The organism is Streptosporangium sp. NPDC000563, assembly GCF_040299985.1.
Classification (GTDB): Bacteria; Actinomycetota; Actinomycetes; order Streptosporangiales; family Streptosporangiaceae; genus Streptosporangium.
On the sequence record NZ_JBEPDA010000007.1, the window covers coordinates 142,815 to 199,354 of the forward strand.

The 56,540-nt window shown below is 71.9% G+C and carries 49 protein-coding genes (1 of these 49 only partly in view); 16 read left to right on the forward strand and 33 right to left on the reverse strand.

All coding sequences use genetic code 11. The features are described from left to right. Positions 1-62: 62 nt before the first annotated feature. Entirely contained in the window at positions 63-449 is a 387-nt protein-coding gene (locus ABT352_RS19350) for a winged helix-turn-helix transcriptional regulator (RefSeq protein ID WP_350946229.1), read from the reverse strand. 152 nt (positions 450-601) lie between these two features. On the opposite strand from ABT352_RS19350, the gene ABT352_RS19355 reads away from it, so the two are divergent. Further along, positions 602-1,237, forward strand: coding sequence for an NAD(P)-dependent oxidoreductase (locus tag ABT352_RS19355; protein WP_350946230.1), 636 nt, complete (start codon positions 602-604; stop codon positions 1,235-1,237). 151 nt (positions 1,238-1,388) lie between these two features. On the opposite strand, the gene ABT352_RS19360 is transcribed toward ABT352_RS19355, so the two are convergent. Then, positions 1,389-2,312: an FAD binding domain-containing protein gene (locus ABT352_RS19360; RefSeq protein WP_350946231.1), complete on the reverse strand. Its 924-nt coding sequence runs from the start codon at positions 2,310-2,312 to the stop codon at positions 1,389-1,391. Between the two features lie 106 nt (positions 2,313-2,418). Next, the gene (locus ABT352_RS19365) at positions 2,419-4,932 is read right to left on the reverse strand and encodes a molybdopterin-dependent oxidoreductase (RefSeq protein ID WP_350946232.1); all 2,514 of its coding nucleotides are present in this window, start codon (positions 4,930-4,932) and stop codon (positions 2,419-2,421) included. A 36-nt stretch (positions 4,933-4,968) separates the two neighbouring features. Between ABT352_RS19365 and ABT352_RS19370 the strand changes: the two genes are divergently transcribed. Beyond that, positions 4,969-5,568, forward strand: a complete 600-nt coding sequence (locus ABT352_RS19370) for a TetR/AcrR family transcriptional regulator (RefSeq protein ID WP_350946233.1) — start codon at positions 4,969-4,971, stop codon at positions 5,566-5,568. A 17-nt stretch (positions 5,569-5,585) separates the two neighbouring features. On the opposite strand, the gene ABT352_RS19375 is transcribed toward ABT352_RS19370, so the two are convergent. The 3 genes from ABT352_RS19375 to ABT352_RS19385 all read right to left on the reverse strand — a co-directional run bounded on the left by ABT352_RS19375 (position 5,586) and on the right by ABT352_RS19385 (position 8,609). After that, entirely contained in the window at positions 5,586-7,109 is a 1,524-nt protein-coding gene (locus ABT352_RS19375; RefSeq protein ID WP_350946234.1) for an SDR family oxidoreductase, read from the reverse strand. Between the two features lie 163 nt (positions 7,110-7,272). Next, a complete protein-coding gene (locus ABT352_RS19380) occupies positions 7,273-8,145 on the reverse strand; it encodes a Sco1979 family transcriptional regulator (RefSeq protein ID WP_350946235.1) in 873 nt (290 codons plus the stop codon). 227 nt (positions 8,146-8,372) lie between these two features. Beyond that, positions 8,373-8,609 carry a DUF397 domain-containing protein gene (locus ABT352_RS19385; RefSeq protein ID WP_350946236.1) on the reverse strand — a complete coding sequence of 79 codons (237 nt, stop codon included), beginning with the start codon at positions 8,607-8,609 and terminating at the stop codon, positions 8,373-8,375. Positions 8,610-8,838: 229 nt separating this feature from the next. Here ABT352_RS19385 and ABT352_RS19390 point away from each other — a divergent pair, with 229 nt between their 5' ends. The 3 genes from ABT352_RS19390 to ABT352_RS19400 all read left to right on the forward strand — a co-directional run bounded on the left by ABT352_RS19390 (position 8,839) and on the right by ABT352_RS19400 (position 11,225). After that, positions 8,839-9,342, forward strand: coding sequence for an ATP-binding protein (locus ABT352_RS19390; protein ID WP_350946382.1), 504 nt, complete (start codon positions 8,839-8,841; stop codon positions 9,340-9,342). 140 nt (positions 9,343-9,482) lie between these two features. After that, the gene (locus tag ABT352_RS19395) at positions 9,483-10,298 is read left to right on the forward strand and encodes an SAM-dependent methyltransferase (protein ID WP_350946237.1); all 816 of its coding nucleotides are present in this window, start codon (positions 9,483-9,485) and stop codon (positions 10,296-10,298) included. A gap of 108 nt (positions 10,299-10,406) precedes the next feature. Next, a complete protein-coding gene (locus ABT352_RS19400; protein WP_350946238.1) occupies positions 10,407-11,225 on the forward strand; it encodes an SAM-dependent methyltransferase in 819 nt (272 codons plus the stop codon). Positions 11,226-11,294: 69 nt separating this feature from the next. On the opposite strand, the gene ABT352_RS19405 is transcribed toward ABT352_RS19400, so the two are convergent. Both ABT352_RS19405 and ABT352_RS19410 read right to left on the reverse strand, forming a co-directional pair. Further along, positions 11,295-12,935, reverse strand: a complete 1,641-nt coding sequence (locus ABT352_RS19405; protein WP_350946239.1) for a RecQ family ATP-dependent DNA helicase — start codon at positions 12,933-12,935, stop codon at positions 11,295-11,297. Between the two features lie 471 nt (positions 12,936-13,406). Next, the gene (locus ABT352_RS19410) at positions 13,407-14,045 is read right to left on the reverse strand and encodes a fasciclin domain-containing protein (protein ID WP_350946240.1); all 639 of its coding nucleotides are present in this window, start codon (positions 14,043-14,045) and stop codon (positions 13,407-13,409) included. 213 nt (positions 14,046-14,258) lie between these two features. On the opposite strand from ABT352_RS19410, the gene ABT352_RS19415 reads away from it, so the two are divergent. Beyond that, entirely contained in the window at positions 14,259-14,720 is a 462-nt protein-coding gene (locus tag ABT352_RS19415; RefSeq protein ID WP_350946241.1) for a PPOX class F420-dependent oxidoreductase, read from the forward strand. Positions 14,721-14,866: 146 nt separating this feature from the next. Here the strand turns inward: ABT352_RS19415 and ABT352_RS19420 are convergent, their stop codons facing one another. Both ABT352_RS19420 and ABT352_RS19425 read right to left on the reverse strand, forming a co-directional pair. Continuing rightward, entirely contained in the window at positions 14,867-16,090 is a 1,224-nt protein-coding gene (locus ABT352_RS19420) for an NAD(P)/FAD-dependent oxidoreductase (protein WP_350946242.1), read from the reverse strand. Positions 16,091-16,226: 136 nt separating this feature from the next. Further along, the gene (locus tag ABT352_RS19425) at positions 16,227-16,862 is read right to left on the reverse strand and encodes a hypothetical protein (RefSeq protein ID WP_350946243.1); all 636 of its coding nucleotides are present in this window, start codon (positions 16,860-16,862) and stop codon (positions 16,227-16,229) included. Between the two features lie 17 nt (positions 16,863-16,879). Here ABT352_RS19425 and ABT352_RS19430 point away from each other — a divergent pair, with 17 nt between their 5' ends. Next, entirely contained in the window at positions 16,880-17,095 is a 216-nt protein-coding gene (locus tag ABT352_RS19430; protein WP_350946244.1) for a hypothetical protein, read from the forward strand. Between the two features lie 222 nt (positions 17,096-17,317). Here the strand turns inward: ABT352_RS19430 and ABT352_RS19435 are convergent, their stop codons facing one another. From ABT352_RS19435 to ABT352_RS19445, 3 genes are read right to left on the reverse strand one after another with little or no spacing between them, the layout of a single operon-like run. After that, a complete protein-coding gene (locus tag ABT352_RS19435) occupies positions 17,318-18,421 on the reverse strand; it encodes a Gfo/Idh/MocA family protein (RefSeq protein WP_350946245.1) in 1,104 nt (367 codons plus the stop codon). After that, complete coding sequence (locus tag ABT352_RS19440) at positions 18,418-19,167, reverse strand: sugar phosphate isomerase/epimerase family protein (protein WP_350946246.1); 750 nt, start codon at positions 19,165-19,167, stop codon at positions 18,418-18,420. Before ABT352_RS19440 ends, ABT352_RS19435 begins: the two co-directional genes overlap by 4 nt. Positions 19,168-19,224: 57 nt before the next feature. Beyond that, positions 19,225-20,166, reverse strand: a complete 942-nt coding sequence (locus ABT352_RS19445) for an ROK family protein (RefSeq protein ID WP_350946247.1) — start codon at positions 20,164-20,166, stop codon at positions 19,225-19,227. 282 nt (positions 20,167-20,448) lie between these two features. Here ABT352_RS19445 and pgm point away from each other — a divergent pair, with 282 nt between their 5' ends. Beyond that, positions 20,449-22,086 (forward strand): phosphoglucomutase (alpha-D-glucose-1,6-bisphosphate-dependent), encoded by a 1,638-nt coding sequence (gene pgm / locus ABT352_RS19450; protein WP_350946248.1) that lies wholly within the window; start codon positions 20,449-20,451, stop codon positions 22,084-22,086. 88 nt (positions 22,087-22,174) lie between these two features. Here the strand turns inward: pgm and ABT352_RS19455 are convergent, their stop codons facing one another. From ABT352_RS19455 to ABT352_RS19475, 5 genes are all read right to left on the reverse strand, one after another. Further along, the gene (locus tag ABT352_RS19455; protein ID WP_350946249.1) at positions 22,175-23,050 is read right to left on the reverse strand and encodes a diacylglycerol/lipid kinase family protein; all 876 of its coding nucleotides are present in this window, start codon (positions 23,048-23,050) and stop codon (positions 22,175-22,177) included. A gap of 23 nt (positions 23,051-23,073) precedes the next feature. Then, positions 23,074-23,622 carry a hypothetical protein gene (locus ABT352_RS19460; RefSeq protein WP_350946250.1) on the reverse strand — a complete coding sequence of 183 codons (549 nt, stop codon included), beginning with the start codon at positions 23,620-23,622 and terminating at the stop codon, positions 23,074-23,076. A 175-nt stretch (positions 23,623-23,797) separates the two neighbouring features. Continuing rightward, positions 23,798-24,352 carry an NADPH-dependent FMN reductase gene (locus ABT352_RS19465; protein WP_350946251.1) on the reverse strand — a complete coding sequence of 185 codons (555 nt, stop codon included), beginning with the start codon at positions 24,350-24,352 and terminating at the stop codon, positions 23,798-23,800. Positions 24,353-24,729: 377 nt separating this feature from the next. Then, positions 24,730-25,422 carry a mycothiol-dependent nitroreductase Rv2466c family protein gene (locus ABT352_RS19470; RefSeq protein WP_350946252.1) on the reverse strand — a complete coding sequence of 231 codons (693 nt, stop codon included), beginning with the start codon at positions 25,420-25,422 and terminating at the stop codon, positions 24,730-24,732. Positions 25,423-25,667: 245 nt separating this feature from the next. After that, positions 25,668-27,044: an FAD/NAD(P)-binding protein gene (locus ABT352_RS19475; protein ID WP_350946253.1), complete on the reverse strand. Its 1,377-nt coding sequence runs from the start codon at positions 27,042-27,044 to the stop codon at positions 25,668-25,670. 273 nt (positions 27,045-27,317) lie between these two features. Here ABT352_RS19475 and ABT352_RS19480 point away from each other — a divergent pair, with 273 nt between their 5' ends. Next, entirely contained in the window at positions 27,318-28,823 is a 1,506-nt protein-coding gene (locus ABT352_RS19480) for a glycoside hydrolase family 3 protein (protein WP_350946254.1), read from the forward strand. 27 nt (positions 28,824-28,850) lie between these two features. Then, positions 28,851-29,789 (forward strand): MurR/RpiR family transcriptional regulator, encoded by a 939-nt coding sequence (locus tag ABT352_RS19485; RefSeq protein ID WP_350946255.1) that lies wholly within the window; start codon positions 28,851-28,853, stop codon positions 29,787-29,789. On the opposite strand, the gene ABT352_RS19490 is transcribed toward ABT352_RS19485, so the two are convergent. The 8 genes from ABT352_RS19490 to ABT352_RS19525 form a co-directional block, all read right to left on the reverse strand. Further along, on the reverse strand, positions 29,748-30,830 hold the full coding sequence (locus ABT352_RS19490; RefSeq protein WP_350946256.1) for a serine hydrolase domain-containing protein: 1,083 nt from the start codon (positions 30,828-30,830) through the stop codon (positions 29,748-29,750). The genes ABT352_RS19485 and ABT352_RS19490 overlap by 42 nt on opposite strands. A 107-nt stretch (positions 30,831-30,937) precedes the next feature. Further along, positions 30,938-31,864, reverse strand: a complete 927-nt coding sequence (gene murQ / locus ABT352_RS19495; RefSeq protein WP_350946257.1) for an N-acetylmuramic acid 6-phosphate etherase — start codon at positions 31,862-31,864, stop codon at positions 30,938-30,940. A gap of 127 nt (positions 31,865-31,991) precedes the next feature. Beyond that, entirely contained in the window at positions 31,992-33,020 is a 1,029-nt protein-coding gene (locus ABT352_RS19500) for a GNAT family N-acetyltransferase (RefSeq protein WP_350946258.1), read from the reverse strand. Further along, positions 33,017-34,027, reverse strand: coding sequence for an ABC transporter ATP-binding protein (locus tag ABT352_RS19505; RefSeq protein ID WP_350946259.1), 1,011 nt, complete (start codon positions 34,025-34,027; stop codon positions 33,017-33,019). Before ABT352_RS19505 ends, ABT352_RS19500 begins: the two co-directional genes overlap by 4 nt. Further along, positions 34,024-35,382: an ABC transporter ATP-binding protein gene (locus ABT352_RS19510; protein WP_350946260.1), complete on the reverse strand. Its 1,359-nt coding sequence runs from the start codon at positions 35,380-35,382 to the stop codon at positions 34,024-34,026. Before ABT352_RS19510 ends, ABT352_RS19505 begins: the two co-directional genes overlap by 4 nt. A gap of 4 nt (positions 35,383-35,386) precedes the next feature. Then, on the reverse strand, positions 35,387-36,331 hold the full coding sequence (locus ABT352_RS19515) for an ABC transporter permease (protein WP_350946261.1): 945 nt from the start codon (positions 36,329-36,331) through the stop codon (positions 35,387-35,389). 94 nt (positions 36,332-36,425) lie between these two features. Beyond that, positions 36,426-37,433, reverse strand: a complete 1,008-nt coding sequence (locus tag ABT352_RS19520) for an ABC transporter permease (protein ID WP_350946262.1) — start codon at positions 37,431-37,433, stop codon at positions 36,426-36,428. Continuing rightward, positions 37,430-39,247: an ABC transporter substrate-binding protein gene (locus ABT352_RS19525; protein WP_350946263.1), complete on the reverse strand. Its 1,818-nt coding sequence runs from the start codon at positions 39,245-39,247 to the stop codon at positions 37,430-37,432. Before ABT352_RS19525 ends, ABT352_RS19520 begins: the two co-directional genes overlap by 4 nt. A 464-nt stretch (positions 39,248-39,711) precedes the next feature. On the opposite strand from ABT352_RS19525, the gene ABT352_RS19530 reads away from it, so the two are divergent. Beyond that, entirely contained in the window at positions 39,712-40,800 is a 1,089-nt protein-coding gene (locus ABT352_RS19530; RefSeq protein WP_350946264.1) for a cellulose binding domain-containing protein, read from the forward strand. A 127-nt stretch (positions 40,801-40,927) separates the two neighbouring features. Here the strand turns inward: ABT352_RS19530 and ABT352_RS19535 are convergent, their stop codons facing one another. Beyond that, the gene (locus ABT352_RS19535) at positions 40,928-41,488 is read right to left on the reverse strand and encodes a ferritin-like domain-containing protein (RefSeq protein ID WP_350946265.1); all 561 of its coding nucleotides are present in this window, start codon (positions 41,486-41,488) and stop codon (positions 40,928-40,930) included. Positions 41,489-41,569: 81 nt separating this feature from the next. On the opposite strand from ABT352_RS19535, the gene ABT352_RS19540 reads away from it, so the two are divergent. Together ABT352_RS19540 and ABT352_RS19545 are read left to right on the forward strand one after the other, a co-directional pair. Next, positions 41,570-42,652, forward strand: a complete 1,083-nt coding sequence (locus tag ABT352_RS19540; RefSeq protein ID WP_350946266.1) for a YihY/virulence factor BrkB family protein — start codon at positions 41,570-41,572, stop codon at positions 42,650-42,652. Between the two features lie 319 nt (positions 42,653-42,971). Further along, positions 42,972-45,071 carry a tetratricopeptide repeat protein gene (locus ABT352_RS19545; RefSeq protein WP_350946267.1) on the forward strand — a complete coding sequence of 700 codons (2,100 nt, stop codon included), beginning with the start codon at positions 42,972-42,974 and terminating at the stop codon, positions 45,069-45,071. Positions 45,072-45,106: 35 nt separating this feature from the next. Here the strand turns inward: ABT352_RS19545 and ABT352_RS19550 are convergent, their stop codons facing one another. Beyond that, positions 45,107-45,967: a hypothetical protein gene (locus tag ABT352_RS19550; protein WP_350946268.1), complete on the reverse strand. Its 861-nt coding sequence runs from the start codon at positions 45,965-45,967 to the stop codon at positions 45,107-45,109. A 343-nt stretch (positions 45,968-46,310) separates the two neighbouring features. Between ABT352_RS19550 and ABT352_RS19555 the strand changes: the two genes are divergently transcribed. Both ABT352_RS19555 and ABT352_RS19560 read left to right on the forward strand, forming a co-directional pair. Continuing rightward, entirely contained in the window at positions 46,311-47,324 is a 1,014-nt protein-coding gene (locus ABT352_RS19555; protein ID WP_350946269.1) for a LacI family DNA-binding transcriptional regulator, read from the forward strand. A 304-nt stretch (positions 47,325-47,628) separates the two neighbouring features. Then, on the forward strand, positions 47,629-48,336 hold the full coding sequence (locus ABT352_RS19560) for a neutral zinc metallopeptidase (RefSeq protein ID WP_350946270.1): 708 nt from the start codon (positions 47,629-47,631) through the stop codon (positions 48,334-48,336). A gap of 265 nt (positions 48,337-48,601) precedes the next feature. Here ABT352_RS19560 and ABT352_RS19565 read toward each other — a convergent pair whose 3' ends face one another. From ABT352_RS19565 to ABT352_RS19580, 4 genes are all read right to left on the reverse strand, one after another. Beyond that, a complete protein-coding gene (locus ABT352_RS19565) occupies positions 48,602-49,552 on the reverse strand; it encodes a tetratricopeptide repeat protein (RefSeq protein WP_350946271.1) in 951 nt (316 codons plus the stop codon). 180 nt (positions 49,553-49,732) lie between these two features. Beyond that, entirely contained in the window at positions 49,733-51,148 is a 1,416-nt protein-coding gene (locus tag ABT352_RS19570; RefSeq protein ID WP_350946272.1) for a hypothetical protein, read from the reverse strand. Between the two features lie 261 nt (positions 51,149-51,409). Then, complete coding sequence (locus tag ABT352_RS19575; protein WP_350946273.1) at positions 51,410-51,550, reverse strand: hypothetical protein; 141 nt, start codon at positions 51,548-51,550, stop codon at positions 51,410-51,412. Between the two features lie 197 nt (positions 51,551-51,747). Continuing rightward, on the reverse strand, positions 51,748-54,507 hold the full coding sequence (locus tag ABT352_RS19580; protein ID WP_350946274.1) for a helix-turn-helix transcriptional regulator: 2,760 nt from the start codon (positions 54,505-54,507) through the stop codon (positions 51,748-51,750). Between the two features lie 1,317 nt (positions 54,508-55,824). Here ABT352_RS19580 and ABT352_RS19585 point away from each other — a divergent pair. Next, positions 55,825-56,367 (forward strand): hypothetical protein, encoded by a 543-nt coding sequence (locus ABT352_RS19585; RefSeq protein WP_350946275.1) that lies wholly within the window; start codon positions 55,825-55,827, stop codon positions 56,365-56,367. A gap of 66 nt (positions 56,368-56,433) precedes the next feature. Here ABT352_RS19585 and ABT352_RS19590 read toward each other — a convergent pair whose 3' ends face one another. Then, positions 56,434-56,540, reverse strand: partial view of a pyridoxal phosphate-dependent aminotransferase gene (locus ABT352_RS19590; RefSeq protein WP_350946276.1) — the end only. 1,183 nt of this gene lie beyond the right edge of the window; only the last 107 of its 1,290 coding nucleotides appear in the window; the start codon falls outside the window, past its right edge — the gene reads right to left on this strand; it ends in the stop codon at positions 56,434-56,436.

Below are 56,540 nucleotides of genomic sequence, written 5' to 3' on the forward strand. Positions count from 1 at the left end.
GCGCCCCCGGGGGCGCCCCCCCCCCCCCACGACGCGGGCCATCGCCTCTGGATACGGGGCCTCTATCCCGTACGGCCGAGCCCGTACGACGAAGCGGCGGAGGACGCCTCGCGGGCGTCGAGAAGCTCCTCCCAGTGTTCCTGCGCCCAGGCGCACGCGGCGTTCATCGGTTCGAGCAGGCTGCGGCCGAGCGGCGTCAGCGCGTACTCGACCCTCTGCGCGGGATGAACGGTGCGCACGATCAGGCCATCGCGCGCGAGCGTCCGGAGCGACTGGGTGAGCACCTTCGCGGTGATGCCGCGCAGGGGGATCCGAAGCTCGGAGAACCGTCGCGGCCCGCCTTCGAGGCAGCGGATGATCATCCCTGCCCATTTGTCGCCGAAGCGGATGGGCGTGAGGTCGGACGGGCAGACCGGATCGAACATCTCCGGATCGAGGGGCTCTGTCACCCCTTCACGCTAGCCGGGGATCCCGCTGGGGACCACCGCCGACCGTCGCGCCGGACCACGGGTGGCCGGGTATCCCGGTGGTAACCACCTGCCCGGTTAATCTCCCGGCAGCGGCCGGCGATCAGGTCCGGCCCTGGACACAAGGGGTTCCAATGAGCAGGATCATCGTCTTCGGTGCCGGCGGCAGGGGCGGCCGGGCGGCCGTCCACGAGGCCCTCCGGCGCGGGCACCAGGTCACCGCGGTCGTGCGCGACCCGGCCGGGCACGGTGACCTGGCCGCGGACGGTGTGCGGATCGTCGCCGGCGACGTCACGGACGCGAACGGTGTCGCGCGGCTCGCCGAGGGTCACGACGCCGCGATCAGCTCCGTCTACGACGCGGGCGCGGCGCACGACGTCTTCTTCGCCGACGCCGCCCGCGCCCTGCTCGACGGGCTGACGAGGGCGGGAGTGGCCAGGCTGCTGACGGTCGGCCTGGCGTCGGTGCTGGGGACCTCCTCGGGGACGCTCCTGATGGACACGCCCGGCTACCCGCAGGAGTACCGGTCGTTCTACCTGGGGCACGCGGCAGGAAACGAGGTGCTGCGCACCGCCCCCGCCTCGCTCGACTGGCTGGTCGTCAGCCCGGCCGGTGACTTCGACCACGGCGGCGCCCGTACCGGCCGCTACCGCGTGGCCCCCGCCGAGGCGGCCAGCCGCATCTCCTACGCCGACTTCGCGATCGCGCTGCTCGACGAGATCGACACCCCCGAGCACCACCGCACGCACCTCGGCGTCGAGGCGGCCTGATGAAAGAGGAGGTCGTCGACAGCCCGGACGAACGGGTGGCCCGGCACAGCCGAACGGCACACCCCCTGGTTGATCGTCGAGCGTACGGGACGACGCGTCCCCACCGGCGCCTCCGCCGTGACCGGACGGCACGGCGGGGGGCGCCGGGTGGTCAGCGGGTCTCGCCGGTTCCGCTCGCGCGTTCCAGCACCTCCAGGACGGTCCCGGCGAGCAGCGCGATCTTGTAGTGGTTGCGGGCCGCCGGAGCGTACCGCGCGGCCGCCAGCCCGGCCGCCCGGTCGAGGGGCTCGCCCGCCAGGAGTGCCTCCTCGACCTCGGGCAGGCGTACGGGGACGCGGGCGACACCTCCCACGGCCACCCTGGCGAAGGTGATCCTCCCGTCGTCGACGCCCAGCCGCGCCGCGGCCTCCACCAGCGGCCACTCGGCCTCGGACCTGCCGATCGCACGGTGGTAGGCGGCCCGCTCCCCGGGCACGGGCGGCGGCAGGACGACGGAGGTGAGGATCTCCCCCACCTCCAGCAGGTGGTCCCGGGAGGGGTCCGAGCCGTCTCCGTAAAGGTCGGCGACGGGGAACGGGTCCCTGCCGTGCGTCTCGGCGGAGGCGTCGCAGGCCAGCAGGGCCACCGCCAGCGACGACGGGTGCGGCGCGACGCACGGGCCGCTGTCGAGGATCGCGGCGTTCGGGGAGAGCCCGGCGCGGGCCGGGCAGTGGTCGCCGCCGTTCTGGTGGCAGGAGAAGGCCGGGTTGCGGAAGTAGGCGCAGCGGTTGCGCTGCAGCAGGTTGCCCCCGACGGTGGCCACCTCGCGGATCTGGGGTGTGGCCAGGCCCGCCGCCGTCAGCGCCAGGCAGGGGTGTGTGGCGCCGAGGCGCGCGTCGCGGGCCACCCGCGCGACCGTGGTGAGCGCGCCGATCCTGACGGAGCCGTCCGGCTGCCAGGTGACGCCGGACAGATCGGGCAGGCCGCGCAGGTCCACGTGCGGTCCGGCCGCGCGGCGGCCCATCAGGTCGGTGCCTCCGGCGCGGAACTCGCCCCCGCGCCGTACGGCCTCGCCGAGGTCGGTGAGTACGGTCATCGAACACCTTCCAGTGTGAGGCGGGGGGTGTGCTCCGGTGAGAGGGCCGTCGGCCGTCCCCTCCCGGGGGCCGGGTACGGGTCCGGCCGCGTCCGCGCGCAGGGGGTCAACGGGTGATCCCTTCGAGGAGCCGGTCGGGACGGATGGGCAGGTCGTGAGGGCGCCAGCCGGTGGCGTTGTGGACGGCGTTGCCCACCGAGGCGGCCACGCCGACCGTGGAGATCTCTCCGACCCCGACGCCGTTGCCGTTGACGTGGTCCCACCCGTCGCGGTGGAAGTGCACGGTGATCTCGGGGGTGTCGCCGATGCCGGGGATGCGGTAGTCGTCGAGGTTCGCGGTCAGCACGTTTCCGGTGACCGGGTCGACCAGCCGCTCCTCGTACAGGGCGTAGCCGATGCCCTGCACGACACCGCCCTCGCACTGGCTGCGTGCCGGCCGCTCGGCGTAGATGTGACCCGCCGCGATCCCGGCCCACACCCGAAGCGGCCTGACGGTGCCGAGGCGGGTGTCGACCTCGACCTCGGTGACGTGGACGGAACCGCTGAACCCCCGGCCGATCGCCATGCCGCTCATCGGGAACGGGGTGACGTAGCCGCGCCGGTCGCGGCGGCGTCCGCCCACGACCCTGGCGCCGTCGGTCAGGCCCAGCTTCCGCAGGCGCCGCGCGGCGTCGCGCGCGGCGGGGGCCACCGAGGCCGTGGTGCGGCTGCCGATCGAGCCCGGCCCGTGCACGGTGCCCGTCCTGCCGACCTCGACGCGGACGCGCTCGGCGGGCAGTCCAAGCTCCTCACATACGACGCCGGCGATGACGGTGCGGACGCCGGTCCCGATGTCCTGGGTCGCGGTCGAGGCCACGACCACGTCACCCTCGACACGCAGCTCCACCTCCGTGGCGGGGTCGAGCATGTAGAGCCAGTTGGCGGCGGCCACCCCGACGCCCCGGCGGAAACGCCCCGTCTGGGAGCCGGTACGCGGCCTGGACGTCCACTCGGGCAGGGCCGCGGCCAGGTCGTAGAGCGCGTGCCGTTTGCGGTTGCCGTCCCAGCGGCGCCGCAGCGCGATCGGGTCCTCGCCCCTGCGGTGGGCGGCCTCGTCCACCGCCTGCTCCAGCGCCCAGAGCATGGGCGGCGCCCCCGGCCCGCGGAACGGGGTGCCAGGCGGCTCGTTGGTGACCACGTCGTAGTCGCGGAGCCTGCGGGGCGCGGTGCCGTACACGAGGCGGGCCATCAGCGCGACGGACGACCCGATGGCCACGCCGCCGCGCCCGTGGACGTCCATGGTGAGGGCGGCGAGGTCGCCCCGGTCGTCGGTGAGCAGTTCGACGGTGGTGCGGGTGCCCGGGCGGTTGCCCGCGTCGGTGAGCTCCTCGGCCCGGCTGAGCACCACGCGCACCGGCGTGCCATGGGCCCGGGCGAGCTCGACGGCGGCGATCGTCTCGACGGTGACGCCGACCTTGGCTCCGAAACCGCCGCCGACGTGGTCGGCGGCGATGTGGACCCGCTCGACCGGCAGGTCCCACCGCTTGGCGGCCTGCTCGGCGGTGATGACCACGGTCTGGGTGGACAGGTGCAGGTGCAGGTCGCCCTCGGCGTCCCAGCGGGCGACGCAGGCGTGCGGCTCCAGCGGGGTGTGGACCTGCACGGCGGTGGTGAACGTGCCGGTCACCAGGCGGGGGTCGGCGTCGCGCCTGGCGGCCTCGATCCGCTTGGCGGCGGTGCGCCCGCGCCAGCTCGCCCTGGTGAAGGGACCGCGCACGTTGCCGTTCCAGGCGCCGGGCAGTTCCATCCCCTCGCTGGAGCTGGGGACGTGCTTTCTGGACTCCTCGTCGTAGACGGGCGGGGCGTCCGGCGCGTCGTCGAGCGCGGCGGGCCTCGGCTCGTAGCCGATCTCGGCGGCCTCCGCGATCGCCAGCGCCTCGCGGCGGGTGGGGGCGGCGACGGCGGCGACGGGCTGGCCCGCGTAGCGGACGACGCGGTCGGGCGGCAGCAGGTCGACCACGTGGGCGGCGTCCACCGTGACCGAGGTGACGCGGGCGTGCGCCCTCGTGGAACGGATGACCACGCCTTCCAGCTGGCCTTCGAGGCGCACGTCGGTCGTGTATCGGGCGTGGCCCGCGACCTTGTCCATCGCTTCCACCCTGGCGGGCGTCCCCGCGGCGCCGTCGTGCTCTCCCCGGCAGGCGGCGGCGATCGCGGCGTAGATGCCCTCGTACGCGCCACACCTGCACAGATGACCGGCGAGGGCCGCGGCGATCCGCTCGCGCGGTGGCGCGACGTCGCCGTGCTCGGCGCGCCAGGTGTCGACGAAGGCCGCGCCCTCGACCGCGAACCCGGGCGTGCAGTAACCGCACTGCAGGCCGTCGTGGACGGCGAGGGCCCGCTGGACGGGGTGGTCGAGCCCTTCGGCGGTGGTGATCTCGCGCTCCTCCAGCGCGGCGGACGGCAGCAGGCAGCTCGCCTGGGGCACGCCGTCCACCATGACCGTGCACGCGCCGCAGACCCCGGTGCGGCAGGCGGCCTTGGCGCCGGTGAGGCCGAGACCGTCGCGCAGGACGTCCACGGCGGCGTCGTCGGGGCCGGCCTCCACCGTGGTGGGCAGCCCGTTTACCGTTATCTTCATAACTCTCCAGTTGACGTCGTCAACATTATGTTGACAGTGTCAACCAGATACGTTGACGTTGTCAACACAGCCCTGCCCGGAAAGGGGATCCACGTGGTGGACGGCACCAGGACCCGCCTGGTCGAGAGCGCGCTGAGACTGCTGCGCGAGGAGGGCCTCGACGCCGTGACGCTACGCGCCGTCGGCGACCTGGCCGGCCTGTCCCGTACGGCCCCCTACCGGCACTTCGCCGACAAGACCGCCCTGCTCGCGGCACTCGCCGTCCGGGTCATCACCGATCTCAGCGCGCACGTCGCCGCCGCGGTCCTGGCGGCCGAGACCCCCCGCGACCGGCTGCGGGCCTTCTACCTGAGCTACGTCGAGTACGCCGTCGCACATCCCGAGGAATACCGGCTGGTGTTCGCCTCGGAGTTCGTCGTCGGGCACCACCCGGATCTGGAGACGGCGATCGACCAGGTGATGACCGCGCTCGACATGGAGGGTCCCTGGGAGGGGCCGGTGCCCAAGGCCAGGGTGATGGCACTGTTCTCGACCGCCCACGGTCTCGCTGAGCTGGCGGTGGCGGGACAGTTCTCCCACAAGGGGATCGGATACTCCGACGTCGTCGACGTCCTGGTGAACCCCGGCGAACGGTGACGAGCGGCCGCAGACGGTCAGAGAGGGACGGTGTCCCTCGGGCCGCCGTCATGGGGGGCACCGGCCGGGGAGGGGTGCACGACGGACTGGCCGCCGCGCTCGGCGGCCCTCGCCACGTTGCGCAGCATCGGCCCGAAGACCAGGCTGTGGAAGGGCGCGACCGACCACCAGTAGAGGTGCCCGGCCAGGCCACGAGGGTGGAAGATCGCCCGCTGACCGTAGACGGTCTCCCCCCGGTACGTGAGCACCCGCATCTCCAGCCAGGCGAGGCCGGGCAGGCGCATCTCCGCGCGCAACCGCAGCAGGCGCCCCGGCTCGATCTCCTCGACCCGCCAGAAGTCGACGGAGTCGCCCACCCAGAGCCGCCGGGGATCGCGACGCCCTCTGCGCAGGCCCACGCCGCCGACCAGCCGGTCGAGCAGACCGCGCAGGCTCCAGGCCAGGGGCAGGGAGTACCAGCCCACCTCGCCGCCGACGGACTCGATCACCGCCCACAGAGCCTCGGGTGAGGCGTCGACCCGACGGGCCCGCGCGTCGACGTACAGGCTGCCGCCCGCCCAGTCGGGGTCGGTGGGCAGCGGGTCACTCGGCGCGCCGGGGGTGGAGGCCGAGGACCAGCGGGTGACGACCTTGGCCTCCTTGACGCGCTGGAGGGCGAGTTCGACCGCCCGCCTCAGCCCGATCAGCCCGCCCGGCGGGTCGTCGACGTAGCGGGCGATGTCGTGCTCGCCGCAGACGGCCTCGTTGCGCAGCGACTCCACCAGCGGGCGGGCCAGGCTCGCCGGAACCGGGGTGACCAGCCCCACCCAGTGGCTGGAGAGGCCGGGGCTCAGCAGCGGGACCGGGATGATCAGCCTGCGGGGCAGGCCGGCGACCTCCGCGTAGACCCGCATCATGTCGGCGTAGGTGAGCACGTCCGGGCCGCCGATGTCGAAGGAGCGGTTCACCTCCTCCTCGACGGAGGCCCAGGCCACGAGGTAGCGCAGCACGTCGCGGATCGCGATGGGCTGCGTCCTGGTGCCCACCCACCGCGGCGTCGTCATCACGGGCAGCCGCTCGGTGAGGTGGCGCAGCATCTCGAAGGAGGCCGAGCCCGATCCGATGATGACCGCGGCCCGCAGCACCACCGCGGGCACCGAGGAGCGCAGGAAGATCTCCCCCACCTCGACGCGGGAGCGCATGTGCGGCGAGAGCCTCTCGTCCGGCGCGAGGCCCCCGAGATAGACGACCCGGCGAACCCCGGCGCGCTCGCACGCGGCGGCGAAGGTGGTGGCCGCCTCGCGGTCGGCGGCGGCGAAGTCACTCCCCCCGCCCATCGTGTGGATCAGGTAGTAGACCACGTCGATGCCTTCCAGGGCCTTCGCCGCCTGCTCGGCGTCGGCCGCGTCGGCCTGGGCGACCTCGACCCGGGAGACCCACGGCTGGTCGCGCAGGCGGCCGGCCGACCTCACCATGCAGCGGACCTCGTGCCCCGCGTCCAGCAGTTCGGGAACGAGCCGCCCTCCGATGTATCCGGTCGCGCCGGTCACGAGACATCTCATGCGTACATTTTCGTACGGCGCCCCCCGGTGGTTGCGGCCGGACCCTTTCCTGTGCCGCGCACGGGCTCACCGCCCCCTTGGCCCGCCGTTTCCACGCGGCCGGGTTTCCCGCCGGCGTTTCCAGCCCGCCGTTGCCCCGCCGTCGTTCCGTGCCCGCTTCCGCTCAGAGCCTCGCTTGGAACCCCTCTCGGATCTCCAGGAGGATCTCGCGGGTGCGCGTGGCCGGCTCGGCCTCGATGCACAGGCGCTCCATGACCTCCAGGTAGCTGTCGACGTCGTCGCGCTTCTCCAGGTAGACGGCGCTGGTGAGCTGCTCCATGTAGACGATGTCCGGCAGGTCGGGCTGGGAGAAGCGCAGGATGCTGAAGGGGCCTCCGGCCGCGGCGTGGCCGCCGACGCTGAAGGGCACGATCTGGACGGTCACGTTGGGCAGTTCGAGCGCGCGCAGGATGTGGTCGATCTGCTCGCACATCGCCTCGGCCCCGCCGAGAGGGCGGCGCAGCACGGCCTCGTCCAGCACGGCCCACAGATGGGGCGGGTCCTGGCGGTGCAGCAGCCGCTGACGTGCCATGCGCAGTTTCACCCTGCGGTCCAGCTCCTCCGGGGAGGCCGAGGGGAAGCCCAGCCGGATGACGGCCCGCGCGTAGCCCTCGCTCTGCAGCAGGCCGGGAACGAACTGGACCTCGTAGTTGCGGATGCCGCTGGCCGACTCCTCCAGGCCCACGTACGTCTCGAACCAGGCGGGCAGCACGTCGTTGTAGTTGTGCCACCAGCCGGCGAGGTTGGCCTTCTCGACGAGGGAGAGGAACGGCTCACGATCGGCGTCGCTCGTCACCCCGTACAGGGTGAGCAGGTCGGACACGTCCCTGATCCGGAAGCTGACCCTGCCGAGCTCCATGCGACTGACCTTGGAGTGCGAGGCGCGGATGGAGTGCCCCGCCTCCTCCAGCGTGATGCCCCGCTGCTCGCGCAGGCGGCGGAGCTGTGCGCCCAGGACGATCCGCAGCACGGTGGAGCTTCCCCGCGGTGCGGCCATCGAGGTCGTGGGAGCCGTGGGAGCCGTGGGAGCCGCAGAGGCCGCAGAGGCCGCGGAGGTAGGACCGACCGGCCGACCGTCGGCGTTTGGCATGATCATCTGCAGTCCTTCGGGCGCGGAACGCGATCCTGCGCCCACTCTTTGTGGCGATCGCGAGCCTTCACGGTACTCCGCTCGCCACGCTCAGACCATAGAAGATTTTATCTTTCAATCACAGCGGCGGATCTTCAATTGATCAGGTCGTCGAACTCCCCGCTCTTCACCCCGCGGACGAAGTCGTCGGCCTCGCGGCGGGTGTAGATCAGCGCGGGGCCTTCGGGGTCGCGGGAGTTGCGCATCGCGACCCTGCCGTCGGGCAGTTCCGCGAGTTCCACACAGTTGCCGCTGGGGTTGCTGAAGTGGCTCTTGCGCCACATGACACCGTCCATCAGGGCGGCCGACATGCCGTTGTACAGCTGGTTCATCCTCGCCTCTCACTGACTGGGGAGGGAAACAACACTCCGAGTGTAGGGCTTTTTGTGCAGATGCACGTGCATCTGTACTTGCCTATGCACATTACGGAAGGCAAGATGGCAGACGGATCAACCTCGCCACATGATCGTCCCCTCCTCAAGGTCGCCGATGACTGGTTACCGAAGACGCGAAGCCACACCCATCCGAGCTGAGATCGGAGGGTGGGAACGGTGGTTGTCGATGCTTAATCACCTGCTCCCCCCGAGCGGCCTGCCCCCCTGGGCCGGTAGGGAGGACCACGCCGGCCAGTTACAGATGGCCGTCCGCAGCCTCCGTTACGACTCGTGCGCGGCGCGGACCGCCCGCGAGTTCACCACCAAGGCGCTGCGGGCCTGGGAGCTGGAGCCGCTGATCGACGACACCGGCATCGTGGTCTCCGAACTCGTGACCAACGCCGTACGCCACGGCACGCGAGGTGTCCCGCACGCCCGTTCCTTCCCCGAGGTCAGGGTGATCCTCTGCCACACCGAGCGCTCGGTGCTGTGCGCGGTCACCGACCCCAGCGACCAGGGCCCCTGTCTGCGCGAGCCCGACTACGAGGCGGAGAACGGCCGGGGACTCCAGTTGGTCGACGGTGTCAGCGAGACGTGGGGCTGGGCACCGCTGGAGAGCCGGGGCAAGGCGGTGTGGGCGGCCTTCGCCCTGCCCCCGGCAGGAGAACGCCACCTGGAAGCCTGCCACTGACGACACGCGAGAGCCCGTCACCGAAGGTCGAGTGCCGGGAAAGTTACCCGAGTGGAAGGAGGCTCCAGCAGAAAACACCTCACCCCGTGGGCAGAAGGTCGATAATGTCCGCTGGAACCGCATGCCGGACGGAGGACACCATGGCGTCGTCGCAACCTGAGCGCCTCAGGTTCGATCCCACGATCCCGAACGCGGGCCGGATATCGGACTACTTCCTGGGCGGCAAGGACAACTTCGCCAGCGACCGGGCCGCCGCGCAGGTGGCGCTCTCCATCGCCCCCGAGCTCCCCGCCATGTCGCGGGAAGGGCGCAGATTCCTCGACCGCGTCGTGCGCTTCCTGGTCGAGGCCGGCATCCGTCAGTTCGTCGACATCGGCTGCGGCCTGCCGACCCAGGGCAGCGTGCACCAGATCCTGCGCGGCCTCGCACCCGAGGCGCGGGTCGTCTACGTCGACAACGATCCGATGGTCGTCGTCCACGCCCAGGCCCTCCTGAAGGAGGACAGCCCGGCCATCGTCGTCGAGGCGGACATGCGCGACCCCGAGCGGCTCCTCGCGCATCCCGGCCTCACCGGCCTGATCGATCTCGACGAGCCCGTGGCGCTCCTGCTCTTCTCGGTCCTGGCCGACCTCCCCGACGACGTCGAGGCGACGCAGGCCGTCGCCGCCCTGCAGAAGGCCGTCGCGCCGGGCAGCTACATGGCCCTCTCCCACGCGGTCTCCGATCTGTGCCCGGACAGGACCGCGCGGCTCGCCGCCCTCTTCCAGGACAGCGGGTCGATCACCGGTCCCCGCCGTGCGAACCTGCGCACCAAGGCCGAGGTCGAACTCTTCCTCGACGGGCTGAGGCCGGTCGAACCGGGCGTCGTCTACATTCCCGACTGGCGGCCGGAGGGCGCGATACCGCACCGGCCGGATTCCGTCTGGGTCGTCGGCGGAGTCGCACGAAAAGAATAGGCTTTTTTGGGAAACAATCGAGTTTTGCCTGCATTCGCTGCGCCTCGGCACCTGTTCACGCGACGCGCGATTCTCTAATGTCGCAGGCAACAGCGGAGGTGAAACCTGTTGAACGACACGTCCCGGCGGCCGGGGGTAGGCCTGGACACCAGCGTTCCCAACATCGCCAGAATGCACGACTACTTCCTCGGCGGGAAGGACAACTTCGCCGCCGACCGCGAGGCGGCCGAGGAGGTGCTCGCCGTCGCGCCCGAGATCAGGACCATGACGCACGAGGCCCAGGCGTTCCTGCGCCGGATGGTGCGATATCTCGTCGAGCGAGGCATGACCCAGTTCGTCGTCATCGGCTCCGGTCTGCCCAACCGCCGCAACGTCCACCAGGTGGCCCAGGAGATCGTCCCCGACACGCGCGTGGTCTACGTCTCCAACGACCCCGTGGTGCTCTCCCACGCCCGCGCCACGCTCGCCACCAACCCGTACACCACCGCCGTCGAGGGTGACGTCCTGCACCCCCGCGAGTTGCTCACCGACCCGGAACTGCTGCGTCTGGTCGACCTGGAGCTACCGGTGGCCGTCCTGATCCTGTCGGCCCTGCAGTTCATCCCCGACGAGGACGACCCGCACAAGAGCGTGGCCATCCTTCGCGACGCGGTGCCGGTCGGCAGCCACTTCGGCATCGGCCACGTCGTCTTCGACACGCGGCCGGAGGCCAAGGGCCCGCTGGTCGAGATCTTCCAGCGGGTCCTCGGCCGCACCGAGGACGCCTCCCGGCGAAGCGATGAGGTGCTGCGCTTCTTCGACGGGCTGGAACTCGTCGATCCCGGCCTGGTCTACATCCGCCACTGGCACCCCGACAACCCGCTCACCGCGCAGGGCCGCGACAGGACGTGGACGATGGGCGGGGTGGCCCGCAAGGCCAAGGACTGACGAGGACCGGCCCCGCACGCGACCGGCGGATCCCTCCCACCGGCCTCCGGGAGACTCCGGGAGGCGGACCTAACCCGCGACCAGGAGGTCGTCGCGCTCCACGGCCTCCAACGAGAGCGTCTTGTAACCGACCTCGTCGAACAGCACGGTGATCCGGTCGCTCTCCCTGCTCATCACCATCCCCGGCCCCCAGGCGCTGTGCCGCACCCTGGCGTGCATCGCGAAGGGCCCCTCGCCCGCGGCCTCCGGCTCCTGGGGCAGGCCCGCACGGCAGGTGTCGCAGGCCTCGCAGCCGCGCTCGCGCGGCTCGCCGAAGTATTCGAGCAGGAAGCGGCGGCGGCAGCCCGTGGTCTCCGCGTACGCGCGCATCATGTCGATCCTGGAGTCGTCGATACGACGCCGGGTGTCGTCCAGCTCGACGGCGCGGGCCGCGGCCGCCTCGGGCTCGGGACCGCCGGACACCCGGCGCAGGTCGCCCTCGCCGGTGACCTCGATCGCGTTCGCCCGCTCCAGGAGGTTGACCAGCCGGGTGAGCCGGGTGGCGCCGACGTCGAGCAGGGTCCGCATCTCGCCCGCGGGTACGGTGCCGCCGTGCTCGTGCACCAGCGTGGCGACCCGTAGCAGCAGTTCCTCGTCGGCGCGTCCCCCGACGAAGAACCTGCGCAGCCCGAGGTCCTCGGAACGGTAGAAGAGCACCGCGGCGGCGGGCCCGCCGTCCCGCCCGGCCCGGCCGATCTCCTGGTAGTAGGAGTCGGGCGACTCCGGCGGGGCGGCGTGCAGCACGAACCGCACGTCCGGCTTGTCGATGCCCATGCCGAACGCCGAGGTCGCGACCACGACGTCCAGCTCGTCGTCGCGGAACATCTCGTGGATCCTGTGCCGCTCGGCCGCCTTCATCCCCGCGTGGTACGCCTCGGCCCTGCGACCGGCCTCGCGCAGCGCGGTGGCGTACTCCTCGGCGGCGCGGCGGGTGGCGACGTAGACCAGCCCGAGTCCTGAGCGGGACGCCGCGTCCTCCACCAGCGCCCGCCTCAGATCCTCCTGGGTGACGAAGCGGCGCACCTGTAGGTCGATGTTGGGCCGGTCGAAGCCCCGCACGATCTGGCGGACGTTCCTCAGCCCGAGGGCGGTGACGATCTCGTCGCGTACCGCGGGGGCGGCCGTGGCGGTCAACGCCACCACCGGCGGATGCCCCAGCTGCTCGATGACCTGGCCCAGCCTCAGGTAGTCGGGCCGGAAGTCGTGGCCCCACGCCGACACGCAGTGCGCCTCGTCCACGGCGATCAGCGAGGGACGCGCGGCGCGCAGCCGCTCGACCGTCTCCGGTTTCGCGAGTTGCTCGGGTGAGAGGAAGACGAACTCGGCCGCGCCCGCGCGTACGGCCTCCAGGGACGCCTCGCCACCGGACTGGGCGGAGTTGACCGCGACCGCCCCGCCCGCGTCGGCCTCGGCCAGCCCGGCGACCTGGTCACGCTGGAGGGCGATGAGCGGCGAGACGACGACGGTGGGCCCGTCGAGCAGCAGTGCCGGCACCTGGTAGACGGCCGACTTACCGCTGCCGGTGGGCATGACCACGAGGGCGTCGCCCCCGGCGAGCAGGTGACGCATGGCGTCGAGCTGCCCGGGGCGCAGGTCACGCCAGCCGAAGACCTCGCGGGCCACGGCACGCAGCTTCCGCGCCCTCGGCCCGAACCTGTCCTTGATGCTCATGCCCTCCGCCTTCCCGCCGTGTGACGGCCAGGTACCCGCGGATCGGGGCACTAGTCGCGCGACGTCCCCTCGATCGAAGGAGGGCGCGGGACGGGTACGGGCGGGAAGCGGGAGACACCGTGAGGGGCGCCCCGTCGCGGACACCCCTCCTTCGGCCGGATCGCGGCCCGGCCTGTCGGCCGTCAGATCGCGGCTCGGCCCACCGGGTCGCCCCGGGTCACCCCGGTCCGCCGTGTCAGGTCACCACGCCTGCCGCGTCGCGGCTCGGCCGGTCTGCCGGGCCACCGCGGACCGCTGTCGGGCCACTGTGGCGCCACTGTCGGGCCACTGTCGGGCCACTGTGGGCCGGTCGCGGTTCGGACCGCCGGGGCACGGCGGCTCTACCGGCCCGCCGGCATCGTGACGGCCGTCGCGGTCGTCGTGACCGCGACGGCCGTCACGGCCGCCGCGTGTTCACCGCCTTCGCCGCGGTCACTTCGGCATGAGCACCGTGTCGACGAGGTAGACGACGGCGTTGGAGGTCTGGATGTTGCCGCAGAGGACCTTGGCGTCGTCGACGGTGAAGTCCTCACCGGAGCCCTTCACGGTCAGTGTCCCTCCCTGCATCGTGGTCAGCGTGCCTTGGGTCAGGTCCTCGGGGGTCTTCTTCCCCTCGACGACGTGGTGGGTCAGGACCTTGGTCAGCTCCGCCTTGTCGGACAGGAGCTTGTCGAGCTTCTCCTTCGGAATCTTGGCGAACGCCTCGTTGGTGGGGGCGAACACCGTGATGTCCTTGGCGGAGTTGAGCGTCTCGGTCAGGCCGGCCTGCTCGATCGCCTGGGCCAGCGTGGAGAGGGAGGGGTTGGAGGCGGCGGCGGTGGCGACCGGCTGTGAGGCCATCTCGCTGAGGCTGCCCTCGCCGCTGGCGGGCAGGGACGCGCACCCGGGGCCGAACGGCTCCGTCATCATGCCCGAGGGTTCGGGCGAGGCGCCCTCGGTGGGCATGGTCGAGTCTGTCGGGACCGGTGTGGGAGAGGTGATCCACCCGTGGGCGGCGACCGCCTGCGCGGCGGGGGCTGCGGTCAGGGCGAGTACGGTCAGGGCCGATGCCAGAAGAGACTTCTGCTTCACGGTTTTCTCCTTGGTTGGGCGGATGAGCCATCCGGGTCCGTCGGCGGGTTCCCGAGCCACTCATGTCCTGTATTGGAGATCAATTCCCTGAGATTTGAGGCTAAATGCCCCACTAGAGGACTCTTGACCACATATCTCCCGAGAGAGATAGCTATTTTCCATTCGACGGGGCGTTAATCAAGGCCCTCCGCATCCCCCCTTAGAGTGGGAATCATGAGCCCGAAGATCGCAACCAACGAGGTCGTCTCCCGCGACCGGCTGCTGGATTTCCTCCGTGACCGCCACCGCGCGCTGGTCATCACCGCGCGGCGCGACGGCAGGCCACAGGCGTCCCCGGTGACCTGCGGCGTCGACGCCGAGGGCCGCATCGTGGTGTCCACCTACCCCGAACGCGCCAAGACCTCCAACGCCCGCCGTGACCCGCGGGTGAGCGTCGTGGTCCTGTCGGACGACTTCGACGGCCCCTGGGTGCAGGTGGACGGCACGGCCGAGGTCCTCGACCTGCCGGAGGCCCTCGAACCGCTCGTCGACTACTACCGGTCCATCTCCGGTGAGCACCCCGACTGGGACGAGTATCGAGCGGCGATGACACGGCAGGGCAAATCGCTGTTGCGCGTCACCCCGGAGCGCTGGGGCCCCATCGCCACCGGCGGCTTCCCCGCCCGGCTGGCCTGAGGGCCTGGCGCCCGGACAGGCCCTCAGGCCAGGCTGCACTGCCCGGCCGCGTTGCGGTCGATCGACTCAACCGGACAGGCCCTCAGGCCCTCAGGCCGGGCGGGCCCCCTGGACCGGTCTGTCGGCCAGGAGACGACCTCCAAGGATCACCTCAGGTCGGCCAGGACGGCCTCGGCCGCCCTGCGCCCCGAGACCAGGGCCCCCTGCTGCGAGCCGGTGTCGCGGTGGTCTCCACAAACGTAGCGGCCCGGCGCGAAGCGCACCGGGCGCCGCAACGAGAACGGCGGCACCATCGCGGGCAGCGCCTCCTTGACGGCGTACGTCGCCAGATGGTCCCAGTTCGAGGTGTCCGTCCCGTAGATCTGTGAAAGCCGTGCCCTGACCCGGGGCTCGTCCGCGTCGGAGAGGACTCCCAGCACCGACGTGGAGACCAACGCCCGGCTCGGCGGCGCGTACGCGGGCGCGGCGTCGCTGATGACCAGGGTGTCGGTGATGTGGCCCTCCGCGTCGACGATCTGCGTGGGGTCGTCCATGGGCGAGCGGGAGGCCGCGTGGTAGAAGGTCGTCACCGAGCGCATCGCCGGAGTCTCCAGCCCCGGATAGAGTGCGGCCGCCATGGCGGGGTCGGTGGCCACCACCACCGCGCGGGCCTGGATCGTCTCGCCCCCGGCCGTCTCCACCCCCTCCTCGGTCACGGCGAGGACCGGGGTCTCCAGCGCGAGCGCCCCCGGAGGAAGGCGTCCGGCGAGCTGCCGGGTGATCTCTCCCATGCCGAGCGCGGGCACCCCGACCGTTCCCCGGGCGAAGGCGCGCCAGATGAGGTGGAAGAAACGGCTGGAGGTCTCCAGTTCCCGCTCCAGGACGACACCGGAAAGGAACGGGCGGATCAGTTTCTCGACCATCCTCGGTGAGACGCCCCAGTGCCGCAGTTCCTCGCGCGTGGTGCGTTCGCGCCCGTCGCGCAGCCGGCTCACCGGCAGCAGGAGGTCCCGTGCGGTCAGCGCCGCCAGGGCTGCCTTGTCTCGCGGAGAGCCCACGTCGGCGAGGAGCCCGCTGAGCGCCTGACCCGGGTGGCGCCAGGGCAGCATGAACCGCTCCCGCCGCCCTCCCTCGAAGGAGATCAGGCCGGACGGGATCGGGCGCAGGTCCAGGGCTCCGATGTCGAGGACCCGCGCGGCCTCCGGGTAGGCGGTGTTGAAGACCTGGAAGCCGCGGTCCAGCCGGAAGCCGTCCACGACGTCGGTGCGCACCCGCCCGCCCGCCTCGTCCGCCGCCTCGACGACGCGGACCTCCACTCCCGCCGAACGCAGCCGCAGGGCGCATGCCAGACCGGCGAGACCCGCACCGACGATCACCACCGTGTCCGGCATGACGCACCCCCTCACGTCGACGGCGGCACGAAACCTCAGGGAGTCCGTGGAACCCCTCGGGTGAGGGGATCCGCCGTCCTTGTCTTCGAGCGGCGGGCGCCGGGGGTTGCGCCCGCCGATCCGTTCGTCGTACGACCTACCCCAGCTTCACGGTGATCTCGCCTCCGAGCTGGAAACCTCCGGTCAGTTCCAGGTCGTCACCGCTCCAGAAACGGCCGGGGTCGTACCAGTTCGGCCGCCGCCCTCCGGGCAGCAGTCCCATGGCCTCGTACGTGACCGCGACGACCTCCGCGCAGTAGGCGCTCTCCAGGGCGCTCTCCTCGGTGCCCCGCTTGAGGATCCTGGGCACCCGCCCCTTCATCCAGCGGCCGGCGAGCCTGGCCGTCGAGGGGAAGGGCGTGCCGTCCAGCCGGGCGACGGTGCGCAGGACGGCGTCCTCCATCTCGGGGGGTGCCTGCGGCTCCAGCTGTCTCAGCCAGCCGCGCTGGCCGTATCTGGTGGCCCAGACCGTCACCGCCTCGCGCAGGTCGTGCAGCTGGACGCCGCGCTGGTGGGTTCCCGACCACAGGTCGGGCAGGGAGCGACCCAGTTCGGCGTGCCACATCAGGGGCGGCATGTCGTCGATGACGACCGACATGCCGACGTGGTTGACGGGGCTGTTCGTCATGGTCTGGATCGCTCGATCGGGCACCGTTCGACCGCGGAACAGCCACACGTCGCCGGTGCGGGTCAGGTTGACGGCCTCATCGAGGCTGATGCTCTTGCCGGACATTCCGATAGCGTAGGCACATGCGATGGTGGAAGATACTCGGTCTGGCGGGTGTGGCGGGCGTCGCGGCCACGGGAGTCGTGATCGCGCGGGCCGAGCGCCGCCGGCAGGCGTACACCCCGGAGGAGATCCGCGCCCGCCTTCGCGCCCGCCTGGAGGAGTCCTCCGGCGAGCTCTCCCGGGATTCCGCCGAGCCGGTTCCCAGGTCCGTCGGCCCCGCCGACCAGGCTCCCTGACTTCACGCCCTGTCCCGAGGCACCCTCCCCGCCGCCCGGGCCGGACACCCGGAGTCCGGCGGCGGCGCGCCTGAGTCGCTGCCGTGCCTCAGACGTCCGGCAGCGACTCAGGCCGCGCCGCGCGGGGGCGAGCCGTCGTCGCCGTCGCCCTCGGGGGCCGTTTCCCGGGCGAGTAGCGCGCGGGGGCGGGCCGCGAGACGGCCCGCCCCCGTCCTGCGACCGTCAGTCGAACCGGATCGCGGCCGGGTCCCACCCCTCGGGCAGCGGTGCGGGTACCGGGCAGGTGCTGCCGACCTCCACGAACTCGCCCCGCTCCGCGGACTCCGCGATGGCGATCATCGTGTCGAGGACGTGCAGGCCGAGCTCGCCGGTGGTCCGGTGCGGCCTTCCCTCACGGATGGCCTGGGCCATGTCGAGCACGCCCAGGCCGCGGCCGGCCTCGGTGCCCTTGATGGGAACCGGCGTCCACTCCTCGTCGGTGGCCCGGCGCAGCCGGACCTCACCGCCGAAGGTGTTGGGATCGGGCACCTCCATGGTCGCCTCGGTACCGGTGATCTCGACGAACCCGGTGCGTCCCAGCGGCGAGTCGAAGCTGAAGACGAGCGTGGCGGCCTGACCCGCGGCGAACTCCAGGAGCGTGGTCGTGTGGGTGGGCACCGCCACGGGAATACGCGTCCCCGCCTTGGGGCCGGAGCCGACGACCCGTTCGTCCCTCGCCCTGCGGCTGACCGCGGCGACCCGCGCCACCGGGCCGAAGAGGGTCACCAGGGTCGTCAGGTAGTAGGGACCCATGTCGAACAGCGGCCCGGCCCCGGGCTGGAAGAAGAACTCGGGGTTCGGGTGCCAGACCTCGGGACCCGGTGTCTGGAACAGGGTGAGGGCGGTGAGCGGGGTGCCGATGGCCCCCTCGGAGACGAGCCTGGCCGCGGTCTGCAGCCCCGCGCCCAGGAAGGTGTCGGGGGCGCTGCCCAGGAGCACCCCCGCCGCCGTGGCGGCCTCGACGAGCCGCGCGCCGGACTCCCTGTCCACGGTGAACGGCTTCTCGTTGTAGACGTGCCGCCCGGCCAGGACGGCGGCGAGCGCCACCTCGGCGTGCGCGGCCGGGATCGTGAGGTTGACCACCAGCTCCACGTCGGGGTGCGAGATCGCCTCCTGCGGGGAGGTCGCCACCGGTACGCCGTAGCGCGCGGCGACCTCCTCGGCACGGGCCAGGTCCAGGTCGGCGCACGCCACCACGCGCACGCCGGGGAAGGTGGTGAGGTTACCCAGGTACTGGTGGCTGATGTTGCCGCACCCGACGATCGCCACCCCGAGCGGGCCGGTCATGCGCTCACCCGCCCGGCGGCGACGAGACCGGTCAGGTAGGCGTGGCTGTCGTCCAGCGCCTGGAGCATGTCGGTGGCGCAGTGGTCGAGCTCCACGATCCGCACCGCGTCCGGCGCGGTGTTCAGCGCGTCCACGATGGGCACCTGGCCGGCGCCGACCGCGGTCATTGGGCCCTCCTGGGTGGCGGGGCCGTCCTTGACGTGCAGGTGGCTCACCCGCTCGCCCAGCCGGGTCAGCAGCCCCGAGGGGTCGACCCCGCCGGTCGCCGCCCAGTAGAGGTCGACCTCCAGCAGCACCGAGGGGTCCAGCAGCTCCGCCAGCACCTCCAGCGCGGGACGGCCGTCCACCCGCTGTTCCAGTTCCCACCAGTGATTGTGGTATCCGAGTCGCAGCCCGTGGTCGGCGGCCTCACGGGCCGCCTCGCCGATGTTCCTCGCCGCCAGCTCGACACCCTCCCTGTCGGCGAACCACTCGGCGGGGGCGGCGGGCACGATGACGGTCCGCGCGCCGACCGCGACGGCCCCGGCGAGCGAGGACGCGCGCCGCTCGTCGAGAAGCGGGGCGTGAACGCTGCACACCGAGAGCCCGGCCTCCTCCAGATCCTCGCGCAGACCTCCCGGATCGAGATGCGCGTCGAACGGCTCGACCGCGTCGTACCCCATGCCGGCGATGCGGCGCAGCACGGCGCGGCGATCGACGGCCGCCTGTTCGCGTACGGAGTACAGCTGGACGGCGAGTGAGCTCATCAGTTCTCCTTAGGCGTGGACACCTCCGCCTGCGGGCGAAGGAGAGAACGCGGCTTCCTACCCCGCGACGGGGAGGACCAGGGCCGCGGCGCCGTACAGGCCGGCGTCGCGTTCCAGGGAGGTCCGTTCGACGGTCAGGCGGCGCAGGAAGGCGAGGCCGGCCCGTTTGGCGACCGCCTGGCGCAGCGGGGCGAGCAGGGTCTCCCCCGCCCCGGACACGCCGCCCCCGATGACGACGTCGTCGATGTCGAAGAGCGCCGCCGTGGTGAGGATCGCCACGGCCAGCGCGTCGGCGGCCCGCTGGAAGGCCAGCTGGGCGGCGGGCACGCCGCGCGCGGCGTCGGCCGAGAGCGCGCGGGCGTCCGGGCGCGCACCGGGAGCGCTCCAGCCGTTCGCCAGCGCCCAGCGGACCATGCTCGGGCCGCTCGCGATCGTCTCCAGGCAACCGGTCGCCCCGCAGGGGCAGAGCTCTCCGTCGCGGTCCACGATGATGTGCCCGATGTGTCCGGCGTTTCCCGTAGGTCCTACGTACGGCGTCCCGTCGAGGACGAGGCCCCCGCCCACACCGGTGGACACCACGATGCCCAGCAGGGCGCGGGAGCGCGAGTGCCCGCCCCGCCACCACTCCCCCAGTGCCATGCACTGCGCGTCCCCCGCGAGGGCGACGGGGAGGCCGGGAAGGAGCTCGCTCACCGCGCCGACCAGGGGGAAGCCCCGCCAGGCGGGGATGTTGACCGGGCTGACCGTGCCGGCGACGGCGTCGAGGGGGCCCGCGGAGCCGATCCCGATCCCGGCCAGATCTCGGGTGTCATCGACGCCGACGGCGGTGTCTGCGGGGCGATCGTCCCGGGTACCACGGATGTCGTGGACGAGCGAGACCAGTGTCGCCTCGGGGTCCCGGCCGACCGGCACCTCCACCCTGCGTGTCACAGTCCCGTCGGGCCTGACCAGCGCCGCGGCGAACTTGGTGCCGCCGATGTCGATCGCGAGGGCGGTCACCGGCCGGCCCGCCCGGCATGCCGGGGCGCGACTGGAGGGCAGGTGACCATCGGTGCCACCGCGCGGCTGTGCAAGGGGATCCTCCGCTGATCGATGCCACAAAGGGTACTTTTCCCAAGTGACCGGGCAAACAGGCTGAAGGTACGACGGTAATGACAACGTTGTCAACGGTATACGGGGAGCACGGAGCCACCGGTTCACCCCAGGCCATCATGAGTTGTGCAGCCTTATCCGATTTAAGGGCAGATACGGTTAGCCCAGGTGTGATGTGAGGAGACTGCGATGACGCACGAACACGCGGGACAGCCCGCCAGGCCGTCCGATCTGGTCGACGTGGCCCGCCTGGTGACCTCTTACTACGCCCTGCATCCCGACCCGGGTGAGATCGGCCAGCGGGTGGCGTTCGGGACGTCGGGACACCGGGGCTCCTCGCTGAACGTCGCCTTCAACGAGGACCACATCCTCGCGACCAGCCAGGCCATCGTGGAGTACCGGGCCGCGCAGGGGGTCGACGGCCCGCTGTTCCTGGGCGCCGACAGCCACGCGCTGTCGGAACCGGCCACGGTGTCGGCGCTGGAGGTCTTCGCGGCCAACGGGGTGACGGTCATGATCGACAGCCGGGACGGCTACACCCCGACCCCCGCGGTCTCCCACGCGATCCTGGCCCACAACCGGGGACGTTCCTCGGCGCTTGCCGACGGCGTGGTGGTGACCCCCTCGCACAACCCGCCCGGCGACGGCGGCTTCAAGTACAACCCGCCGCACGGCGGCCCCGCCGACACCGACGCCACCTCCTGGATCCAGGACAGGGCCAACGCGCTGATCGCCGACGGGCTGAAGGAGGTCAGGCGGATCCCGTACACCCGGGCGCTGGCCGCCGACACGACCGGCCGGTACGACTTCCTCGGCCACTACGTGGACGACCTGCCCTCGGTGCTGGATCTCGACGCCGTCCGGGAGGGGGGGGTGCGCGTCGGCGCCGACCCGCTGGGCGGGGCGAGCGTCGCGTACTGGGGGGAGATCGCCGAGCGGCACCGGCTGGACCTGACGGTGATCAACCCGCTCACCGACCCGACGTGGCGGTTCATGACGCTGGACTGGGACGGCAAGATCCGGATGGACTGCTCGTCGCCGTACGCGATGGCCTCGCTCATCGCCAACCGTGACGCCTTCGACGTCTCCACGGGCAACGACGCCGACGCCGACCGGCACGGCATCGTCACGCCCGACGGGGGGCTGATGAACCCCAACCACTACCTCGCCGTGGCGATCTCCTACCTCTACTCCCACCGGCCGGGCTGGCCCGCCGGTGCCGGGGTCGGCAAGACGCTGGTGAGCAGCGGCATGATCGACCGGGTGGCCGCCGACCTGGACAGGCCGCTGATGGAGGTCCCCGTCGGGTTCAAGTGGTTCGTGCCCGGCCTGCTGGACGGCTCGCTGGGCTTCGGCGGCGAGGAGAGCGCCGGGGCGTCGTTCCTGCGGCGCGACGGCTCGGTGTGGACCACCGACAAGGACGGCATCATTCTGGCATTGCTCGCCTCGGAGATCATCGCGACCACGGGCCGTTCACCGAGCGAGCACTACGGCGACCTGGTGTCCAGGTTCGGCGACCCCGCCTACGCCCGCGTCGACGCCCCCGCGACCCGGGAGGAGAAGGCGGTGCTCGCCAGGCTCTCGGCCGAACAGGTCACCGCGGGCAGCCTCGCCGGCGAGGAGATCACCCAGGTGCTGACCTCGGCCCCCGGCAACGGCGCGGCCCTCGGCGGGCTCAAGGTCTCCACCGAGAACGCCTGGTTCGCCGCCCGCCCCTCGGGCACCGAGGACGTGTACAAGATCTACGCCGAGTCCTTCAAGGGCCCCGAGCACCTGAAGCGGGTGCAGCAGGAGGCGCGCGACCTGGTCTCGGCCTCCCTGGGCTGACGGCGACGGCGGCGGCATACGCCCGGCGGGCGCGTCCGGGGAGGGGCGCCCGGCGGGCGCCCCCCCCCGGACGAAAGCGGGCGCGGCCTCAGGTGAACATGCGCCAGGCGGCGGGCAGGACCGTCCAGCGGCGCCGGGTGATCCGGCCGGTCAGCTCGCCGTCGGCGTTCACCGGGACGGAGTCGCCCTCCACGGTCACCTCCCCGCCACGGGTGGTGATCACGTCGCGCAGGCCGGGATGGGTTCCCCTGCGCAGCCGGAGGGCGTAGGCGAGCCTGTCCAGCGGTCCGGTCGTCAGCGAGACGACGACGTCGGCCCTGCCGTCGTCGGGCCTGGCCCGGGGAGCCAGCGGGGTGCCGCCGCCGATGGTGAGGCCGTTGCCGATCCCCACCATGAGCACCCGGCGCCCGTCACCGACGGGGCGGCCGTCCACGGTGACGCGCAGCCGCCAGCCGGGGCTTCGCACACCGGCGAGCAGCGCTCCCGCCGCGTAGGCGAGCCGCCCGAGCACCGGCTTGAGCGGCGTCGCGTCCTCGGACGCCTCGGCGCCGATACCGAGGTGGACCATGTTGACGACGACCCCGTCCTCGTCGTCCACCAGCAGGTCGAGCGACTGCGGCCGGCCCGCGAGCACGACGCGGGCGGCGACCGGCGGGTCCAGCGGGACGCCCAGGCCGCGGGCGAAGTCGTTGCCCGTGCCCAGCGGGACAAGCCCCACCGTACGGGCCTCCAGCTCGCCGCGCCGGTGCAGGGCGGCGACCACCACGTGCAACGTGCCGTCGCCGCCCAGCACGACCACGTCCCTGCCCGGGCAGGAGTCGAGCATCTCGTCCAGGTCCTTCTTACCGGCGGGCGCCTCGATCACGTCGGCGCCACCGGCGCGCAGCGTTTCGAGTGCGGCGGTCCTGGCCTTCTCGTCGGCGCTCCCCGCGCTCTCGTTGTAGATCGCCAGCAGCTCGGCCATGTCGTTCCTCCACGTGGTCGTCCCTACGGCTCCTGCCCACCGGAGTCCCGATCACGCGGGTCCCGCCCCATCCGCCACCAGCGCAGGGACACCCACAGCCCGGTCGCGACACCGATCAGCACGGCCAGGACGTACACCGCGCGGATCGTCTCCGGTGAGGTGTAGCCGTTGCCCGCCACGAGGATCGCCATGAGCAGCGCGGACAGCAGTCCCACCCCCACACCCCCGGCGATCCCGAGCAGCCCCACCTTCAGAGCGCGTGACAGACGGCCGCCGGGAGGCCGGGGCACCGGCGTCATGACGGCCATGAGGCGGCCCACGACGAGGGCGGGATCGTCGTCGACCCCGCCGGCGACGAGCTGGACGGTCACCCCTCCGCGCTCGGGCTCGCTCAGGCAGATCCATTGGCGCTCGTCGAGGAAGACCGTGGCGCCTCCCGCACCGGGAACGGTCAGCCACAGGAACGGCGTGCCCTCGGGGAACGTCCTGACGCCGTGTCTGGCCGTCGGCGCGTGCACGTCGAGCGCCGCGCCGAGAGCCCGCAGCGCCACCTCCTGGCCGGATATCCCCACGGCTGCCTCCCTTCCTCGTCCCTGTGCGGCGCGCGACCGGGCGCTCGCCTTCCGGCGGGGCGCCCCGACCCGAGGGGCGCCCGGAGGATCGGAGCCGTACGGCGGACCTCGTACGGCGGATCCCGGGGGGCCGGGCCCCGCTCTCGGCGGGGCCCGGCGAGCGGTCAGGCGGATCTCACACGGTGGACCCGCGCAGAGAACCGGTCTCGGCGAGGGAAGGGGAGCAGATCTCGTCCAGCAGGTCGCGAAGCCGGGCCCGGTGGTCCTGGTCGGCGAGCCTGCCGTCGGCGTCGAACGGGGCGGGGGTCGTGGAGACGGCCAGTTCCGCGCCCCGCACCACCGCGCCCGCCGCGCCGAGCGCCCTGCGCAGCTGGATCTGCGTCCACATTCCCTCGTGGGCGCGCGGGCAGGCGGTCACCACACCCACCGGCTTGCCCATCAGGACCGCACCGCCCCGCGCGCAGACGATCCAGTCGAGCGTGTGTCCCAGCTGCGCCGGGAGCGCGCTGTGCGCCGGTGCGGTGATCAGCACACCGTCCGCGGCGGAGAGGCGGCGCCACAGATCGGCCACCGGCCGCGGGAGCCCGCTCTCCGCCAACGGCGGCACCTGCTCCAGGCCCCGCCAGATCTCGAAGTCCACCGTCGCGGGCAGTTCCCGTGCCGCCGCCTCCAGGAGCCTCCAGACGTACGCCCCCGGGCGAAGGCTTCCCGCGATCCCAACGATCCTCATTCCCGGCCCCATCCTGTCGCCGTACGGCGACGTCACGAGTGAGAGAGGTTCCGCCCTCGGTCACGCGGTCGAGGCCGCCGGCCGGGCTCCCCCTCGAACTCACCGACACAAACCGCTACTCGACCTCACCGTGACGCGAAGAGGGAGGTCCGATCGTGGTACGGGTCGAGCCGCCCCGCTCACGAACCCCGGAACGGCGATCACGCTTCCGTGAACCAGCACGGCGACGGCGGTGCCGGCGAACCTCACACTCCATCACACTCGGGGCCTGCCCTCAGTGCGGGGGGACGAACATGATCAAGCGTATCCTTCGCGAAAAAGCAGGTTATTTCTCTGTCAAGGGCGGCGAGGGCGCTGGAGGAAAGGCCGGTCCCGCGCTATGGAGCCCCCGGGTAGGTGCGGGGAGCCGCCCGGTCGGTGACCCGCTTGAGCTCGAAGAACGCCTCCTCGGTGGCGAGCACCTTGAACGCGTCCCAGAGCCGCCCGGCCCGCTCGCCGGTCGGGATCTCGCTGACGACGGGGCCGAACTGACCGGCGTGCCCGTTCACCGAGATGGTCGGGACGCCGATCAGCGCCTGGTTCCGCTCCCCCGCCGGCACCAGGGCGTGCGAGGCGTGGATCGCCTCGTCCCAGGTGTCGTCGCTCCGCGCCGCGAGCAGTTCGGGGGGCAGTCCGGCGTCGGCCAGCGCGGTGGCGATCACCGGCTCCAGCGACTCCATCGCGGCCCGCCAGCCCGCGAGACCGCCGTCGGGCGTCGTGTCGCGGGCGCGCCGGAACAGGCCGTCCTCGCCGTGGTAGCGGGTGCCGAGCGCGGTGTAGAGCTCGCCGACGGCGGCGTCCCCGGCCGCCGCGCGTGCCGCCGCGAACACCCGGATGGTGCCCCGGCCGAGCTCGACGATCTCGCGGTACTCCTGGGACATGTCCTGTTTCTCGTTGAGCACCGCCAGGCTCATCTCCCGCCAGTTGATCCTGATGGGACGCACCTCGCGCACCTCCAGAATCCAGCGGGAGGTGATCCAGGCCCAGGGGCAGCCGGGATCGAACCAGAAGTCGACCAGATCCTCACTCATCGGAATCCTCTTTTCCGTGGAAGTTCCTCACAGCATCGGACCTCAAGCACACTGAAGGTCAAGTTCGCCGACCGCACCGGAGCCGGGCACGAGCCGCGGCCACCGGCGTTCCCTGGGGCCGGACGCCGGGATCCCGCCCGTCCCGTGCCGCGCACGTGCCACCGATCTGCCCGGGGGTGAGCCCGCCGCAGCGGATCGGTCGTGGCCGCCGACTCGCCACGACGCGGCCCGCGCGGGGTAGGGGGCTAACCGGCCGACGCGGCGCGCCTGGCGGCGGGGGTGATCGCCGCCACCAGACGCGGTGCGAGGGCCGCCGCCTGGGCGCGGATCTCCGGGATCGCCGTCGTCTCGTACAGGCTTCCGCGCAGCAGGGGGCCGAGCGTGAAGATCCTGTCGTCCGCTTCTCCCGACGCGTCCAGGACCGCACCGCCGGGATCGGCGTCCAACCCGAGCCGCAGCCGGTCCGGCCGGACCACGCCGTCGGCGACGAGGCGGGCGAGGAGGGGGTCGCGGGCGATGTCGGTGCCGGGCCCGGTGGCGTTGACCAGCCAGCCGACGTCGAGTTCGCGGACGGCGCCGTCGGTGCTCACCTGGGCGCGCAGCCCGCGAGGGCCGGCGGTGGCCCGGAGCAGCCGGCCGCGGATCAGGTGAAGGCGGCCGCCGGCTCTGAGGTCGGCGATCCTGGCGGCCGTGGGGGGAGGGATCCGGTGGCGGTGAACCTCCCAGTGGCGGGCGGCCAGGCCCAGGAACCGCCGCTGGTCGTCCGGGGTGAGCCGGGCCCACAGTCTCTGGGCCTGTGGCCGCAGGCCGTCGACCACGCCGTACCAGTCGCCCCCGTTGTCCCGTACGGCCAGACGCACGGCGCGGAGCAGGTCGCCGATCCCCAGTGGCCCGTCCGGGATCGATGTCGGGACCGGTGGCGGCACGGGCCGGGGGTGCGGGCGCGGCAGCAGCGCGTGCCGCGACACCGCGTGGACCACGGTCTCCGGGTGCGCCCGGGTCACGCTGACCGCCACGTCCACCATCGTCAGCCCGGTCCCCAGCACGAGCACCGGCGCGCCGTCGCGGATCTCCGAGAGCGCGTCCGGCGCCCACGGGTCGGCGACGTAGCCGGGGATTTTCTCGTCCGCGATCGGCGGCCTGGCGGACTGCGCGCGGTTGCCCAGGGCGAGCACGACGGCCTCGGCGTCGATCCCGCCGCCGCCCGACAGGTGGACCCGCACCCCCCGGTCCCTGGTCAGGGCGCTCACCGTGCCCTTCACCCTGCGCACCACACGGACGGGCCACTGCTCCGCGTCGGCCAGCAGGTCGCGAAGGTAGCGCCCGTACGTCTGTCTGGGCAGGTAGTCGGATTCGGAGACGTCCAGCCCGTCGTCGAGGGCCCAGCGCAGGAAGTGGCCGGGGTCGTCGTCCAGCCCGCTCATCTTGTTCGCGCAGGCGTTGAGGAGGTGATGCGGATCGGTGGTCGAGTACGCCTGTCCCAGCGCGTGCCGCCCGTACCGGTCGATCAGCACGACCTCCAGCGGCATGTTCCGTGCCCGCGCCTCGCGGAGCAGGTGGACGGCCGCCAGCGTGCCGCTCGCGCCGCCGCCCACGACGGCGACCGATGGGTAACCTGACACGCGATCCAGCATAACCCACTATCCCTACAGGATATACGGGATAGCAAGAACACGGGCCGCCCCATTCGCGGTCTTGACGCTTTCGGCGGCGAGCACCCCCTCGGGGGCACCGCCCCCTCCCACCTCGACGGGAGGGGGGAGCGCGCACGGATGACAGAAAACTACTTTTGGGGCATTGAAAATGAAGGAAATCATCATTGATGGGTAACCTGCCTTGAGACACCTTCCTCCGCCCACCCGCCACACGACGCCTACCTCGATCAAGGTGACCGCATGCCCCATCGCAGCCCCGACCTGGCCCGGCTGGCCATGACCGTCCTCCAGCCCGGGTTCGACGGCACCGAGCCGCCCGGATGGCTGCTGCGCGCACTCGGCGAGGAGGGCCTCGGCGGGACCGTGTTGTTCGCCCGCAACCTCACCGGTCTCGGCCACACCGCCGATCTGGTCGCCCGGCTGCGCGCGGAGAACCCCGCCGCGGTGATCGCGGTGGACGAGGAGGGCGGGTCCGTCACCCGTCTGCAGGCCGCGCGGGGCAGCTCGTGGCCGGGCAACCGGGCACTGGGCGTGGGCGACGACGTCGAGGCGACCCGGCTCGTCGCCCAGGAGATCGGCCGCCTCCTCGCCTCCGCCGACATCACCCTCGACTACGCCCCGGTGGCGGACGTCAACGCCAACCCGGTCAACCCGGTGATCGGCGTCCGCTCCTTCGGCGCCGACGCGGAGCTGGTCTCCCGGCACACCGCGGCCTGGATCTCCGGGCTCCAGGGGACCGGGGTCGCCGCCTGCGCCAAGCACTTCCCCGGCCACGGCGACACCCACACCGACTCCCACCACGCCCTGCCGACCCTGCACGCCTCCGCGCGCCTCCTCGCCGAGCGCGATCTGCCCCCCTTCCGCACCGCGGTGGCCGCGGGGGTGCGGGCCGTCATGTGCGGGCACCTGCTGATCCCCGCCCTCGACCCGGAGAATCCCGCGACGCTGAGCCGGAGGATCGTCACCGGCCTGCTCCGCGAGGAGCTGGGATTCACCGGCATGATCGTCACCGACGCCATCGAGATGCGCGCCGTCGCGGCCCTCCATCCGCCGGGGGAGATCGCGGTCCGCGCCCTGGCGGCCGGGGCCGACGCGATCTGCGCGGGCATCTCCTCCCCCGGGGGCGAGAACGTCCACGAGTTGCGCGACGCCATCGTGGACGCCGTACGTGAGGGCAGGCTCGGCGAGGACCGGCTGGCCGAGGCCGCCTCCCGCGTCCTCGCCCTGTCCGGCTGGTACGCCTCGGACGCCGCCGCGCGGGCGCGGGCGGCGGGGATCGCCGCCAGGGACGCGGGGGACGAGGGGGAGGAACTCGGCCTGCGGACCGCTCGGTCGGCCATCCGCGTGACCTCCACGGCCGCTCCGGCCGTGCTCTCCGGACCGCCGTTGGTCGTCGACATCGCCCCCCGGCTGAGCGAGGCGGTCGAGCCGGGCACGCTCACCGGTCTCATCGGCGCCTTCGCCGAGGTGCTTCCCGGCACCGTCGGCCACGTCGTCACCGTGGAGGCGCCCGAGCTGCCCGACCTGGGTGACGAGAGCCGCCCGCTGGTGATGGTGGTGCACGACGCCGGGCGCCACCCCTGGGTCGGCGAGCTGCTGGCGCGGGCCGTCGCGCTGCGCCCCGACACCGTGGTGATCGAGACCGGGATGCCCGGCACCCCCACAGGGGCCGTGTACGTGACCACGAACGGCATCTCCCGGGCTTCGGCCCGCGCCGTGGCCCGCTGGTTGACCGGTGACCAATAGTCTGATTTATGACATGAAAGGCGCTTAATGAACGTCCTCGACGGCCCCACCCCCGTGAACCTGGTGGCCACGGTGAGGGCCGTCCTCCCCTCCCTCACCCCCGCCGCCCAGTCCATCGCCCGTCTCATCCTCGACGACCCCGGCGTCGTGGCCCGCAGCACCATCACCGAGTTCAGCGCGGCCTCCGGCACGAGCGAGGCCACGATCGTGCGCACCGCGAGGGCCCTTGGCTTCGCCGGATACTCGCAGCTGCGCTTCGCCCTGGCCGCGGCGGTGGCCAGGAACGAGCCGGAACGGCTGGTTCCCGGCGACCTCGGCCCCGACGACCCGCTGACCGACGTGATCGCGAAGGTGGCGAGGGCCGAGTCGGAGGCGCTGGCCGACACCGCGGCCCAGCTCAACCCCGACCGGCTGGGCCTGGTGGTGGAGGCGATGGCCGGAGCCCGCAGGGTCGACGTCTACGGGGTCGGCGCCTCCGGGCTCGTCGCGGTCGACATGGCGCAGAAGCTGATGCGGATCGGCCTGCCGGGTCACGCCTACACCGACGCGCACCTCGCGCTGACCAGCGCGGCACTGGTACGAGGCGAGGACGTCGCGGTGGCGGTGAGCTGCACCGGCGAGACCCCGGACGTGCTCGCGCCCGTGCGCGTCGCGCGGCGGGCCGGCGCCACCACGGTGGCGATCACCAACAACCCGCGCTCCTCCCTGGCCGAGCTCGCCGACCACGTCCTGGTCTCGGCGGGCCGGGAGACCGCTTTCCGGCCGGGCGCCCTGGCCAGCCGGATCAGCCAGCTCCTCATCGTCGACTGCATCTTCGTCGGCGTCGCCCAGCGCACCTTCGAGACCTCCGACGCGGCCCTGAGGGCGACCAGGGACGCCATCGACGGCTTCAGGACCGACTACCGCCGCCGGGGCAGGTCCGGCTCAGGACAGGCGCAGGGCCTCGGCGGCGACGGCGTGGCGTAGGTCGCGGATGCCCGCGCGGCCACGCAGGGGGTGGACGTTGTTGGTCAGCAGGACGACGGTGAGGGCGCGTTCGGGATCGACGACGAGCGAGGTGCCGGTGAAGCCGGAGTGACCGTAGGCGTCGGCCAGCGGGCCGACGATCGCGGGATCGCCGATCCGCACGCCCAGGCCGTGGCGGAAGTCCGCGTCCCTCACGCCGTGGTCGCGGGTGAGCTCCGCGACCGCGCCGGGCCCCAGGACCGGCGCTCCCCCGGTGCGCAACGCCTCGGCGAAGCGGAGGAGGTCGTCGGCGGTGGAGAAGATCCCGGCGTGCCCGGCGACCCCGCCCAGGCCGTGCGCGGTCTCGTCGTGGACCTCGCCGCGCACGCATCCGGGCCCCGGGCGCTCGGGTTTGTGCTCGGTGGCGACGATCCGGGGCAGCAGGGACGCGGCGGGACGATATCCGGTGTCGGGCAGGCCCAGCGGCTCGACCACCCGGGTACGGGCGAGCTCGTCCAGGGAGGCCCCACCGGCGATCTCCGCCACCCGGCCCGCCGTGATCAGCCCGACGTCGGAGTAGAGGTAGCGCTCGCCCACCGGACCGATCGGCGGTGTCGAGAGGATCCGCTCCATGCGCGCGGCGCGGATCTCCGGGCCGTCGCCGGGGATCTCCTCGTGGGCCCTGCGTCCCGGCGGCAGGCCGGCGGTGTGGGTGAGCAGGTGCCGCAGGGTGACCTCGGGGGCACCGCCGTAACGACCGGACAGCCAGGCCGCGACGGGCTCGTCCAGGCCGAGAAGGCCGTCCTCGGCGAGTGACAGGACGACGGCCGTGGTGAAGAGCTTGGTGATCGAGGCGAGGTCGAAGATCGAGTCCCGGAGGGCGGGTGGCCGGTCTCCGGCGAGCTCCTCCGAGGCCGACGAGTAGCGCACGGCCTCCCCCACCGCGGCGGCGGCCACCGTGACACCGCCCACGGCGATCGCGGCCACCGCCGCCGAGCAGACGCGCGGCACGGCCGCCCCGAGGATCCCGGCGAGCCGGGCACCCTCGTCACGCTCGGACATCGTTCCCGCCTCCGGTCCCCGGTCCCGGTCCCGGCTCCGCGCCGGAAACCGGCTCCGCGCCCGGCGTCGCTCTCACGTCCGGCGCCGGCTTCCCTTCCGCCGGAGGTTCAGGCGCCCCTGGCCCGTCCCGCCTCCAGCGCCGCCTCAAGATGGTCACCGTGCCGCTCCAGCAGGACCCGGGCACCGTCGGCGTCGAGGCCGTGCTCGATCATGAGTACCGCGACCTTCACGTGCCATCCGGCGGCCTCCAGCGCGGAGCGGGCGGCCGACGGTGCCGCCCCGGTGATGTCACTCACCATTCTGGCCGCCCGGTCGGCCAGCTTGGAGTTCATCGCCGACACCTCGATCATCGTGTTGCCGTAGGTACGGCCCAGCCTGACCATCGCGATCGTGGAGATCATGTTGAGGACCAGTTTCTGCGCGGTCCCCGCCTTGAGCCTGGTGGAGCCGGTCACCACCTCCGGGCCGACGATCACCTCGATGGGGTGCCGCGCGGCCGCCGACAGCGGGGTCGCGACGTTGCACGACAGGGCCACGGTCAGGGCTCCACGGCGGCTCGCCTCGGCCAGCGCGCCGAGCACGAAGGGCGCGCGACCGCTCGCGGAGACGCCCACCACCGCGTCGAGCGCGCCCACTCCCCGTTCCGCCAGGGCCGCCGCTCCCCCGTCCCGGTCGTCCTCCGCGCCCTCGACCGAACGCGTCAGCGCGGGAGTGCCGCCCGCGATGACACCCTGGACGAGCTCGGGGTCGGTACCGAAGGTCGGCGGGCATTCCGAGGCGTCCAGCACGGCCAGCCGGCCCGACGTCCCCGCGCCCACGTAGAACAGGCGGCCACCCGACCTCATCCTGGCCACGACCGCGTCCACCGCGGCCGAGATCTCCGGAACCGCCTCGGCGACCGCCGCGGGCACCGCGGTGTCCGCGGCGTTCATCAGCCTGGCCACCTGCTCGGTGGGGAGCAGGTCGATCCGGCTGTAGCGCGGATCGCTCTGCTCGGTGGAAAGCGTGGACAGCGTGGCTACTTGATCACTCATGACATCCCATGTCGTTAGTTGTCCTGTCTCACTGCCGTCAACCAGATGATCATCTGGCAGCGAGGAAGTCACGGCCGCGTACCCGGCAGGAACCCGTACATCGGGTCACCCCGGTGTGCCGAGGCCCTCATGACAGCCCACGGCGATAGAGCCAGAAGACCCGCTCGGCGTGCGCGCCGACCGTCCTGGCGTAGAAGCGCAGCGGCCCCACCCAGCCGATCTGGGCACTCGACATGCCCGCGGCCCGCTGCTCGGCGAGACAGCGGCGTACGAGCACGCGACCGACCCCCAGGCCCCGCGCGGCCGGCGCGGTGCCCATCGGGCCGAACCAGGAGGGCCGCGCGCCCCACGCGGCGAAGCCGAGGATCTCGCCGTCCCTGACGGCGTAGTGGCAGCCGGTGGCCTGCTCCGCCTCCCAGGCCCAGTTCGCGTTCCACTGCTCCTCGACGAAGGCCGACACGGCAGCGCGGTCCCCGGGGGCGACGGCGTGCACGGTGACCCCCAAGGCCGCCAGCCGCCCGAGGTCGGCGTCGACGGACAGGTCGCCGGTGAGGTCGGCGGTCATGTTCCAGGCGACGTTGTGGCGCTCGTAGCCGAGGCTCTCGGCCAGGCAGGCCGCCGCGGTGTAGCGCACGTCGATGCCCGGCCAGGCGTAGCAGGGCGGGTTACCGGCGAAGCGCGCCTCGGTCGCCCCCCGGCCGCGCAGCCAGTCCTCGGCCGCGGTGACCAGCGCCCGGCCCAGGCCCGCTCCCCGAGCCTCGGGACGTACGGCGAGCAGGTCGAGATGGCCCGCCCACGGGTCGCGCGCCGACATCGAGGCGAACACCACACCGTCCAGGCCGCGCGTCACCAGCGCCGTCCAGGAGCGGTGCGCGGGCGGCGCGGCGAGACGGGCGACCAGGCTCGCGGCCTCCCCCGCGTCATGGGCGAGAGCGGCACCGGCGATCTCCGCGAGCGCCTCCGCGTCGGCCGCGACGGCCTGCCTGATCCCGGACAGCTCGCGGGTTCCGGACAGCTCGCCGATCTCGGACGCCGCACGGCTTCCGGGCAGATCGCGGATTCCCGTCGCTTCCGGGCTCCTCGACGTCTCAGCGGCCCCCGGCGCCTCGCCCGCACTCCACGACCCCGCCCCGGGTCTCTTTCCCAGCGGGGTCACGGGTGACCGACCGGCATCGCGACGACGTTGCGTGGAGCGGGGTGGAAGCAGGCGTGCTCCTGGGGCGTACCGCCGTCGTGGCCGAGCAGCGGGTGCTCGGACTCGCAGCGGCCGGTACGGAACGGGCAGCGCCGGGCGAACAGGCAGCCTTCGTCGAGGCGGCTCTCGTCGAGCGCCCCGGTCGGCGTCACCGGCTCCTCGCCCGGCCGCTCCAGGCCGTGCAGCACGGGGATCGCCGACAGCAACGACTGGGTGTACGGGTGCACCGGAGCGGAGATGATCGTCTCGACGTGGCCGCGCTCGACGACCTGCCCCCGGTAGATGACGTACAGCTCGCCGTCGTCGCCGATGTAGCGCGCGGTCGCCACGTCGTGGGTGATGAACAGCACGCTCACCCCGAGGCGCTCGCGAAGGTCCTTGAGCAGGGCGAGGATGCCCAGCCGCAGCGATACGTCGATCATGGAGACGGCCTCGTCGGCGACGAGCATCTCGGGGTCGACGGTGAGGGCGCGGGCGATGACGACCCGCTGGCGCATCCCGCCGGAGAGCTGGTGGGGGTAGCGCGGCAGCACGTAGCCGGGGTCGAGGCCGACCAGTTCCAGCAGTTCCTGGGCACGTCCGTCCGCCCACGAGCGTGATCGGCCGGTCTGCGCGGCTCGCAGTGCCAGCGGCGCGTCCAGCGTCTGGTGCACCGTACGGGTCGGGTTGAGCGCCGAGTACGGGTCCTGGTGGATGAGCTGGATCCTGCGGAAGTGGGGCTGGCGCTGCCTCGGACGCAGCGACGACATGGGCGTGCCGTCGATGACGATCTCTCCGGAGTCGTAGCTCTCCAGCCCGGCGATGATCCGCCCCAGCGTGGTCTTGCCGCAGCCCGACTCCCCGATGAACGACACCGCCCCGCCCTTGGGGATGGCGAAGTCGACGCCGCGCAGTGCCTTCACCTCCCGGCCGGCGAGTATGCCGCCCCGCTGCTTGAAGGTCTTCGTGACTCCCTGTCCAGTGATCACGCTTTCTCCCTCGGCCCGTGTGTCCCGGCGGGCCTTCCGGCCCCCCGCGAAACCGCGTCCCGGTCCTCGTGGGCGTTCCCGTTCGTGTTCGCGGCCCCGTTCCCGTTCTTCGTCCCGTTCCCGGCGCCGCCGTCCGTCCCGTCCGTGGCGCGCGCGGCGGCTCCGTCGCCGGTCCGGTGCGCGGTGCGCGCGGCGTTCGCGTCCTCGTCCGCGTGGCGGGCGGCGACGGCGTGGCAGGCCACGATCCACTCGCCGCGCGTGACGGCGGGCGGCTCCTCGGTCTCGCAGACGTCCATGCGCAGCTCGCAACGCTCCCTGAAGACGCATCCCCTCGACGGGACGGTCCCAAGCGTCGGCGGACGGCCGGGCAGTGCCCTCGCCTCCCCGATGTCGCCGACCAGACGCGGGATGGCCCGGATCAGGCCCTGGGTGTAGGGGTGGCGGGGTGCGCCGAGCACCTCGGTGGTCGGTCCCTGCTCCACCACGCGTCCGCCGTACATGACGGCCAGCCGGTCGGCGACCTCGGCCACCACGCCGAGGTCGTGGGTGATGACGAGCGTGGTGAGCCCGCGCTCCTCGTGGACCTCCCTGATGATCCGCAGGATCGTGGCCTGGCTGATCATGTCGAGCGCGGTCGTGGGCTCGTCCAGCACGACGAGATGGGCGTTGAGCACCAGCGCGAACATGATGCCGACCCGCTGGCGCATCCCGCCGGACAGCTCGTGCTGGTGGGAGTCGAGCACGCGCGCGCCGTCCAGGCCCATCCTGCCGAGCAGGTCCTTGGCGTCCCTGACCAGCTCCCTCAGATCCTGGATGTCGTGCGAACGCCCCAGGTCGAGGAGTTGCTTGCCGACCGTCTTGAGCGGGTTGAGGGAGTTCTGTGCCGCCTGGAAGACGTACCCGATGTGCCGTCCCCGCGCCCGGCGCAGATCATCGCCCCGCAACTCCACGACGTCGCCGAGCCCGTCGATCTCCACGCGGCCCGAGCGGATCCTGCCGGGAGGCTGGACCGCGTTCAGCAGCGACAGCGCCAGGGTGGACTTGCCCGACCCCGACTCGCCGACCACCCCGGTGATCGTCCCCGGCACCAGCTCAAGGTCGATCCCCGACACGGCGGGCAGTTCTCCCGCCGACGTCCGGTAGACGACGGACAGGTCGTCGACGCGCACTCCGGGCGGGCCGCTCCTTCCCGCCTCGCGGGAGTTCGCCGCGCCCTGGGCGCTCGCGGTGCTCTCGGTGCTGCCGGTGCCCTCCGGATTCCGGGAGCCCCGGGTGCGCCGGGCGCTCAGGGTTCTCACGGCGGCGGCCAGCCGCTCGCCCGGTGTCACGGACACCTTCTCCGAACGTGCGAACATCTGTTCAGTCCTCCCGCAACCGGGGGTTGAAGATCTCGTCCATGGCGTCGACGACGAGGACGATGCCCAGGGTGAGCAGCAGGATCGCCAGCAGCGGCGCCAGCATGTACGGCAGCGCGGTGGTCGTCGTCAGCGCGCCGCCGCCGAACACGGCGAGGTTGAGCATCACGCCCCAGTTGTTGGCGTCGAACGGCAGGACCCCCAGGAAGAACAGGCCCACCTGCGCGTACACCGCGCCGGTCACCGCGATGAGCATGTTCATCGCGATGAAGGGAGCCATGCTGGGCAGCAGTTCCCTGCCGACGATGTGCCTGCCGGACAGGCCGAGCCCTCTGGCCGCCTCGATGAAACCGCGCTCGCGCAGCGAGAGGGTCTGCGCCCGTACGGCGCGCGCCACACCGCCCCAGCCGAGGAGCCCGAGCACCAGGCCCATCTCGAGCGCGCTGGTGAACTTCCAGACGGTCGACAGGACGAGCAGCAGCGGCAGGGCGGGGATGGTGAGCTTCATGTCGGTGATCCGCATGAGCACGGAGTCCCAGCGCCCGCGCCGGAACCCCGCGAAGAGCCCGACGGCGGTGCCGACGGCCACCGTGATCACGGCGGTGACCAGCGCGGTCAGCAGGACGTACCGGGCCCCGGTGACCACCAGGGCGAGCACGTCCGTGCCCTCGAAGTCGGTGCCGAAGGGGTGTGCGAGGCTCGGCGCGGCGTAGAGCGCGTTGTCGTCGCGCGGCAGCCGCGCGGGGTAGAGCAGCGGCCCGAAGATCCCCATGAACGCGAACATGGCCAGGATCGCCACGCCCACGATCCGGCTGGGCTTGCGCCGCAGGACCCGCCAGACGCCGCGCCGGAAGTTGCGCCGCAGCGTCGCGCGGGTGCCGGCGATCCCCGGGGTCCCCGGGGTGCCGGGTGCGCCGGGGGCGCCACCCGTGATGACCGGTGCCGTCACGCGATCACCCCCGTGGTGCGGGTGTACGGGCTCGTGAGATCCGCCGCCCGCGTGCCGGAAAGGCGGTTTCCCACGGCTCCCCTGATTCGTCCGGTCATGACGCCTCCTGTCCGGAACGGACCCGTGGGTCGATGGCGGTGTAGAGCATGTCGGCGACGATGTTCGCGATGACGATCGCCACGGTGATCAGCAGGAAGGCCCCGCCCATCAGCGCGTAGTCGCGGTCGGTGATGCTGTTGAGCAGCAACAGGCCGAGCCCCGGGTAGGTGAAGATCCGCTCGATGAAGATCGCGCCGCCGAAGAGCAGACCCAGCGAGAGCGCGAGGATGGTGAACAGCGGCAGGATCGCGTTGCGCGCCACGTAGCGGAAGATGACGCCGCGCTTCATGCCGCGCAGCTCGGCGGCGAGGATGAAGTCGTCGCCCAGCACGGTGACCACGCTCGACTTCATCGCCAGGATCCAGCCCCCGTATCCGGCCAGCGCGTAGGTGAGGATCGGCAGCGTGGCGTACTGGATCAGCGAGCCGATGTAGGGAGCGTTGAGGCCAGGTTCGAGCGTGACGTCCGCCGTGCCGCTCGCGGGGAAGATCGGCAGCAGCGTCGTGAAGACCGCGCTCAGCAGCAGCGCGAGGACGTACTGCGGCAGGCCGTGCAGCAGCGAGCCCGAGACGGCCAGGATGTCCCCCAGCTTGCTCGACCGCTTGATCGCCGCGTAGACGCCCAGGATGATGCCGACCGCGAAGCTGAGCAGGGTTCCGATGAGCACCGGCAGGATCGTCCACGTCGCCGCCGAGGCGAGCAGGGTGGTCACCTCCGCGCCGGGAACGCTCAGCGACTGGCCGAGGTCGAGGTGGAGCAGACCTCTCATGTAGTCGACGTACTGCTCCCACATCGTGCCCTTCGGCATGAACCCGTACAACACCGCGACGGCGCGTTCGGCCTGTTCCGGCGACATGCCCTGCTCGACCAGCTTCTCGTAGCGGGCCCGCATGGGGTCTCCGGGGATGTTCCTGATGATCACGAAGCTGATCGTGGTGACCACCAGGATCATGGCGAGCCCGCGGACGAGGTGGCCCGCGAGGCGGCGTGCGATGACCGTCATATCTGGCTCCTCCTCTTGATCATGCCCAGCTGGAGCCAGACCCCGGAGGTGAGACGCAGCGCGTCGCTGTCGTCGCCGGGGAATCCGGTGAAGCGGGTGGTGTTGACGACCTGGGTGTTGACGTAGTCCCACAGCTGGATCACCGGGAGGTCCTGGTTGGCGGTCCTGGCGAGGGTCGAGACGATGCCCCGCTGCTCCGCCTCGGGCACGGAGTTCAGCTTCACCGCCAGCTCACCGGGATTGACCCTGCCCACGCCCTTGACGTCGATGATCTCGGCGCCGCCCATCCAGTTGCCCTCCGTGCCGGGGGCGACGTGCTTGAGCCTGCCGCCGAAGAGCTGCCAGCCGTTCTGCGCGCCGTACAGACGCTGGAAGATGTTGTACGGGGCCGGGCCGAGCGCCACCAGCCAGAAGCCGAGGTCGTACTTCCCCGCCGCCATCTCCTCCAGGTAGAGCGGGTAGTCGGCGGTGGTGACGACCTGCGCGTCGATCCCGGCGTCGTTGAGCTGGCTGGTGACGGCCTTGGCGCCCGCCAGCCAGTCGGAGAAGGAGGCGGGCACGTTGATGGTCATCTTCCAGGGGCTGCCGTCGGGCATCGTCCACCTGCCGTCGGCCTTTCTCATCCCCGCGGCCCGCAGCTCGCTCTCGGCCCTGGCGGGGTCGTGCCGGTAGGGGTCCAGGGCTGCGATGCCGTTGCCCAGCCACGCCTTCGCGGCCTCCTCGTGCAGGCCGGAGGTGGTGGCCGAGGCGGCGCCCCCCTCGGGGGAGGCGACCTTGGTGACCTGCGCGCGGTCGATCAGGTACGCCAGTGCCCGGCGTACGTGCACGTTGTCGTAGGGCTTCCTGGACTGGTTGAACGCGAGTCCCATGCTGACCGGCGAGTATCCCCTCACGATGGTGTTTCCCGGGGTCTCGGTGATCCGCCGCATCACCCCCGCGGGGACCGCGGTGAACGGGGCGTTGTCCAGCCTGCCGGAGACCAGGTAGTTCCAGACCTGCTCGTTGCCGGTGTAGTTGAGGATGCGCACCTGGTCGGCGGCGACGTTGGCCGCGTTGTAGAAGTTCTCGTTCTTGACCAGCAGCGCCTCGCCCGGGTTGACGCGCTTCAGCACGAACGGCCCGGCCGAGACGTCCCTGGGCGGGGCGAAGGAGATCACCTTGTCCGCGAGGCTGGTGATCCCCGCCCGTGCCACCTCCGCGCCGGGGGCGTCGCTCTGCGCGAGCTTCAGCTTCTGCCAGAAGTCGGCGGGCAGCACGCCGCGCCAGACGTGCTCCGGGACGATGACGGTCTCCATGACGCTGCGGACGAAGGAGGAACTCGGGTTCTTCGCCGCCTGGGTGATCTTGATGGTCCGATCGTCCACGATCTTGATGTCGGAGGCCGTACCGGCCGCGGAGGGGTCGAGGGCGTAGGCGGTGCCACCCTGGGTGTAGGCCACGCCGATGGAGAACCTCACGTCCTCCGCGGTGATCGGCTCGCCGTCGGACCACTTGCCGTTCGGGCGGAGCTTGAGGGTGATCGAGGACTGGTCGGGGGCGACCTGCCAGCTCTGCGCGACCCCCGGGTAGAACCGGTTCGGATCGGTCAGGTGATTCTTGGTCCACCCGAGCCACTCGGCGTTGAACCCCCGGAAGGCGTTGCCCTTGGGGTTGTACGGGTTGACCGGCGCGTTCGCGTCGATGCCCGGCTTGAGCGCGTCGATCGTGGTGAAGACGTCACCGGCGGAGCTGGCGGAGTCGGCTGTGTTACCGCCGCACGCCGCGGTGGCGGCTGCGAGGCAGAGGGAGACCGCTGCCGCTGCTAGTCGCTTCATGAACGCTCCGTTGGGTGTTCTTCGAGGTCAGGGCACTGATACCGAGGTGTGGCGTTGTCCGGACAATACGTTCGCCCTGCCGTCGGCGTCAATTATCTCCACTTTCGTGATGCTCTCTGTAGCTTTCCTTCACCGGCCGCCGGCCGAGGTTTCACCCCCGCGCCGATCACCGTCGGCCCCGTGTGGAGCGGGCGATCCGATCCGCGCGGAGAAGATCCGGTCCGCGCGCGGGGAGGTGGACGATCTCACCGGGGTGTGAGGCCGCCCAGCGGCCCCGGACCCGGCCCCGTCCGGAAGGCACAAAGGACACGGAAGGCCGCGAGACACGAGAGCGGGCTGAAAGTTACACCCTCCCGGCGAGAACCGCGCAGGTCAGGACCCCGCGGACGCGGACGGCTTCCTGCCCCCGCCCGGGACGCCTAGCATCGGCCCGCAGCCGGGCGAGACCGAGGCGGGAGCGGAAGATGCGAAGAACGGCACGCGGAGGCGGCACGATTCTCACGGTTCTGGCGACCGCGATGGCCGCGGTCGTGACCCTGGGACTCCTGCTCGCGGGCACCGCGGTCCCCGCGCAGGCGGCGGCCACCAGGATCATGGCACTCGGGGACTCCATCACCGGCTCCCCCGGATGCTGGCGCGCCCTGCTGTGGAACCGCCTCGTGAACGCGGGGCACACCGGCATCGACTTCGTCGGCACCCTGCCGCCCCAGGGCTGCGGCGTCGCGCACGACGGGGACAACGAGGGACACGGCGGGGCGCTGGTCACCAACGTCGCCGACCAGAACCAGCTTCCCGGCTGGCTCTCGGCGACCAGGCCCGACATCGTGATGATGCACTTCGGCACCAACGACGTCTGGAGCAACCGCCCGACCGCCACCATCCTGTCCGCGTACGGCAAGCTGGTGGACCAGATGCGGGCGAGCAACCCCGACATGAAGGTCCTCGTCGCCCAGATCATCCCCATGAACCCCGGCACGTGCGGTGAGTGCGCACAGCGGGTCTCCGCGCTCAACGCGGCGATTCCCGGATGGGCCGCGAGCAAGACCACCGCGCGGTCACCGGTGATCGTGGTCGACCAGTGGACGGGCTTCACCACCGGGTACGACACCTACGACGGGGTGCACCCCAACGCGTCGGGCGACCAGAAGATCGCCGACCGGTGGTTCCCCGCGCTGGCCGCCCTGCTCGGCTCCGGGCCGACCACCACCCCGACCCCGACGATCACTCCGACGCCGACCGTCACGCCCACGGCGGGCCGTGGTTGCACCGCCGTCTACCAGACGACCAACCAGTGGTCGGGCGGCTTCCAGGGCGAGGTGACCGTCAAGAACACCGGCCCGGTGGCCATCACCGGCTGGACGGCGAACTGGACGTTCACCGGGCGGCAGATCAACCAGGCGTGGAACGCGACCGTGACCCAGTCGGGAGCCGCCGTCTCGGCACGGAACGCCACCTGGAACGGCTCCCTGGCACCCGGCGCGACCGCGGTCTTCGGCTTCCTCGCCTCGGGGCCGGGCTCCCCCGTCCCCGAGGTGTCCTGCACGGCCGACTGACCCGCGGGGCCCCGCGCCGGAGTCCCCTCCCGGCCCCGGCGCGAGGGGCCGTGCGGGACGCCGACCGGCGCGAACACGAGCGGCTCCCCGGCCATTTGAGGCCCGGGGGCCCGCTCGTGTCCGCGCCCTACGACGCTTCCCCGCCCTGGCTCAGGGCGCCGGGAAGCCTCTCCAGCAGGCTCTTCAGATCGTCGGCGTGCTCCTCTTCCTGGGCGAGCAGGTCCTCGAAGACGCGCCTGGTCGTCACGTCGTCGTTGCCGAGCCAGTTGACGATCTCCGTGTAGGAGGCGATCGCGATCCGCTCCGCGACCAGGTCCTCCTTGACCATCTCGATCAGGTCGAGGCTGTCGTCGTACTCGGCGTGCGAGCGCGCCGCCAGCGTCTCGGGGTTGAAGTCCGGCTCGCCACCGAGCTGGACGATGCGCTGGGCGAGACGGTCGGCGTGCTCCTGCTCCTCGGCGGCGTGCTCCAGGAACTCCGCGGCCACCACCCCGGCGTGGATACCCGAGGCGGTGTAGTAGTGCCGCTTGTAGCGGAGCACACAGACCAGCTCGGTCGCCAGGGCCTCGTTGCACACCTGGATCACCCGGGGCAGGTCCGCGCCGTAGGCCGACGTGATGGGACCCTTGTCGATCTCCTGACGCGCCCGCGCCCGGAGCTCCTTGATATCTGTGAGGAATTCAGCCATGAGCCTGCCCTACCCAGAATCGGCGGGTTATCCAGCACCTTTTGTTCGCGGTGTCGCTTTCTGGGTAGCCACCCGCTCGACATGGGAACAGCGACGAAGGTCCCGCAGACGCGGACCATGAACGGTGAAGAGCTCTCGGCCGACCACGCCTGGGCCGCCCTGCGCGAATACGGCCGCTGGCATCTGGTCCGCGACTCCTTCAGCAGGTTCAGATACGGCGAGGGCATGACCAACGCCAGGGCCCTGGCGTTCCAGGTCTGCCTGTCGATCATCCCCGGCGCGATCGCGCTGGTCGGGCTGAGCTCGGTGATCAACCAGGAGCATCTCGGCGAGGTGCTGGAGCTGGTCCTGAGCAAGCTCGCGCCGGGGGCGGGGGTGGAGGCGGTCAAGGACGTGCTCTCCGACAGCCACCGGCAGGCGGGCCGCACCGGGGGTGTCATCGCGCTCTGGCTCGGCCTGGCCACCGCCGTGTCCTCGCTGACCAGCGCCATGGCCCAGGTGGAGCGGGGGGCGAACCGCATCTACGGCGTCGAGCGGGACCGTCCCTTCCATCGCAAGTACGGCAGGGCTCTGCTGATGGCGCTGACGGCCGGCGCCTTCATGACCGCCGGTTTCGTGGTGATGGTCGGAGGCGGCGCCATCGGCAGGGCCCTGGCCCAGGTCTACGACTGGAGCGACGGCGCCAGGGAGGCGTTCGACCTGGTGCGCTGGCCGCTCGGCTTCCTCCTCGCGCTGCTGTCGACCTCGGTGCTGTTCCGCGCCGCACCGCGCAGGAGGCAGCCCGGTCACACCTGGCTGGCGTTCGGCGCCCTGGTCTCGCTCGTCCTGTGGACGGTCTTCACCCTCCTGCTCGCCTTCTACACCGAGAGCAGCGGCACCTTCGGCGCCACGTACGGACCGCTCACGGCCGTCATGGCGCTGCTGCTGTGGTCGTTCCTCAGCTCGATCGCCCTCTTCCTGGGGCTGGCGTTCGCCGCGCAACTGGAGGCCGTCCGCGCCGGGCGGGCGGATCCCGTTCACCCCGACCCCGGTCCCACCGCGGCCGAGGAGCGAGAGCCCCTGGTCGGCGCGGTGGGTACGGCGGCCGTCACGATCGCCAGGACGCTCGTGGGAGCCCTGCGCGGGCGCCGGCGGGAATCGGGGAACGGGCCGCCTCGTCCGTAGCGGCTCATCCCTGAAGGCCCGCCCGTAGCGGCCCGCCCATAACGGTGCGCCCGTAGCGGCCCGTCCGTAGGCGACCCGTTCCACGACGACCGGCCGCTCCGCCGTCTCGTCCCACCCTGCCCCGTCCGGGGCGCCGCGTGATCATCGGAGGATCTCAAGGTCCCCCGGTGCTCCGGAGGGTGGCTCCCCCGGGCGCCCGAGCGTGATCTGGAAAACCAGGCGTGACATCGGGATACCCATCTCGATAGTCAACTCATCAACCAAGAGCCTCTTCCACCATAGTGAGATATATTCATGTGCGGATCCGAAGGGGGCGAGGGTGTCGGCACAGGAACGCAGGCTCGCGGCCATCGCGGCGGCATCGGCCGACGCCTTCCGGAGCGGCGACTACCACCAGGTGAGAGCCGAGGACGTCGCCGAGCGGGTCCGGCTGCCGCGGGGCACCGAGGGCGACAGAGGCCGCAGCGCCGTCTGGCTGTACAACGAGGTCAGGAGCCGGCGCGTGCTGGTGGCCCTCGCGGTCAAGCACGCCTTCGACGAGTTCACCTCGGACGACCTCGCGCCCGAGCCGCCGCGCTCCCTGCTCGACGCGCGGCGCCTGGTCACGGCCGCACTGCGCAGAGTGGCGCGCTTTCACCAGGTGGAGCGCTTCATGCTGGCCCAGGTGCGCCTGGGCATCGGTGACATCTCCACCTCCGAGAAGCGCCCGTCGGCCGGGCAGAGCCAGCCGGTGTGGGAGACGACGGAGGTCTACGGCGCCACCGCCGCCGCGGGGTGGGAGGGCCGCGTCACCGCGTACGCGCGATTTCTGGAGCCCCGGCTGGAGCTCGCCGCGCTCGCGGTCGCCGTTCCGTCCGCGGGGTGGGCCGCGGCGAGTGCCGAGCGCCTGTCCGAACTCGCCTTCCGGTCGATGGCCGACGATCCCGAGGGAGTGGCGGAGCACCAGGCGACCGCGCTCTGCGCGCACTGGTTCGCCCGCGACCTGTTCCCGCTGGCCGGGGAGTGGGCCGAGCGGCTGCACACCGCCGAACGGGCCGCCGAGCTCGCCGAGCGGATGGACTCCGGCGGCCGTGCCAGGAGCCGTGCCCTGGAGACGGTCCTGCAGGTGCTGCTCGACGGCAGCCCTCTGCTGGCGCGGGCGGCGGAGGTCGGCGGCGAGCTGGCCGACCTGCTGGCAGCCGGTGACCTCGACCCGCGCACCCTGTGCGACGTGACCAGCAGGCAGGGTATCGCCCTGCTGCGCCTGGGCGACCTGCCGGGCGCGAGGTCGTGCTTCGAGCGGTCGCTGCGGGTGGCGGGAGGGCTTCCCGCCTCCGCGGACGCGACGTCGCTCGGCGCGCGGGCCCGGCACAACCTCGCGGAGGTGCTGGTGGAGGCCGGCCGTCCCTGCGAAGGGCTGCGCGAGCTGACGAAGGTGAGCGAGCAGCGCGTCGAAGGTGTCCCCGCCACCGGGGTCACCCCGGCGTGGCGGGGGTTCACGCTCACCCGGCAGGCGATGGCCAGGGCCGCCTCCCGCGCGGGCCGGATCGTCACCGGCGTGACCCTGGCCGAGGCGACGCTCGCCGACCGCGAGCAACGCCTCGGTCCCGACAGCGTCAACACCGCCTCGGCCAGGGTGACCCTCGCCGAGGCCCTGCTCGCGGCGGGCCAGCCCGCGCAGGCGCGTCACCACCTGACCGAGGCGCTCCGGCTGCGGACGCAGCACCTGCCGCCCGAGGGCTACTGGCCCCAGTACGACACGGTGCTTCTGGCGGAGATCGAGCTGACCGCGGGGTTCCCCGCGCAGGCGGTGCGGCTGCTCACCGGGGTCACCGTCACCACGGAGTGGTTCGCCCGGCAGGTCTCGCCCCGGCTGGGCGCCGAGGCGACACTGGTCCGCGCCACGGCCCTCACCGCCTCGGGCGAGCCCGCCCAGGCTCTCGCCGCCCTGCGTACGCTCCCGGACGAACGACCGGTGCGTCGTGCCCAGGCCGCCGCGCAGCTGGCCCTGGGCGACGCGGCCGGGGCGGCGCGGGTGCTCGCCTCCCTCGCGAAGGACGAGCACGACATGGACGACGACTTCCCCGGCCAGGCCGAGCGGCTGCTGCTCGCCGCCCGGGCCGCGTACGCCCTCGGTCTGGAGGACGAGGCGGAGACCACCGGCGCGGCGCTCGTCGCCATGGGCGAGGACGTGCTGGAGGCCTCACACCCGCTGGTTCTCGCCGGGCGCCTGGACCTCGCGCTGCGCCGGATGGGCTCGGGAAAGGTGGAGGAGGTAGCGCCCCTGCTCGCTCCCCTGCTCGACCGCCGCCCGCTGGCTCACGGCCGCCCGCCCCTGGGCGACGGGCACCCGCTGCTGGCCGAGGCCCGGTCGGTGGCCGCACGGGTGGGCGAGCCCACGTCGAGCACCCCGGAGGACCGTCTGTGGGAGGACGACTGACCGTGCCGTCCCGGCCTGCCCGGTGGACCCGTCGGTCACGGTTCTCCGCGACGGGTGCCACGCGACCCCGTACGGTGGGCTCGCCTTCCCCCGCGGCCGGGTGCGGCGGGCCGGCCGAGGTGGGTGAGCGTGCTGGCCAGGTCGTCCGCCGCCTTGGGCCAGAGCGGGTCGTCGTCGGAAGTGGCCTCCAGGAACAGGCCGAAGTGCCCTGCCGCCCGCTCCAGGTCGGCGGCGCTGCCGGTGGTGATCCCCCTGCTCCGCAGGAGCCCGCCCAGGGCGAACGTCGCCTGGTTCGTGGCCGGGTCGCCCTCCGGCAGGTGAGGGAGCACGTCTTCGAGCAGGGCGACGGCCTCGCCGAGATCGGTGCCCGCCCCCGGCCGGGTGGCGCGCAGAGCCAGCGTCGTACCCAGCCGGTAGCGCAGATAGAGGGCCGACCACCTGTCGTCGCACTCGCGCAGGGCAGCTCTGAGCCTGTCGACCGCGAGGTCCAGGTCGTAGGGCACGCCCCGGTCCGCGTGACGGCTCAGCAGCAGCTCGGCGAGGGCCTCGTGGTCGGCGGCGCTGAACCAGGCGTTCTCCTCGCGAAGGTCGTCCGCCTCACAGAGCATGGTGATGGCGACGTCGCGATCGGCGGGATCCCCGAACTCCTCCCAGCGGATCTCGTGCACCCGTCCCACCAGGGCGAAGGACCATTGGTCGCAGTCGTGGGCGAGGAGCCAGCCCGCGTGTTCGGCCGCCTCGTCGAGATCCGTCCGGCTCACGGTGCCCGGGAGATCCTCGTCGGCGCACCGGCGCAGGATCGCCTGGGTGAGCGCCTGGCGCCACCCGACCTCGCCATAGGTGCCGTCCATCTTCGCCCGCAGGGCACGCAACCGCGTGACCTCGTCCCCAGCCATGCCGGACCTCCCTTCCAAGACTGTATGAAACTATATAAAGAGAATCCGCTCTTCCTTGTGGTAAGTAAATAACTGTCGCCAAAGGGGAAGCCGGACGGCGGCAGTGTGGCGCGACCGGTTCCTGCGAGCGTGGGCCCTGCGCCGCGTCCGCGCCGACGAGGCCTGAGCGCCGCCCGGGCCGCCGGTGACGGCGGCGAATATTTCCGGCGGCCACAAAAATTTTCCACCCTCCGATAACGATCAGGCTCCGGGGGCGTATCGGGCGAGAGTCCGTTGGGAGACGAAGAGGCGTATTCCCAGGCCACCGGCCACACTCCGAAAGGTTTCGGATATGCTGCCGGGCATGCCAGGTAAGCCCCGGGTGACGATCGCCCGCATCGCCGAGGAGGCGGGTGTCTCCGCGCCGACGGTCTCGAAGGTGATCAACGGCAGGGCCGAGGTGTCGCCCGAGACCCGCAAGCGGGTCGAGCGGCTGCTGCGCGAGCACGGCTACATCCGGCGCACGACCGGTTCCGACGGCCCGGCGGGCCTGATCGACCTGATCTTCGCCGAGTTGGAGAGCCCGTGGGCGATGGAGCTCGTCCGCGGGGCCGAGAAGGCGGCCGCGGAGGCAGGGGCCAGCATCGTCATCTCCGTCCTGCACACCCACGCGGGCCCCGGCCGCGACTGGCTCGACCGGCTGGCCGCCCGCCGCACCGACGGTGTGATCATCGTCGGCTCCCACCTCTCGGCGCAGCGCTACGACCGGCTCAACTCCCGCTCGATCCCTTTCGTGGTCGTCGATCCCGAGGGCGAGCCCGCTCCCGGAGTGGCCTCGGTGGGCGCGACCAACTGGCAGGGCGGCCTGACCGCCACCCGGCATCTCCTGGAGCTCGGCCACCGCAGGATCGGCATGATCGGCGGTCCGCCCGACGTGCTGTGCAGCCGCGCCCGCATAGACGGCTACCGGGCCGCGCTGGAGACGGCGGGGGTCGAGGTCGACCCCGCGCTGATCCTGTACGGCGACTTTCTCGTCGGCTCCGGCCACGACCACGGCCACACCCTGCTCTCACTGCCCGACCCGCCCACCGCCATCTTCGCCGGCTGCGACCTGCAGGCCTTCGGCGTCTTCGAGGCCGCCAGGCAGCGTGGGTTGCGCGTCCCCGACGACCTGAGCGTCGTCGGCTTCGACGACCTGCCCCTGTCCAGGTCCGCCTGGCCGCCGCTCACCACGGTCCGCCAGCCTCTGGAGGAGATGGCCTTCGTCGCCGCCCGCATGGCCCTGGGCATCTCCCGTGGTGAGTCCCCCGAGCCCCGCCGGGTCGAGCTCTCCACCGACCTCATCATCCGCGAGAGCTCCGCTCCCCCGGCGGGCTGACCGCCCCCTCACCTTCCCGCCGTCCGCCGGGCCCGGTCGCGGACCGTAGTCCCCGCCGGGGGAGCGATCGTCTCCGCTTGGGGGCCATGATCGCGGGAGGGGTGCCGGGGGATCGCTTCGCGATGATTATGACGTGCCGCTAATTCCTCGAATGCAGCGACGAATTAGCACGATATTTCATACGATCTCGCGATAGCTCCTCTCCCGTATTACCTTTCCTCATATGGTGACGCTGCCCTGCGAAAAAACCCGGCGATAGACCATTACATCCGGTATGTGGCCGCCAGCGACGGGGGAGAGAACCATGGCCGCTTCACGACGGAGAACCACCCGCCTCGCACTCGCCGTACTGCTCACCGGCGCGCTGCTCGCGGGCATCGTGGGTACCGCGGGAACCGCGAACGCCACGACAGGCGCGAACGCCCCGGTGGGCGCCTCCGCCGCGAGCGGCCTCGACGACATCAACGAGGACATCCGCAGCGCGCGGTACGTCATCAACCGCTTCTGGGCGACACACTGGCCGGATTTCTTTCCCGGCAGGTATTCGCCTCCGCGCGTTCTCGGCGGGTACGACGGCGCGCGGGGCGACACGCCAACATGCCGGGGATATCCCCTTCCCGATGACAACGCCCTGTACTGCTGGCCGCCCTACGACTTCGTCGCCTGGGACGTCGACCTCATGCGAATGGGATACCGGCAGGGCGACGCCTGGGTCTATCTGATCATCGCGCACGAATGGGGTCATGCCGTCCAGGCCCGCATCCCCCAGCGGCTGCTGTCCCGGCAGCTCGAACTCCAGGCCGACTGCCTCGCCGGAGCCACGCTCTTCGGAGCCGCGGAGGACGGCATCCTGTTCTTCGAGACCGGCGACACCGAGGAGATCGCGGCGGCCCTGCGGGCACACGCGGACGACACCCCCTGGACCGACGTGAGCGACCACGGCACCGCCGCGCAACGCCTGGGCGCTTTCAACCGGGGCGCACGCCAGGGCGTGGGGGGATGCTTCGCGTGACGAGGGCGAGGACGTTCCCGGCTCACGACCACCACAGCACCCGGCTCACCGCCGGGTAGGACCCCGGCCCGGATGACGGAGGGGTCATCTGGGCCGGGGTCGTGAAGCCCACCCCCCGGTCCGCGTGCGGGTCTCCCCTCCCGCACGCGGACCTCCGGCCCGCACGAGTCCCCTCCTCCCCGTGCGGGACGCGAATCCCGTCCCCGCCACCGCGCTCCCCCTCCCCGAGGAAACCGGCCTCCGGTTCCGTACGGGAGGCGAGGGGTCAGACGCGGATGCTTCCGGCACGTTCCATCAGGGCGGCCAGACGGCCGGCCCGTTCGATGTCGCCGGCGTGCACGGAGGCGGCTCTGGCGATCTCCAGTGGTTCCATGGCCGCCGGGAGGCGGCCCGCGTCCATGAGAAGGTCCGCCCACTCCCCCGCCACGGCGGCGAGGTAGCCGTGGTCGGCGGCCTGGACGTCCTCCGACAGGGTGAGCCCGCGGCGGATCGTCACCGACTCCGCGTAGGCGGCGATGGCCTCCTCGCGTCTGCCCAGCGCGGCGAGCAGCCACCCGAGGCCGTGCAGCGCGGTGGCGAGGGCCACCGCACCGGCGGACGGGTTCTCCGTGGCGAACCCGCGCCGGATGGAGACGGCTCTCGTGCTGTGGAGCACGGCCTCCTCCAGCCGCCCCAGCGACGCCGTCCGCTGGGCCAGGGTGTGCAGCGCCATGGCGAGACCGGGCTCGTGCGCGACCGGGTTCCGCGCGGCGAGATCCCGGTAGATGTCGACCGCCTCGCGGGCGGCGTCCAGGGCGGCCTCCGGCCTGCCGATGCGACCCAGGTCGCAGGCGAGGCCGTTCAGCGAACCCGCGAGGTGAGGCAGGTGGTCGCCGGGGCGCGCCCGCGCCAGCTCGCGCCTGACGGCAACCGCCTCGCGGCCCACCTCGACCGCCTCGTGCCTGCGGCCCAGCCTGACGTACCGGGTCGCCGCCCCGGCCAGGCACAGGGCCAGGTCGGGAAGGTAGGTGTCACGGTCGTCCGCGGCCAGCCGCCGGACGATCGCGAGGGCCTCCTCACTCGCGGCGAGCGCCTCCCCGTGACGCCCCGCCGCTCCGAGCACGCTGGAGCGGCGGCTCAGCGACAGGGCAAGACGGTGCGCGCGCTCCGCGGACGCACCGCCGTCCTCCACCTTCACCACGGTCTCACCGGGGTGCTCCGGTCCGCGGACCGGCAAGGGGTGGCGTCCATCCCTTCTCCTTGAGCATGAGAACCCTCCTTGAACTCGAACGGTGTCACCGGGATCCATCTCGCCTCCTTTCGCCGAACCGAGCCGTCGGTGACGATGACCAGGTCTTCTGCTGTTTTGGAACGCTCCGATTTCGGGGGTGACGACTTCCCGAGGGGCTTCTCGCCCCTAGCCGAGACCTCGCGCGGAAACCCACCTCGTCCCGGTGGGGAATCCTCTGTCCCGGAAGTCGAGGAGGGCCCCGAGCCCCTTCTTCCCCGGAAGCGTCTCCGCCTCCCGCGGGCCGTCCGGCAGCACCTGCCAGACAGGGTCGCGCCGGAGGACCGGCCGCTCCCTTTCCGTCTCCCCCTCGGCGACCGGTGTCCAGAGCGTGCGGACGCCGTGCTCGTTGACGAGGCGCAGGCGGGTACGGCACCCGGGGCAGCGGATCCCTCCCGCGCCGAGGTCCTCGCGGCGGGCGGTGAAATAGCCGTACTGGTCCACTCCCCGCTCGTTCCACGACAGGTCCATGTGCCGGTCCCAGTCGACCTTCGCCGCACGCCTGCCCTTGGGAGCGCAGATCGGGCAGGGCACTCGCACCTCGTCCCAGAACCGTGAGGACGCCAGTTCGGGGTCGCGGTGGCCGACGTTCCTCACCATCCCGGTGACATCTCTCCCGCCGCCCTCGTGGGGTCTCCGGATCTGCGGGACGGTGGTGATCGGATCGGCGTGGTTGACGAGCCTGGCGAAGCGGTCGGCGTGAGCGTCGCTCAGCAAGGGGACGCCCAGGACGGCACGGGCGGTGAGGTGCTCCATCCGCCGGATGCCGCCCGAGGGGCGGGCGGCGTACGCGGAGGTGATCATGGGAGGTGTGGAGCCGCGCGGCAGCAGCCACAGCGTGGCCAGCAACTCGCTCACCGTCCAGAACGACGCGAAGTAGTCCGGGGTGGGATGGACGATCGCCCTGCCCGTCGTGACGATCTCGTACATCAGCCGCGCCACGCCCTCCCACATCTGCTGCCGGGTGACCACCTCGGCCGGGTAGGAGTACTCGCGAGGCGACACCATCCGCACGGTGACCGAGTGGGCCTTCTCGAAGGCCTCGCGCCACTCCCCCGCCTCCCGCCGGCGCTCGCCGTGGAAACTGAGGAAGTAGTCGGCCGGCTCGTCGAACATCCAGTAGTGCGCCCGGGGTTCGGGCAGGCGTGGCGCGGGTGTCCTGACCGCGCCCAGCACGCGGCGCAGACGCCGCTCCAGCCACACGCCCAGCTCCGGGTTTTCCAGAACCTCACCGTGGACGGGGGCGTGGCTGGCGCGGGTCAGCACGTTGCGCGGCAGCGGGGTGCGGCTGAGGACGATGCTGCCCGGGTCGAGTTTGGCGCGCATGTTGAAGGCCGCGTAGACGTCCTCCGGCCCCTCGACCGAACAGTCCCACACGACGAAGGTCGACGCCCGCTGCGCCGCGAGCGCGGTGATCTGGCCGGCGCCGGGAAGAGCGACCGCGAGGCGGATCCCCAGTCTCGCGCAGATCGGCCGTATCCAGTTGTCCAGCAGGTCGTGACCGTCGTCGGTCGGTGGCACGAAGGCCGTCATGGTGGCGTTCACGCGACCGCCCCGGCCGACCCCGCGCGACCGTTCCCCTCGGGACGCACCACCGGCACGTCCCGTACGTCCTGTACGGCGAGAGGTGCCCGCGGTACCGTACCGGCCCGCGGCCGGCGGTGCGCCCGGCCCGGCTCGGGTCCGCGACGCCGGCGTCCCGTTGTGAGGTGCGATGTGCTGCCCATCCGATGTTCTCCCCTGGCGTGCACTCCATGGACGACGATCTCCAGCCCCGCAGGGGGGGCGCGGCATCCCTTCGTGCGGTCATCCGTCCAGGTGGGTTTCCAGGAGGGTGACCAACTCGATGACACCGTGGAAGGGGACGGGCTGCGCGGAGTCGTCGGACGCGACCGTCCCGGCGATGTGACCGGTGGCGGTCCTCTGGACGTCGATGGTCAACCGCATTCCGGCCTCCTTCTGCGGCACCGCTCTGCCGGCGCTCTGGCGGCGCCCACGGTAGTCGCCGGGAGAGCGGAAGGCGTCCAGGTACCACCCCTACGGATGGAACGACGGACCTTGACATGCCCGCTTCACCCGCACCGGCCCGGCCGCGCCGCCGGTATGCCGCTCCTGTGAGCCGGGTGTCCGGTCCCGGCCGCCGGTCAATCCCCGGGGTCGGACAGGACGGCGCGCAGCTCGATCCGGTTGGTCACGTTCAGCTTCGCGTAGATGCGGTTCAGCTGCGTCTCCACGGTGCTGATCGTCACCGAGCGCCGCTGCGCGATCTGACGGGTGGTCATGCCCTCGCAGACCATCGCCACGACCTCGCGCTCGGCCCCGGTGAGGCTGCTGAAGGCGGCGTTGGGGCCGTCCACGGAGAGCCTGAGCTCCCCGGCCGTCTTCAGCGCGAGGGCGGCGTAGGCCGCGGCGCCGGTGCGGTTGAAGGCGACCAGTGCCCGCCGAAGCAGCCGTTCCGCCTCGGCGTGGCGCCCCCTGGCGTGCTGGGAGCGCGTCATCACCAGGTCGATCCTTCCCGCCTCGATCGGCAGGCCCACCTCGCGGGCGAGCGCGAGGGCCTCCTCGCACTCCCGTACGGCGCGCGTGTGGTCTCCCCTCGCCGCGGCGATCTGGCCCCTGACCCTCGCGATGGACATCAGGGTCGAGCGGCGCCCGCTGGAGGCGGCCCTGTCGCTGAAGACGTCCAGCGCGGCCTCGGCCTCCTCGACCCGGCCCAGCTGGGAGAGCGCGTCGGCGCAGACCGGGCCGAACAGGTGGGTTCCCGGCTCCAGGGAGTCGTAGTGCGCCTCGATGGCCTCGGCCGCGACGAGCAGCCGCCGGGTGTCCCCCTGGGCCTGGGCGATCGCCGCACGCGCGCCCGCCGCGTAGGCGAGGCTCACCCTGCTCTCGACGATCGGCGCCCACTCCGCGGCCTGGCGGGCGTGCTCGCGCGCCTGGTCCCACTCTCCCCTGGCCGCCTGGGGGAAACACGCCAGGGAGTGCAGGAGCGCGTAGTCCCAGATTCGCTCGTTCTCCTCGGCGTCGCCGACGGCGAGCCTGGTGAACTGGACGGCGTCGTCGAGCCTGCCCCGGCGGAACTCGACCTCGCCCAGGAAACCGAGTGCCTGGCCGACCCGCAGCGCCTCGCCGCGCGTGGCCCGCGCGACGCCGTCACGCAGGTCGGCGGACGCGCCCTCGAGATCGTCGGTCCACAGCCGGATCATCCCGCGGGCCACCAGCCCGTCCAGCCCGGCCACCGACCCCGGCAGGTCGGCGTCCGTCAGGGACGCCAGCGCCTCCTCGGCCCGTCCGGCCAGGGTCCAGCCCAGGGATCGGGCGAACCAGGCGAAGGCCCGCACCCATGGCTCGTGACTGCCCGCCGCGACGGCGGCCGTGCCGTATTCGACCATCTCGGGGTAGGAGATCTCGACCACCCCGATGATCGCGAGCTGGGCCGCGATGCGCGCCCGCAGGTCGGCGGGCGCGTGCGGGTTCTCCGCCCCGTCGCGCTCGGCGGCGCCCAGTGCCTGGACCAGCAGCAGCTTCGCCTCCGCGACGCGCCCGGAGATCAGTGCCTGGTAGCCGGCGACGTAGTCGCGCCAGGGACCCGGTGGCGCGGCGAGGACCTCACTCTCGTAGCGCCGGGCGACGGTGGCGTCGCCGGAGACCAGCAGGGTCTCCACGGCCGTCAGCAGGCGGGCCACCCTGTCCGGTCCCGGTGGTGTCAGTTCCACCGCGTGGCGGGCGTACACCGCGGCGAGGGGAAGCCTGCCCCGCGCCAGCAGGAACCGGGCCTCCTCCTGGGCCAGCTCGGCGAGCTCGCCGTCCGTACCGCCTCCGGACGCCGCGATCCCGTGCCACAGCGCGCCGGGGCCACCGAGCAGCGCGGCGCTGCGGTGCAGGGCGCGGCGGCGCTCGATGCCGGAGTCGTAGTAGATGCCGTCCCAGACGAGCAGGGTGGTGAACGCGAACTCCTGCCCCGCCGTCCCGGGGATCTCCTTCACCAGCCCGGCGCCGACGGCCTCCGCGAGGGGGGTGGTGGCGTCGGCGACGCCGGCCAGGGCACGCAGGTCGGTCAGGCCGAAGCGGCGGCCGAGCACCGCCGCCGCACCGACGACCTCGCGGGTACGGCGGTCACACGACGCCAGCCTCGCCACGACGGCCTGCGTCATGCCCCGGGGGGCGGGCAACGGGCCGTTGCCGAAGTTGATCGAGTGCATCTCCACCTGGTCCAGCAGGAGGAGTGAGTGCAGCGCGTTGCCGTCGGTGTGCTCGTGCAGCCTTTTCGCGCCGGAGAGGGTGAGCCCGTCGTGGCCGGTCGCGACGGCTAGCCGCACCAGATCGTCGGCGGGGAGTCCTTCGACCTGGAGCAGGCGCCCCTGCGGCGAGTCGAAGATGCGGGCCCAGCCCTCGTGGAGTTCCAGGCGGGGCGCGTCCGGCGCCGCTCCCGTCGCGTATCCCGGAGCCTGGTGGACGACCAGGAGCATGACCTGGGCGTTGCGCAGGCGCCGGGCGGCCAGGCGGAGCGCGGCCATCGACTGCCGGTCGCCGCAGTGCGCGTCGTCGACGACCACGATCAGCGCGTCGGCGGCGACGAGTTCCGCCGCGAGGGCCTGGCCGACGAAGGCGGCCTCGGCCTGGCCCGCCAGCGTCCTGGCGAGCACCGGGGTCGGCAGCTGCTCGGCGATCTGCTCCAGGACGCCCCACGGGTGGGCGAGCGCGTCCTCGTCACCGAAGGCGCGAACGGTCCGCACTCCGGGCACGGTACGCAGGAAGCGCTCGACCAGCTCGGTCTTGCCGATCCCGGACGCCCCCCGGACACCCACGATCCGCGCGTCACGACGTCCGGCATCCCTCCACGCCTCCCCGAGAAAGTCGAGTTCCCGCTTCCGGCCGATGAACAGCGGAGAGGTTCTGCCGTACAACGCAGCGCTCCCTTTTTCACGATTCACATGTTCTTGACGGCGATTATGGGTCAGGAATCAACCTGTCGGCACGCGTTTCATCTGAAGATTTCTCACGAAACGGATTCGGGAAAATTTCACGTCGCCCGCCCTCGCGGGCACGGAACGCCTTCGGACGCAGGCCGCGCCCCCCGGACACTCTGGATTCCATCGTCCGGCGGGTCCGCGACGCCCCTTCCCCTCGGCCCTCCCACGGCATTTTCCGAAATGGGAGCGGTCCATCTTCGACAAAGGTGCGGCAGCCTGCGGATACGGCCGACCGAAAGAGGAGGCGACCATTGATTGCCTCACCCGCGAGACGCATTCCACGATTCCCGCACCGGGTAAGTGCATGATGACATGAAGTGATCAAAACCTCGCATGTCGCGCGAGACGTCACACGGCGCACCGAGTACGACTCTCCGGCCACGGCCACCCCCTTTTTTTTCGGACGCCTGGAACGGAAGGTGAGGCAGGAGAGAGATCACCGACGGCGCGGGCGGTGCCCAGCGGACGACCTGCCACCCGGCGATCAGGCGCTGCCACAGGAACTCCCGCGAGTTCGCGCCGAGCCTGCGCCTGCACACCCTGACAGGAACGCCACACCGAGAGTAGTGAACCGCTTGGCGTTCCGTCGGGATTCCTGAAGTGTCGCCGGTGATTGAGATGTCTGGCCGGAGGCAGTGAGCGGGGGTGTGCCGATGAGCCTTGGTGTGGTGCGATCACCGGTGTGGTGCGATCACCGGCTACTCCCAGGCGTCTGATACTTCGCCGCGTCACTGTGGAGGCGGGTGGGATTGCGGATCACCGAGACGGTCAAGCTCGACATCCGAGACCGGCGCCCGGACCTCGGCGAGGCCGGCAAACTTCATATCCGATTCGGTAAGGGAAGTCGCGGGCCCAGGCCCCGACTCGTCCCCGCCATCAACTCCGTGAACTCCCCTGCCGTGAATCGCTCCTTTTCATCGGGGCCCTTTCCATCGCCTGGACGAAGACACCGAAGACCCGAGTGGCCGGGCACTATTCCGACTGTTGACAGGTGCCCGGACAGCAATCAAAGTATGCGTTTGTACCTCTCAATACAGCAGTCGTAAGCGGCGCCCGGCAGCGCGGCCATGTGGAAGAACCGGCCACACTCATGGACCGGTGCAAACTCAAGTCGCGTGGAGGTAAAGATTGGCCGGCACTCGAAGCAGAGCGCACGACCGGCGGGGAATGGCCGGAAGACTCAGCGGACGGCATAGAAGACTCACCGCGTTCACGGTGCTCACGGCCCTGATCTCAAGTCTAGGTGTGACCGTGACGCCGGGCATCGCACATGCCGACGGGCCTGGTCCGCAGATTTCCTGCCCAACCGACCCCACCATCGTTTGGCAGCTGGCGTTCTACGGCCGCACCCCCTATTTGGCGGGGTACCGATACACCGCGATTTCCACTGCCTCGACGTTCAACGTGAGTGACGCCCGTGTCGTGGACAACGCCCTTGACACGCCAATCAATGCGACGTTCAGCTCATCGCAGTCACGGACCTGGCGGATCAGCGTCACAGTGGGCGCGACAGCCGAGCTGACCAAATATCTGCAGACCAATGTCAGCACGCAGATCGTGCAGGAACGGACCACCGCCATCGGTGTGAACGCCAGCCTCGTCGTCCCTCCGCACAGCAGAGTGACCGGGCAGTACGGCGTGCAGGCGTACGACGTGGTCTACGACGTCCAGACGGTGTTCTCCTGGCCGGCGGTCGTGGGACGACCACGCGAGAAGTGCTTCGACCGGGGCACCCAGCGAGGCACCACCAACGCTCCGACCGTCACCGAAGGCTGGCGCTTCACCGCGGGCTGACCGGAACCGGCTTTCGCCTTCACTGAAAGGCGGGAGCCGGAAACGCGGGCGGCCGGCGCGGGCGTCTCAGATGGAGGGCGGCAGGGCCGACGACAGCATGTCGAAGCGGCGGTCCCCCTCGTACAGGGGCGTCTGCGTGGAGGGGGACGCGGGCAGCGGGTCGTACAGGGGCG

What these genes read in the sequence shown, in the direction of transcription:
- ABT352_RS19355 (WP_350946230.1), top strand. Translation starts at nt 602, where the DNA reads ATGAGCAGGATCATCGTCTTCGGTGCCGGCGGCAGGGGCGGCCGGGCG.
- ABT352_RS19360 (WP_350946231.1), bottom strand. Translation starts at nt 2,312, where the DNA reads ATGACCGTACTCACCGACCTCGGCGAGGCCGTACGGCGCGGGGGCGAG.
- ABT352_RS19365 (WP_350946232.1), bottom strand. Translation starts at nt 4,932, where the DNA reads ATGAAGATAACGGTAAACGGGCTGCCCACCACGGTGGAGGCCGGCCCC.
- ABT352_RS19375 (WP_350946234.1), bottom strand. Translation starts at nt 7,109, where the DNA reads ATGAGATGTCTCGTGACCGGCGCGACCGGATACATCGGAGGGCGGCTC.
- ABT352_RS19380 (WP_350946235.1), bottom strand. Translation starts at nt 8,145, where the DNA reads ATGGCCGCACCGCGGGGAAGCTCCACCGTGCTGCGGATCGTCCTGGGC.
- ABT352_RS19385 (WP_350946236.1), bottom strand. Translation starts at nt 8,609, where the DNA reads ATGAACCAGCTGTACAACGGCATGTCGGCCGCCCTGATGGACGGTGTC.
- ABT352_RS19390 (WP_350946382.1), top strand. Translation starts at nt 8,839, where the DNA reads ATGCTTAATCACCTGCTCCCCCCGAGCGGCCTGCCCCCCTGGGCCGGT.
- ABT352_RS19395 (WP_350946237.1), top strand. Translation starts at nt 9,483, where the DNA reads ATGGCGTCGTCGCAACCTGAGCGCCTCAGGTTCGATCCCACGATCCCG.
- ABT352_RS19405 (WP_350946239.1), bottom strand. Translation starts at nt 12,935, where the DNA reads ATGAGCATCAAGGACAGGTTCGGGCCGAGGGCGCGGAAGCTGCGTGCC.
- ABT352_RS19415 (WP_350946241.1), top strand. Translation starts at nt 14,259, where the DNA reads ATGAGCCCGAAGATCGCAACCAACGAGGTCGTCTCCCGCGACCGGCTG.
- ABT352_RS19420 (WP_350946242.1), bottom strand. Translation starts at nt 16,090, where the DNA reads ATGCCGGACACGGTGGTGATCGTCGGTGCGGGTCTCGCCGGTCTGGCA.
- ABT352_RS19425 (WP_350946243.1), bottom strand. Translation starts at nt 16,862, where the DNA reads ATGTCCGGCAAGAGCATCAGCCTCGATGAGGCCGTCAACCTGACCCGC.
- ABT352_RS19430 (WP_350946244.1), top strand. Translation starts at nt 16,880, where the DNA reads ATGCGATGGTGGAAGATACTCGGTCTGGCGGGTGTGGCGGGCGTCGCG.
- ABT352_RS19435 (WP_350946245.1), bottom strand. Translation starts at nt 18,421, where the DNA reads ATGACCGGCCCGCTCGGGGTGGCGATCGTCGGGTGCGGCAACATCAGC.
- ABT352_RS19440 (WP_350946246.1), bottom strand. Translation starts at nt 19,167, where the DNA reads ATGAGCTCACTCGCCGTCCAGCTGTACTCCGTACGCGAACAGGCGGCC.
- pgm (WP_350946248.1), top strand. Translation starts at nt 20,449, where the DNA reads ATGACGCACGAACACGCGGGACAGCCCGCCAGGCCGTCCGATCTGGTC.
- ABT352_RS19455 (WP_350946249.1), bottom strand. Translation starts at nt 23,050, where the DNA reads ATGGCCGAGCTGCTGGCGATCTACAACGAGAGCGCGGGGAGCGCCGAC.
- ABT352_RS19465 (WP_350946251.1), bottom strand. Translation starts at nt 24,352, where the DNA reads ATGAGGATCGTTGGGATCGCGGGAAGCCTTCGCCCGGGGGCGTACGTC.
- ABT352_RS19470 (WP_350946252.1), bottom strand. Translation starts at nt 25,422, where the DNA reads ATGAGTGAGGATCTGGTCGACTTCTGGTTCGATCCCGGCTGCCCCTGG.
- ABT352_RS19480 (WP_350946254.1), top strand. Translation starts at nt 27,318, where the DNA reads ATGCCCCATCGCAGCCCCGACCTGGCCCGGCTGGCCATGACCGTCCTC.
- ABT352_RS19485 (WP_350946255.1), top strand. Translation starts at nt 28,851, where the DNA reads ATGAACGTCCTCGACGGCCCCACCCCCGTGAACCTGGTGGCCACGGTG.
- ABT352_RS19490 (WP_350946256.1), bottom strand. Translation starts at nt 30,830, where the DNA reads ATGTCCGAGCGTGACGAGGGTGCCCGGCTCGCCGGGATCCTCGGGGCG.
- murQ (WP_350946257.1), bottom strand. Translation starts at nt 31,864, where the DNA reads ATGAGTGATCAAGTAGCCACGCTGTCCACGCTTTCCACCGAGCAGAGC.
- ABT352_RS19510 (WP_350946260.1), bottom strand. Translation starts at nt 35,382, where the DNA reads ATGTTCGCACGTTCGGAGAAGGTGTCCGTGACACCGGGCGAGCGGCTG.
- ABT352_RS19520 (WP_350946262.1), bottom strand. Translation starts at nt 37,433, where the DNA reads ATGACGGTCATCGCACGCCGCCTCGCGGGCCACCTCGTCCGCGGGCTC.
- ABT352_RS19525 (WP_350946263.1), bottom strand. Translation starts at nt 39,247, where the DNA reads ATGAAGCGACTAGCAGCGGCAGCGGTCTCCCTCTGCCTCGCAGCCGCC.
- ABT352_RS19530 (WP_350946264.1), top strand. Translation starts at nt 39,712, where the DNA reads ATGCGAAGAACGGCACGCGGAGGCGGCACGATTCTCACGGTTCTGGCG.
- ABT352_RS19535 (WP_350946265.1), bottom strand. Translation starts at nt 41,488, where the DNA reads ATGGCTGAATTCCTCACAGATATCAAGGAGCTCCGGGCGCGGGCGCGT.
- ABT352_RS19540 (WP_350946266.1), top strand. Translation starts at nt 41,570, where the DNA reads ATGGGAACAGCGACGAAGGTCCCGCAGACGCGGACCATGAACGGTGAA.
- ABT352_RS19550 (WP_350946268.1), bottom strand. Translation starts at nt 45,967, where the DNA reads ATGGCTGGGGACGAGGTCACGCGGTTGCGTGCCCTGCGGGCGAAGATG.
- ABT352_RS19555 (WP_350946269.1), top strand. Translation starts at nt 46,311, where the DNA reads ATGCCAGGTAAGCCCCGGGTGACGATCGCCCGCATCGCCGAGGAGGCG.
- ABT352_RS19560 (WP_350946270.1), top strand. Translation starts at nt 47,629, where the DNA reads ATGGCCGCTTCACGACGGAGAACCACCCGCCTCGCACTCGCCGTACTG.
- ABT352_RS19575 (WP_350946273.1), bottom strand. Translation starts at nt 51,550, where the DNA reads ATGCGGTTGACCATCGACGTCCAGAGGACCGCCACCGGTCACATCGCC.